This is a genomic window from Segatella bryantii (assembly GCF_022024215.1).
In the GTDB taxonomy this organism is placed as follows: Bacteria; Bacteroidota; Bacteroidia; order Bacteroidales; family Bacteroidaceae; genus Prevotella; species Prevotella bryantii.
This window is the reverse complement of the sequence record NZ_CP091798.1, coordinates 911,545-969,215: the sequence shown is the minus strand read 5'-3', so window position 1 is coordinate 969,215 and position 57,671 is coordinate 911,545. Positions and strand designations below refer to the sequence as shown.

At 36.3% G+C, this 57,671-nt stretch carries 42 protein-coding genes and 3 tRNA genes (1 of these 45 running past the window's edge); 15 read left to right on the top strand and 30 right to left on the bottom strand.

The features are described 5' to 3' along the window. Positions 1-186: the 5' end (the start) of a Na(+)-translocating NADH-quinone reductase subunit A gene (locus L6471_RS08045; RefSeq protein ID WP_006282310.1), read on the bottom strand. The gene continues 1,164 nt to the left of window position 1, outside the view; only the first 186 of its 1,350 coding nucleotides appear in the window; its start codon is at positions 184-186; the stop codon falls past the left edge of the window. Positions 187-548: 362 nt separating this feature from the next. Here L6471_RS08045 and L6471_RS08040 point away from each other — a divergent pair, with 362 nt between their 5' ends. The 4 genes from L6471_RS08040 (at position 549) to L6471_RS08025 (ending at position 8,682) form a co-directional block, all read left to right on the top strand. Beyond that, positions 549-4,877, top strand: coding sequence for a translocation/assembly module TamB domain-containing protein (locus L6471_RS08040; protein WP_237797663.1), 4,329 nt, complete (start codon positions 549-551; stop codon positions 4,875-4,877). A gap of 146 nt (positions 4,878-5,023) precedes the next feature. Continuing rightward, positions 5,024-5,296: an ACT domain-containing protein gene (locus L6471_RS08035; RefSeq protein ID WP_006282313.1), complete on the top strand. Its 273-nt coding sequence runs from the start codon at positions 5,024-5,026 to the stop codon at positions 5,294-5,296. A 21-nt stretch (positions 5,297-5,317) separates the two neighbouring features. Next, on the top strand, positions 5,318-6,724 hold the full coding sequence (locus L6471_RS08030) for a PFL family protein (protein ID WP_006282314.1): 1,407 nt from the start codon (positions 5,318-5,320) through the stop codon (positions 6,722-6,724). A 497-nt stretch (positions 6,725-7,221) separates the two neighbouring features. Next, the gene (locus tag L6471_RS08025; protein ID WP_027453715.1) at positions 7,222-8,682 is read left to right on the top strand and encodes a sodium:solute symporter; all 1,461 of its coding nucleotides are present in this window, start codon (positions 7,222-7,224) and stop codon (positions 8,680-8,682) included. A gap of 103 nt (positions 8,683-8,785) precedes the next feature. Here L6471_RS08025 and L6471_RS08020 read toward each other — a convergent pair whose 3' ends face one another. Next, positions 8,786-9,652 (bottom strand): hypothetical protein, encoded by an 867-nt coding sequence (locus L6471_RS08020; RefSeq protein WP_006282316.1) that lies wholly within the window; start codon positions 9,650-9,652, stop codon positions 8,786-8,788. A 376-nt stretch (positions 9,653-10,028) separates the two neighbouring features. Then, complete coding sequence (gene ettA, locus L6471_RS08015) at positions 10,029-11,726, bottom strand: energy-dependent translational throttle protein EttA (RefSeq protein ID WP_006282317.1); 1,698 nt, start codon at positions 11,724-11,726, stop codon at positions 10,029-10,031. Between the two features lie 601 nt (positions 11,727-12,327). On the opposite strand from ettA, the gene L6471_RS08010 reads away from it, so the two are divergent. The 3 genes from L6471_RS08010 (at position 12,328) to L6471_RS08000 (ending at position 15,739) form a co-directional block, all read left to right on the top strand. Then, entirely contained in the window at positions 12,328-13,590 is a 1,263-nt protein-coding gene (locus tag L6471_RS08010) for a D-alanyl-D-alanine carboxypeptidase/D-alanyl-D-alanine-endopeptidase (protein ID WP_074614288.1), read from the top strand. 6 nt (positions 13,591-13,596) lie between these two features. Beyond that, positions 13,597-14,415: a Cof-type HAD-IIB family hydrolase gene (locus L6471_RS08005; protein ID WP_027453712.1), complete on the top strand. Its 819-nt coding sequence runs from the start codon at positions 13,597-13,599 to the stop codon at positions 14,413-14,415. A 289-nt stretch (positions 14,416-14,704) separates the two neighbouring features. After that, positions 14,705-15,739: a hypothetical protein gene (locus L6471_RS08000; protein ID WP_027453711.1), complete on the top strand. Its 1,035-nt coding sequence runs from the start codon at positions 14,705-14,707 to the stop codon at positions 15,737-15,739. Between the two features lie 84 nt (positions 15,740-15,823). Here the strand turns inward: L6471_RS08000 and L6471_RS07995 are convergent, their stop codons facing one another. From L6471_RS07995 to L6471_RS07980, 4 genes are all read right to left on the bottom strand, one after another. Then, positions 15,824-16,981, bottom strand: a complete 1,158-nt coding sequence (locus L6471_RS07995; RefSeq protein ID WP_237797662.1) for a hypothetical protein — start codon at positions 16,979-16,981, stop codon at positions 15,824-15,826. An 84-nt stretch (positions 16,982-17,065) separates the two neighbouring features. Beyond that, positions 17,066-18,187, bottom strand: a complete 1,122-nt coding sequence (locus L6471_RS07990) for an OmpA family protein (protein WP_006282322.1) — start codon at positions 18,185-18,187, stop codon at positions 17,066-17,068. A gap of 34 nt (positions 18,188-18,221) precedes the next feature. Further along, positions 18,222-20,135, bottom strand: a complete 1,914-nt coding sequence (locus L6471_RS07985) for a hypothetical protein (RefSeq protein WP_094449014.1) — start codon at positions 20,133-20,135, stop codon at positions 18,222-18,224. Between the two features lie 313 nt (positions 20,136-20,448). Further along, positions 20,449-22,203: a sugar-binding domain-containing protein gene (locus tag L6471_RS07980; protein WP_237797661.1), complete on the bottom strand. Its 1,755-nt coding sequence runs from the start codon at positions 22,201-22,203 to the stop codon at positions 20,449-20,451. 199 nt (positions 22,204-22,402) lie between these two features. On the opposite strand from L6471_RS07980, the gene L6471_RS07975 reads away from it, so the two are divergent. Beyond that, complete coding sequence (locus L6471_RS07975; protein ID WP_237797660.1) at positions 22,403-23,308, top strand: YitT family protein; 906 nt, start codon at positions 22,403-22,405, stop codon at positions 23,306-23,308. Positions 23,309-23,747: 439 nt separating this feature from the next. On the opposite strand, the gene L6471_RS07970 is transcribed toward L6471_RS07975, so the two are convergent. Continuing rightward, complete coding sequence (locus tag L6471_RS07970; protein ID WP_006282326.1) at positions 23,748-25,145, bottom strand: DUF5723 family protein; 1,398 nt, start codon at positions 25,143-25,145, stop codon at positions 23,748-23,750. A 43-nt stretch (positions 25,146-25,188) separates the two neighbouring features. Then, positions 25,189-27,000, bottom strand: a complete 1,812-nt coding sequence (locus tag L6471_RS07965; RefSeq protein ID WP_237797659.1) for a hypothetical protein — start codon at positions 26,998-27,000, stop codon at positions 25,189-25,191. 186 nt (positions 27,001-27,186) lie between these two features. Between L6471_RS07965 and L6471_RS07960 the strand changes: the two genes are divergently transcribed. Continuing rightward, a complete protein-coding gene (locus tag L6471_RS07960; RefSeq protein ID WP_027453707.1) occupies positions 27,187-27,558 on the top strand; it encodes a hypothetical protein in 372 nt (123 codons plus the stop codon). Positions 27,559-27,642: 84 nt separating this feature from the next. Further along, positions 27,643-28,383 carry a polysaccharide biosynthesis/export family protein gene (locus tag L6471_RS07955; protein ID WP_237797658.1) on the top strand — a complete coding sequence of 247 codons (741 nt, stop codon included), beginning with the start codon at positions 27,643-27,645 and terminating at the stop codon, positions 28,381-28,383. A gap of 223 nt (positions 28,384-28,606) precedes the next feature. Here the strand turns inward: L6471_RS07955 and L6471_RS07950 are convergent, their stop codons facing one another. Then, positions 28,607-29,239 (bottom strand): M15 family metallopeptidase, encoded by a 633-nt coding sequence (locus L6471_RS07950; RefSeq protein ID WP_237797657.1) that lies wholly within the window; start codon positions 29,237-29,239, stop codon positions 28,607-28,609. 522 nt (positions 29,240-29,761) lie between these two features. Here L6471_RS07950 and L6471_RS07945 point away from each other — a divergent pair. Both L6471_RS07945 and L6471_RS07940 read left to right on the top strand, forming a co-directional pair. Further along, a tRNA-Arg gene (locus L6471_RS07945) sits at positions 29,762-29,835 on the top strand. A 30-nt stretch (positions 29,836-29,865) separates the two neighbouring features. Then, positions 29,866-29,940: transfer RNA gene (locus tag L6471_RS07940), tRNA-Arg, on the top strand. Between the two features lie 254 nt (positions 29,941-30,194). On the opposite strand, the gene L6471_RS07935 is transcribed toward L6471_RS07940, so the two are convergent. The 8 genes from L6471_RS07935 to mazG form a co-directional block, all read right to left on the bottom strand. Next, positions 30,195-30,644, bottom strand: coding sequence for a hypothetical protein (locus L6471_RS07935; RefSeq protein ID WP_006282330.1), 450 nt, complete (start codon positions 30,642-30,644; stop codon positions 30,195-30,197). 28 nt (positions 30,645-30,672) lie between these two features. Beyond that, positions 30,673-31,047 carry a hypothetical protein gene (locus L6471_RS07930; protein ID WP_006282331.1) on the bottom strand — a complete coding sequence of 125 codons (375 nt, stop codon included), beginning with the start codon at positions 31,045-31,047 and terminating at the stop codon, positions 30,673-30,675. A 51-nt stretch (positions 31,048-31,098) separates the two neighbouring features. Then, positions 31,099-31,644: an RNA polymerase sigma factor gene (locus tag L6471_RS07925; RefSeq protein WP_094449019.1), complete on the bottom strand. Its 546-nt coding sequence runs from the start codon at positions 31,642-31,644 to the stop codon at positions 31,099-31,101. 27 nt (positions 31,645-31,671) lie between these two features. After that, entirely contained in the window at positions 31,672-33,195 is a 1,524-nt protein-coding gene (locus L6471_RS07920; protein WP_094449020.1) for a L,D-transpeptidase scaffold domain-containing protein, read from the bottom strand. A 95-nt stretch (positions 33,196-33,290) separates the two neighbouring features. Beyond that, positions 33,291-33,608: a T9SS type A sorting domain-containing protein gene (locus tag L6471_RS07915; protein WP_027453702.1), complete on the bottom strand. Its 318-nt coding sequence runs from the start codon at positions 33,606-33,608 to the stop codon at positions 33,291-33,293. An 80-nt stretch (positions 33,609-33,688) separates the two neighbouring features. Continuing rightward, a complete protein-coding gene (locus L6471_RS07910; RefSeq protein WP_237797656.1) occupies positions 33,689-34,603 on the bottom strand; it encodes a ribonuclease Z in 915 nt (304 codons plus the stop codon). 10 nt (positions 34,604-34,613) lie between these two features. Then, positions 34,614-35,207, bottom strand: a complete 594-nt coding sequence (locus L6471_RS07905; RefSeq protein WP_006282336.1) for a lipocalin-like domain-containing protein — start codon at positions 35,205-35,207, stop codon at positions 34,614-34,616. 4 nt (positions 35,208-35,211) lie between these two features. Then, complete coding sequence (gene mazG / locus L6471_RS07900) at positions 35,212-36,096, bottom strand: nucleoside triphosphate pyrophosphohydrolase (RefSeq protein ID WP_006282337.1); 885 nt, start codon at positions 36,094-36,096, stop codon at positions 35,212-35,214. A gap of 191 nt (positions 36,097-36,287) precedes the next feature. Here mazG and L6471_RS07895 point away from each other — a divergent pair, with 191 nt between their 5' ends. The 3 genes from L6471_RS07895 to L6471_RS07885 all read left to right on the top strand — a co-directional run bounded on the left by L6471_RS07895 (position 36,288) and on the right by L6471_RS07885 (position 41,398). Further along, on the top strand, positions 36,288-38,987 hold the full coding sequence (locus L6471_RS07895) for a valine--tRNA ligase (RefSeq protein WP_237797655.1): 2,700 nt from the start codon (positions 36,288-36,290) through the stop codon (positions 38,985-38,987). 63 nt (positions 38,988-39,050) lie between these two features. Beyond that, positions 39,051-40,373: a clostripain-related cysteine peptidase gene (locus L6471_RS07890; RefSeq protein WP_237797654.1), complete on the top strand. Its 1,323-nt coding sequence runs from the start codon at positions 39,051-39,053 to the stop codon at positions 40,371-40,373. Positions 40,374-40,411: 38 nt separating this feature from the next. Further along, a complete protein-coding gene (locus L6471_RS07885) occupies positions 40,412-41,398 on the top strand; it encodes a DUF4339 domain-containing protein (RefSeq protein ID WP_237797653.1) in 987 nt (328 codons plus the stop codon). An 85-nt stretch (positions 41,399-41,483) separates the two neighbouring features. On the opposite strand, the gene L6471_RS07880 is transcribed toward L6471_RS07885, so the two are convergent. The 12 genes from L6471_RS07880 to serC form a co-directional block, all read right to left on the bottom strand. Further along, positions 41,484-42,962 (bottom strand): phosphohexomutase domain-containing protein, encoded by a 1,479-nt coding sequence (locus tag L6471_RS07880; RefSeq protein WP_027453698.1) that lies wholly within the window; start codon positions 42,960-42,962, stop codon positions 41,484-41,486. Between the two features lie 19 nt (positions 42,963-42,981). Then, positions 42,982-44,079, bottom strand: a complete 1,098-nt coding sequence (locus tag L6471_RS07875; protein ID WP_006282342.1) for an SGNH/GDSL hydrolase family protein — start codon at positions 44,077-44,079, stop codon at positions 42,982-42,984. Positions 44,080-44,418: 339 nt separating this feature from the next. Further along, positions 44,419-44,970, bottom strand: coding sequence for a DUF1573 domain-containing protein (locus L6471_RS07870; protein ID WP_050787924.1), 552 nt, complete (start codon positions 44,968-44,970; stop codon positions 44,419-44,421). After that, positions 44,970-46,676 (bottom strand): DUF4838 domain-containing protein, encoded by a 1,707-nt coding sequence (locus tag L6471_RS07865; protein ID WP_173651731.1) that lies wholly within the window; start codon positions 46,674-46,676, stop codon positions 44,970-44,972. Before L6471_RS07865 ends, L6471_RS07870 begins: the two co-directional genes overlap by 1 nt. Before the next feature lie 7 nt (positions 46,677-46,683). Continuing rightward, a complete protein-coding gene (locus L6471_RS07860; RefSeq protein WP_179226513.1) occupies positions 46,684-49,632 on the bottom strand; it encodes a tetratricopeptide repeat protein in 2,949 nt (982 codons plus the stop codon). A 4-nt stretch (positions 49,633-49,636) separates the two neighbouring features. Beyond that, positions 49,637-51,088: a glycosyltransferase family 2 protein gene (locus L6471_RS07855; protein ID WP_237797652.1), complete on the bottom strand. Its 1,452-nt coding sequence runs from the start codon at positions 51,086-51,088 to the stop codon at positions 49,637-49,639. After that, entirely contained in the window at positions 51,051-52,427 is a 1,377-nt protein-coding gene (locus tag L6471_RS07850) for a HEAT repeat domain-containing protein (RefSeq protein ID WP_094449023.1), read from the bottom strand. Before L6471_RS07850 ends, L6471_RS07855 begins: the two co-directional genes overlap by 38 nt. Positions 52,428-53,398: 971 nt before the next feature. Beyond that, a tRNA-Ser gene (locus tag L6471_RS07845) sits at positions 53,399-53,487 on the bottom strand. A 64-nt stretch (positions 53,488-53,551) separates the two neighbouring features. Then, on the bottom strand, positions 53,552-54,139 hold the full coding sequence (locus L6471_RS07840) for a YigZ family protein (protein WP_006282348.1): 588 nt from the start codon (positions 54,137-54,139) through the stop codon (positions 53,552-53,554). Positions 54,140-54,165: 26 nt separating this feature from the next. After that, entirely contained in the window at positions 54,166-55,413 is a 1,248-nt protein-coding gene (locus L6471_RS07835) for a DUF1015 domain-containing protein (RefSeq protein ID WP_006282349.1), read from the bottom strand. A 139-nt stretch (positions 55,414-55,552) separates the two neighbouring features. Further along, on the bottom strand, positions 55,553-56,470 hold the full coding sequence (locus L6471_RS07830) for an NAD(P)-dependent oxidoreductase (RefSeq protein WP_006282350.1): 918 nt from the start codon (positions 56,468-56,470) through the stop codon (positions 55,553-55,555). Positions 56,471-56,552: 82 nt separating this feature from the next. Further along, a complete protein-coding gene (gene serC / locus L6471_RS07825) occupies positions 56,553-57,620 on the bottom strand; it encodes a 3-phosphoserine/phosphohydroxythreonine transaminase (protein WP_237797651.1) in 1,068 nt (355 codons plus the stop codon). Positions 57,621-57,671 lie beyond the last annotated feature (51 nt).

Here is a 57,671-nt window from a genome sequence, read left to right as displayed (position 1 = left end):
CACAAACAAAGCATCTCCAGCCTTGACCACATCTCCCTCATGGACAACAACTTTAGGAGTAATACCAACAAAAGCCTCTGGAACCAATGCGAATTCCTCACATTTAGAGAGTTCTGTTAGTTTCTCCTCAGCCTTTCCTATAAGATTAATGTCTAGGCCCCGACGTAACTTAATTACATTTGCCATAACTACATCTTTTATGGGATATTCTCATCCCTGCTGAAATATTAATTGAATAAATTTTCTTTAATGAATAGTATGTTTGCAAATATAGCGAAAATTATGTTAATTCAGAAACAAAAAGTTATATTTTCTTGCAAAAATTGGCAAATTATAAACTTTTGTAAAGCAGGGTTTACAAATTACAAACTTTTTTACTATCTTTGCTTAGCTTTAAGCAAAACATATTAAATTAGGGACATCTGAAAAGACTCAAACATATCATTAACACCTTTATATGGACCTTAGCAGGACTATATTTTGGTATTGTTACATTACTGCATATTCCAGTAGTGCAGTCTTATGTAGGTAGCCAAGTAAGCACTGCCTTGGAAAATAAGTTTGGAACAAGGGTTTCCGTAGAAAAAATTGACATTGGAATATTTAACCGACTTATTATCGACAATGTCCAGATGTACGATCATGAAGAAGAACGTATGCTCCAAGCATATCGCCTTTCTGTGCGTATAGATTTACTCGACCTACTTCAAGGTAAGATTAGAATTTCTTCAGCCCAAGTTTTCGGTCTGAATGCTAATTTATATCAACAAACTAGGCAATCTAAGCCTAACTTTCAATTTATACTCGATTCTTTAGCTTCTAAGGATACGACGAGCCACTCTCCTATTAATTTACAGATTAACTCTCTCATCATTAGACATGGATCTGTGCAATGGAACAAGCGATTTATTGCACAAACCCCTGGCCTTTTCACGCTTGATCACATTAACATTCATGATATCAGCGCACATATCATTGTGAATGCACTGGAAGAAGATTCAGCCAACATCAATATTAAGCGTTTGGCTATGGAAGAAGTTTCAGGACTAAAATTAAAAGATTTGAACTTTAAAGTTAAAGCTAACCATCGACAGGCGCAGTTGACAGATTTCCATATTTGTTTACCACATACCACTATCGATATTCCTCAGATTTCAGCACAATATCGATTCGAAAATGGTAAGCTACTCATGCCGACGCTTGAATATGAAGGCGAGATCGCTCCATCAGCGGTTACACTTAACGATATCGCAGCCCTGATACCGGAACTGTACAAGGTACAAAGTACAGTTCATATCTCTACTAGTTTCAATGGTACTAGTACATCTTGCCGTATACAACACCTAAATATCAAAACCGACGCCAATGAAGTAGTGGTAGACGCTTCAGGATTTGTAAGAGATTGGAGTTACAAACCTAAATGGAATGCCGAAATCAGACAACTGAGAATTACCGACAAGGGCATTTCACTCATTGCCAATAATTCAGGAGCACATTTTAAGATACCAGACATGATTAAGAGACTAGGCAACATAGCCTATCATGGACAAATAGGTGGCTATGGCAACTATCTTGCTGCCAAAGGAGTTCTTACCACTTCTCAAGGTCTGGTTAACTTAAGTGTAGGGAAACATAACCAACAGTTTAATGGAACGCTGGAAACCAGGGGTATAAATCTAGATAAAATACTAAATGATAAGCATTTAGGCATTCTCAGTACAAGTATTCATATAAAAGGTAAGACCGATAAAAAAAATCATTTATCACAACTTATAGCTAAAGGAAACATTGAGCGAATAGATTACAAGGGGTATTCATATCGCAACATACACGTAGATGGTACGTTTTTTAACGGACTTTTCCGTGGTCTTGCTTCTATCAACGATGCCAATGCGAAAGTGACACTTCAAGGACTTTTTAACTCTGCATCAAGCAAGCCTTCTGTAACAGCAAAGGTTCAAGTTGATCGTTTTAATCCATCCGCACTCCATCTTACTCAGACCTTTCCTGCTACCACTTTTGCCTTTACAGCTAAAGCTGACTTTGTAGGAAACAATATCAATACGATAGCAGGAGATCTTGACCTGTCACATTTTAAGATGCATTCAGCAAAAGAAAATTATTATCTAGATAAATTACACATAACTGCTGGTAACCAAAATAAAACTCACGAACTAAAACTACAAAGTGATTTTGCTGATTTACAGCTAAAAGGTCATTTCAATTATGAAACTCTAGCTCAAAGTATTATCAATCTTGTTGGCAATAAACTACCTACCCTACCTGGACTTCCTGCCCCAAAACCAGTACACGGTAACGACTTTACGATTCAGGGATCAATTAGCAAAAGCGACTGGTTGCAACACCTTTTCCACTTGCCGGTTACTATTCAGCAGCCTATTACCATCAATGGAATGCTCAATGACCGTATCCACCAACTTAACTTACATGCAGACATGCCACAATTTATAATTAATGGTAAGCAATACAAGAATGGCTATATCCGCATGAACACACCTAACGATACTCTAAAAGCAGACATTCATGTAAGCATGTTGGCAGAATCTGGACGCACAAATAGTTTCAAAGTAGAAGCTTCTGCATATAACAATAAACTGGCCACCTCACTACATTATAACAATAACAATCCTGAACTCAAAATTAAAGGATTGCTCAATACTGAAACTCAATTCTATAAGATGAATACAGGATTACCAGCTGCCCACATGAGCATACATCGTTCCGATATTCTTATAGGTGACTCTTTGTGGGCAATTGAACCTTCAGACATTATTTATTACAAAAATCATTTAACCGTAGACCATTTTAATATAAGACACAATGATCAGCACATTCTCATTTCGGGATTAGCAACAGATCAGGCAACAGATTCACTCCTTGTCAACCTTCAGAATGTAAATATCAAATACATTCTTAACCTTATCAATTTTCACTCGGTAGAATTTGGAGGATACGCTTCTGGTGAAGCAAGTCTTAAATCTGTATTCAAATCGCCTGACGCCAAGGCTGACCTTACCGTTAGTCATTTCACTTTCCAAGATGGAACAATGGGAACCCTACAGGCTCACGTTAACTATAATAAGCCTAAGGAGCAAATTGATATTCAAGCTATTGCAGACGAAGGATCAGGGCATTACACACAGATAAACGGATGGGTAGCACCTGGAAGAAATGATATTTTGCTAAACATTGGTGCAAGAGGGACCAACCTTGACTTCCTCAAATCTTTCTGCGGAAGCTTTATGGACCAAATAGACGCCCGAGCATATGGCGATGTACAACTCGTCGGTCCTTTGAGTCACGGTGGTCCTAACTTAATAGGAGACATCGAGGCTTCAGGTAAGACACATATAGCTCCACTCAACACCGAATATTCCTTCCAGCACATGAAGGCAAAAGCGACTCGTAATAAAATAACCTTATACAATGACACCGTGTACGATCGCGAAGGACATATCGGTATTGTAGATGGAGACTTACTCCACACCAACCTATCCAAACTGCACTATAATATAAATATCCAAGCACAAAATCTGTTAGGCTATGACCAAAAAACATTTGGTAACAATACTTTCTGTGGAACAGTATATGCTACAGGAACCTGCTCTATCAGAGGTAAAAGTGGAGAAACCATCATAGACATTGATGCTAGTCCAGAACAAGGTTCAACATTCGAATATAATGTATCAAGCCCTGAAAGTGTTGGACAACAAGACTTTATTCATTGGCACGATGCCACACCTAAAAATACTACAGTTGTTGAACCCCAACAGCAAGAGCAACCTTCAGAAATTGATATTCCATCTGATATGAAAATCAATTTTCTGATTCATGCAAATCCAAACCTTACTGTAAAATTGTTAATGGATGCAGCAACAGGAGACTACATCACTCTTCATGGTGATGGTGTTATCCATGCAAATTACTTTAATAAGGGTGCCTTCAATATGTTTGGTACTTATGCTATCAACAATGGCATTTATCAGCTCACTATTCAGAATATTATTCAGAAACAGTTTCAGTTTATGCCAGGAAGTTCCATTACTTTTAGTGGTGACCCATTCCTTTCCCCACTTCAACTCAAAGCACAATATACAGTAAACGGAGTGAGTCTAAGTGATTTGAACCTAGGCAACTCTTTCGGCGGTGGAACTATACGTGTAAACTGTTTAATGAATATTACAGGTACTCCAGCAGATCCGAAAGTTAACTTCGACATGGATTTACCTCATGTAGACAGTAACATCAAGCAAATGATTTATAGTACGATCAATGGTACTGATGAAATGAAGCAACAAGTGGTATATCTGCTTGCCATCGGTCGATTCTATAATAAAAACACCAATAATGCTGTTGCAGAAGAAGCGAATCGACAAAGCCAAGCCTCCTTGGCGATGCAGAGCCTTATTAGTGGAACGATTAGTCAACAGTTTAACAATGTACTAAAGACAGTAGTTCACAATACCAACTGGAATTTTGGTGCCAATATCTCTACCGGTGACGAAGGCTGGAACAATGCAGAATACGAAGGACTATTAAGCGGCCGTATGCTCAACAATCGTTTACTTTTCAATGGTCAATTTGGCTATCGAGATAATTCAAAATCAGCAACAAACAGTAGTTTTATCGGTGATTTTGATCTTCGCTATTTACTCCACCCTAATGGAAATTTCGCCATTCGTGTGTATAATCAGAGCAATGATCGCTATTTCATCAAGAATACACTCAACACCCAAGGTATCGGTCTGATTCTGAAAAAAGACTTTAATGGTATCCATGACTTTTTCGGCATTAAGAAGACAAAGAAAAAAAATAAGTCAAAAAAGATAGCAAACAAAAAGGAAAACAAAAAATAGGCTAAACGAGAAGAAGACAGTACGACGAGTCTATGTTTGACAAAAAGTCTATAAATGTTCAAGTTTTCTTATTTTTCTAATCAAAAATTCATGATATCCTTATAATTTGCTTACCTTTGCATAAAATAATTCAAAATAAGTATATCATGACAAGAGCAATAATAACTGTAGTTGGCAAAGATACCGTAGGTATCATCGCTAAAGTATGTACTTACCTAGCTGATAATCAGATTAACATCCTTGATATTAGTCAGACCATCGTTCAAGAATTTTTCAATATGATGATGATTGTTGACATGACAAAATCGTCAAAATCATTCGATACTATCAGTACCGAACTTACCCAATTAGGCAAGGAAACTGGCGTACAGGTAAAAATACAGCTTGAAGATATCTTCAACAAAATGCATCGTATATAATCTGAAAAAGACTACACAGCTATGATTAATATTTCGGAAGTACTCGAAACAAATCGCATGGTGGAGCAAGAAAATTTAGATGTGCGAACCATCACAATGGGTATAAGCCTTCTAGATTGTGCTGATAGTGATCTCAATACTACATGCGAAAAGATATATACAAAAATTACCACAGTAGCCAAAAATCTTGTAGCTACAGGTGAACAAATTTCTCGAGAAATAGGTATTCCTATTGTACACAAGCGAATCAGTATCACTCCTATTGCAATGGTAGGTAGTGCATGCTGTCATACCCCAGGAGATTATGTACAAATTGCAAAGACTCTCGACAAAGCTGCTCTAGAAGTAGGCGTTAATTTTCTTGGTGGTTATTCTGCAATAGTAAGTAAGGGAATGACTAAGAGTGATGAACTTCTTATCAGGTCTATCCCTAAAGCTATGGCCTGCACTGAACGTATCTGCTCTAGTGTAAATGTTGGCTCTACCAAGACAGGTATCAATATGGATGCGGTACGATTAATGGGCGACATTATTAAAGAAACATCTATGGAAACCAAAGATGCAGACTCTCTTGGTTGCGCTAAACTGGTAGTTCTGTGTAACGCACCAGATGATAATCCGTTCATGGCAGGTGCATTTCATGGTGTAAGCGAAGCAGATGCTATCATTAATGTAGGTGTAAGCGGACCAGGTGTAGTAAAATATGCCTTGGAACAGATGGACCTTCAGGCCGGAAGAGAACTCGATAAAAATGGTAAGCCTAAACTTGCTAACTTTGAATTACTTTGTGAAACTATCAAAAAGACCGCTTTTAAGATTACACGTGTTGGTCAGTTAGTTGCACAGGAGGCAAGTCGCCGGCTAAATGTCCCATTCGGCATCATCGACCTTTCACTTGCTCCTACCCCTGCCATTGGCGACTCTGTTGCTGACATTCTAAAGTGCATAGGTGTAGAACATCCTGGTGCTCCAGGTACAACTGCAGCTTTAGCCTTACTCAATGATCAGGTAAAAAAAGGTGGTGTTATGGCTAGTTCATATGTTGGAGGACTTTCAGGTGCTTTTATTCCTGTTAGTGAAGATCAAGGTATGATCGATGCAGTAGAAGCAGGAGCACTTACTATCGAGAAGTTGGAAGCCATGACTTGCGTATGTTCTGTAGGTCTCGATATGATTGCTATCCCTGGTGACACTCCTGCTACAACTATATCAGGTATTATTGCAGACGAAAGCGCTATCGGTATGATCAACCAAAAGACCACAGCCGTACGAATAATTCCAACAGTCGGCAAGTCGGTTGGCGATACTGTAGAATATGGTGGTTTACTAGGTCATGCACCTATCATGCCTGTCAACACCTTCTCAAGCCAGCGATTTGTAGATCGTTGTGGAAGAATTCCTGCACCAATCCATTCGTTTAAGAACTAAAAACACTTAATCTTACAGATATTTATCCTTTTAGCTCAAAAAGAATGCTGAAAGGGTAAATATCTGTATTATCTGCCTTTTTCCTATTATCTCTTGTATAATTGATATTTTTTCTTTACCTTTGCAATCAAGAAATAAAAACGACTGTAAAACAAAATAATTTAGCGGAAAATTTATAGTCGTAATCAATAAAAATAAAGCGAATAAACATATTTTATTTACAGCGAATAATATTACACAAAAACTATGATTGTTTTAGGTATAATAATTTATATATTATTAGGTTTAGCCTATACAGTGATTATTAATTATTGTATAGCACATTTTACATGGGCACAAAACCTCGTGCAAGTTCTTTTTTTCCCAATTTGTCTACTCATACTTATAGCAGGTCTATTACTTTCAGCCACATTTGGACGTGGCAATACACGATATCGGTATTAATATAGCATTTTCTTCATAATATTTTGTACCTTTGCACAAAATAAAAATATATGATTGAAATTATCGATCTAGTTGTTTTCTTTGCATTTACAATTGGTATAGTCTTCTTGGGCGCTTCATTTTATCACAAAGAGACATCTGTATCTGATTATATTCGTGGTGGAGGTAATATTCCCTCCTGGGTAGTAGGTTTATCAATATTATCTACCTATATCAGTTCTATTAGTTATCTAGGCAATCCCGGCATGTCATACGAGCACAACTGGAATCCTTTTGTGTTCGATTTAGCCATACCTATTGCAGCCTGGATAGCTTGTCGATACTTTGTACCTTTCTATCGTAATCAGGATAGTATATCCACTTATGGATTTTTAGAAAAAAGATTTGGCCGATGGGCTAGAGTCTACGCGTCATTCTGTTATCTTCTTACCCAGATTGCTCGTATCGGCACTATCATTTTTCTTTTAGCCCTTCCTATGAATATGCTCTTAGGATGGAATATCATAACTGTGATCATACTCACATCTATAGCTATCATTTTCTATGCAATACTTGGTGGTATACGCGGGGTTATATGGACAGAAGCTATTCAAGCTACGATTATGATTATTGGTGCTTTCACCTGTCTTATTATTATCTTTTTCGAGATGCCGGAAGGTCCGCAGCAAGTATTTTCCATTGCTATAAGCAACCATAAATTTTCGCTTGGCAGTTTCTCACTAACTGATTTTTCGACATCCACATTTTGGGTCTGTATGATTTATGGCATTTTTGTGAATCTACAGAACTTTGGTGTAGATCAGAACTATGTACAACGCTATCATACCACCAACACTCTTGAAGAAGCTCGCCGTGCTGTAAAACAGAGCACATGGACACTGATACCTGTAGCTGGCATGTTCTTCCTTATAGGAACATCACTATACAGTTACTATCAAGTGCATACTAATCTATTACCAAGTGAAGGTATCAAGAGCGATTATGTATTCCCTTATTTTATAGTTCATCAGCTACCGCACGGTATAACAGGACTGCTTATCGCCTCCATCTTTGCAGCAGGTATGAGTACAGTTGCTACCGGTATTACAAGTTCGTCTACCATCGTACTAACCGACTATGTAAAGCCTCTTTTACCAAAAGCCAAAGAGTGGCACTACTTAGCAATACTTAAGATATCCGGTTTAATTATCGGTTTACTAGGTATGTGCATTGCTATTCTGATGATCAATGTAGCCAATATACTTGATGCCTGGTGGAAACTGAGCAGTATCTTCAGTGGTGGTATGCTCGGTCTCTTTTTACTCGGGTTTGTTAGCAAGAGAGCATGCAATGTCGATGCAGCTATCGGCACTATTTGCGGCATTTTAATTATAGCCTGGATTAGTGCTTTTGAATGGCTTCATCTACCTAATCCCCACATCCACAATTATCTCACAATCGTATGTGGAACCGCAACCATCTTTCTCATAGGTTTTCTTGCATGCCATCTAAGAATAAGATTTAAGAACGCATAAAAAAGGATTTCAGCGACTCTGCTGAAATCCTTTTATACACCTTATAAGATTAACCTTTGATTAAGATTATATAATTACTCGTATAAAATGCCATTAAACAAATTTATTTAATTCCTAAAATATCCTTCCAATCAGAAAAAGCATCATCGATTGCAACTTTCTCGCTTGCCCAATCATGGCTATATGGAACACAAAGTTTATGCGGCACACCTGTTAAAGTAGTAGACAATACACTTTTACTACCATCAGCATAAGTAACCACAACAGGAATATCATTATTGAAATCAAAAGTAGTAATATTATCAGCAACCTTCTTGACTATCAATATAGAACTCGTAGCATCATGCTTTCCCGCTTCTGTATTTACCATCTGAGAAGTTGACACACCAAATAGTTTATGAATTTCGTTGCCATCAACAGTAATAGGCAAAGTTCCTCCAGCAGCCTCAATCTGGACAAAGAGCCATACACCAGGTTGGTATCCTGTATTTTCTCCTGTACCAGGAACTTTATATTTACCTTTCACACATGCTACACTAAATACTGCATCATTATAGTCCATATCGTTTTTAGAAGAAGAACCAAGATCTTCAACTAAGATTCTGTACTTAAAAGGAATTTCTTCTTTTGCTTTACCTGGATATACGTGCCCCTGCTCCACAACATTCCATTGACCACTTGTCCAATCTATGTCTTCACCAGAAAAAGCACGTGTAGTATTAGTCTTAGCACTAGCAGAATTATCTGTCCCAAATAATTCTGTCAAATCAAGCACGTCATCGCTAACAGACATATCTGCACTCTTGAAACCACCCATATTCCATGAAGAGTTTGGTTTACCAAATATCTGGATAAAGGCATTATCATACTCTACTCCCTTAATTTCGGCTTGTGAAGTTGTCTCTGTACTATTGGTACATGAACTCAAAACTAACGATACTAAAGCGAAGCCAAAAATAATTTTTTTCATAAAAATGTTACAACTATATTGTTTCTAAAATAAGAGAATATGGATACAAAATAAAGTATTTCATGAAGCTGAAAATTAAAAAACCTCTATACTTGCTATTTTCATAAATAGTTCAACCAAATTCCAATTTCTCTGATATCTATAATTCACTGTTCAAATATACTACTTTTTTTAATAACAACAATAAAAAAAAGAATAAATTACAAAAAAATAAGCTGTAAGTTGCTCATCTTAGGTATATTACACCTAATTTCGATCCTAAAAACACACTTCGATGTCTTAGCAATACCCTATAGAATTATCAACAAAAAACGCCTATAGAATTCTGTCAACAAACAGATATTCTATAGGCAAAATTTTCAAATTAACGTCAAACTTAATCTTCCATCAACTTACGATAACGGGTTTTCTTGATTTCATCGTTACCTAGACGCTTAGCCTTGTTGATTTCATATTCAGAATAGTCACCTTCGAAGAAGACGACTTCACCATTACCCTCAAAAGCCAAAATATGTGTACAAATACGGTCGAGGAACCAACGGTCATGACTGATAACAACGGCACAACCAGCAAAGGCTTCTAAACCTTCCTCGAGAGCACGCAAAGTATTCACATCGATATCATTGGTAGGCTCATCAAGCAAAAGGACGTTACCCTCTTGCTTTAAAGCCAAAGCCAACTGTAAACGATTTCGCTCACCACCAGATAGAACACTACAGAGTTTACCCTGATCAGTACCTGCAAAGTTAAAACGAGAAAGGTATGCACGACTGTTCACATCGCGTCCACCCATGCGAAAACTTTCATTACCCTGAGATACTACTTCATAAACCGTTTTATTTGGATCAATATCCTTATGTTGCTGATCTACATAAGCCAGTTTAACGGTCTCACCCACTTCAAACTGACCTCCATCAGGTGTCTCTAAGCCCATGATAAGACGGAATAAGGTAGTCTTACCTGCACCATTAGGACCGATAACTCCGACTATACCATTTGGTGGGAGCATAAAATTGAGATCCTTAAAGAGCACTTTCTCACCAAAAGCCTTCTGAACATGCTGAGCATTGATAACCTTATTACCTAGACGAGGACCGTTAGGGATAAAGATCTCAAGTTTTTCATCTCGTTCTTTCTGTTCTTCATTAAGCATCTGCTCATAATTATTCAGACGAGCCTTACCCTTAGCCTGTCGAGCCTTTGGAGCCATTCTAACCCACTCCAACTCACGCTCAAGAGTCTTACGACGCTTAGAAGCAGACTTTTCTTCCTGAGCCATACGCTTGGTTTTCTGATCCAACCAAGAAGAATAGTTACCCTTCCAAGGTATACCTTCACCACGGTCAAGTTCTAGAATCCATTCACTCACATCATCAAGGAAGTAACGGTCGTGAGTAACAGCGATTACGGTACCCTCATACTGCTGCAAATGTTGTTCTAACCAGTCGATACTCTCTGCATCCAAGTGGTTAGTAGGCTCATCAAGCAATAAGACATCAGGTTTTTGTAAAAGCAAACGACAGAGTGCTACTCGACGACGTTCACCACCTGAAAGGTTAGCTACAGACCAATCGGCAGGCGGACAGCGAAGAGCATCCATTGCACGTTCTAATTTTGAATCGATATTCCAAGCATCTGTTGCATCAATAATATCTTGTACTTCCGCCTGACGCTTCATCAACTGATCCATTTTGTCAGGATCACTATAATATTCCTCCAGGCCGAATTTCACATTAATATCATCATACTCTTTAAGGGCATCATACACATATTGTACACCCTCCATAACATTCTCCTTAACGGTCTTTTCCTCATTCAATGGAGGATCTTGAGGCAGATAACCTACACTATAACCAGGACTCCAAACCACCTCACCTTGAGTAGGTTGTTCCAGACCTGCAATAATTTTCATCAAAGTAGATTTACCTGCACCATTAAGACCGATAATTCCAATTTTTGCACCATAGAAGAACGAGAGATAAATGTTCTTCAGAATCTGTTTCTGGTTCTGTGGGATAATTTTAGAAACACCCACCATGGAGAAGATAATCTTCTTGTCGTCTACTGTTGCCATGTATATATTTTTGGATTTATATTTTGAATATCATATCGAACTTTTGCAAATATACGAAAATTTTCTGAGTCTACCACTATTTTCAATAGATTGACTGAACATATTTTAAAGTAAAAAAGATAGATTTATGTGCTTGTTTGATTAAAACAAAATACACGATATCTTCAACTTTTGTTCTGAACAGACAAACACCATGTTTTTGAGTCGTAAACATTATACTTTTGAGTTGTAAACACTATACTAATGAGTCGTAAACACTATACTTTTGGCATGCATGTATTAAACTGACGAAGCTAAAACGCATAAACTGTTGATTTTCAAATAGATATAAAATACTGCACAATTTGTATATTTGAGTCATTCTATCATGGCAATTCCAAGTAAGCAAATCACAAGACGATACATGTCAACAAAATTCAAAAAAAGAAAATTATCAGCTACAAAAAAAAGCAAGAAAAATACCAATAGCTAAAAAGAAAACTATTAAAACAAGAAAAAACTTAAGCATAAAAAAGGATGAGTAAATAAAAACTAAAAAAAAAGATTGGATTTTCGAGTATCATATGTTTTTAGTATATTTGTGACACAAAAAATAGAACCAATGTATACATTTAATAATAAATATTTCAAAAGCAGCAAAATACGTATCACCACTCTTTCACTGGTATCTCTCTTCGTTTTGTCTGCATGTGGAAATAAAGAGAATACAAAGAAGACAGAAAACAACAAATTTAGTGGTCAATCAATTACAATAGACCAACAGTTGAAGGATAATTTAGATGAATTTGCCAACAAACCTAGATGTAAGGGCAAATTTGCCATTTATGTTTATGATATAACAGCCAACAAACCGGTATATGGCAATAACGAAAATCTTGCTTTACCTTCAGCATCGTGTATGAAACTCATCAGTGGTATTGCAGGACTCCACCTTTTGGGTACAGATTATCGCTATACAACAGACATCTATACTCGAGGTACCATTAAAAATGACACTCTACAAGGCGACATTACATTGAAAGCAGATCTCGACCCACAATTGAAAGGTACAGATTTAAAGATGTTTATTAATGCTCTTCACCGGAAAGGTATAAAAAAACTATCGGGAAAAGTATATATGGATTTGACCATCCAGAAACCTGTAACAGCCGAGCCTCACTGGTATCCATGGGACTTATCATTCTCACAGTACGGTTTATTATACAAGGGTAAAGAGCGTGTTAAAAATGAATTTAAGACCATGCTGCGTAATCAAGGCTTTCAATTAGCAGATTCTCAGTTTGTTTTTAGTAAAACACCAAAAGGTTCAAAATGCATTTTTCGTTTTCAGCGAAGCATCGACCGTGTGATACAGCGTATGTGGAAAAATAGTTCTAACACGCAAGCTACTGCCATGCTTTATACCATCAGTAACCATATCAATGCTAAAGACAGCACGTTTACACGATCTGGAATAAATTATCTATATAAGTTTGTACAGAATGATTTAGGCCTAAAAGACAAGAAGCTAGTAATACATGATGGATGTGGTCTCTGTACCCATAATCATCTTTCACCTAAATCCTTAGTCGCAGCCTTACGCTATGGCTATAAGGACAATGCTATCCGAAAAAATTTATATACTCACCTTTCAGTAGCAGGAATAAACGGAACAGCCAGAAGACTCTTAAGTAAGCCAGAACTAAGAGGTAAATTACATGTTAAGACAGGTACCCTGTCACACCCTTATGGCATCAGTAGTCTTGCAGGATTTTGCAAAGCATCCAACGGTCACACCTTGGCTTTTGCAATCATGGATAGCGAAATGTCTGTATTAGATGCACATGTATTACAAAGTAAACTAGCTCAAGTACTTGTAAAATAAAAAAATATGAAATATCAAATGATTGTGCTCGACCTAGACGGCACACTGACAAACGCAAAAAAGGAAATTACACCTAAGACAAAAACTGCTTTAATGAAAGCACAACAGATGGGGGTAAGAGTGGTTCTGGCTTCCGGAAGACCTACTTATGGTATTACTCCACTAGCCGACGAACTAGAAATTGGCAAATATGGTGGATTTATCATGTCATTTAATGGTGGAAAGATAACCGACTGGAGTAATCATGAAGTACTTTTCGAGCAGAAACTGAATGAGGAATTGGTACCTCAGATCTATCAAAAAGCAAGAAATGCAGGTATGCATATTCTTACCTATCAAGGTGAGGGTATTGCTGCGACCAATAAAAACGATCAATACGTACAGCATGAGGCATTCATCAATAAAATGCCTGTAGAACAATATGACGATTTTCTTCGTCAAATAAAATACCCTATCAATAAATGCCTTGTCGTGGGCGATCCTATCCCACTTCATGAACTTGAACTGCACATGGCTAAAGAAATGGAAGGGAAAATCAGCGTGTACCGTTCTGCTGATTTTTTCCTTGAATGTGTACCACTAGGCATAGACAAAGCACAATCACTCGAACGGCTGATAACAAAACTAGGTATCAAACGTGAAAATATTATCGCTTGTGGAGATGGCTATAATGACCTAAGCATGATAAAATATGCTGGACTTGGTGTAGCAATGGCCAATGCTGCAGAAGAAGTAAAACAGTCAGCAGACTATGTTACCCTCTCTAATGAAGAAGATGGTGTGGCCCATGTAGTAGAAAAATTTATCACAAATATAGTAAAATAGAAACTAAACCTCTTTTTTACAAATAATTACCCTCTAAGTGAAAGAAATTACCCCACTTTGAGGGTTTTTTCTTATAAATTTGCAAAATACAATCAATAAGAAATATAACCGAAATATAATATTATTAGATTATTTTTATTAGTAAAAAATTGGGAAATTGCCCGTGAGGGTCATTTTCCAATCTTTTATAACTAAAAAATTATTAACTTTTTAGTGTTAAATTAAATTTTTCATTTTTTTATGTATCTTTGTACCTAATTTTGTGAAATAATATAAAACCTAAAATAAAATGACAAGAAAAACCATTCTTCTTAGCTTAGTAATTTTGTTCACGTCTGTTCCTATTATAGCCCAACAGAATGACCAGCAGCCAAAGGCTTTTAATAATATAGACCTGAATATGACAGCTGGTACTACAGGTATCGGTGTAGAGCTTTCTACCAAATTATCAAAAGTAGTTGGCATACGCGCAGGCTTCTCTTTTATGCCCCATTTCCTGTATAATATGCATTTTACGGCTCAGGTAGGCGATACTCCTGAATCTAAATATGACGAACAAGGCAACCGCGTGGAAACAAAATTTGATAAACTTCAGGCTACCATGAAAGACTACACAGGATTCACTGTAGACGAAGACCTTACTATGGAAGCACGTCCTAAATTCTACAATTTCAGCGTTTTGGTAGACGTTCATCCCTTTAAGAATAAGAATTGGTATTTAACAGGAGGTATCTATTGGGGAAATAGTACTTTTGCTGATTCTCAGGTATCCCAAGATGACATGATAACAACTCTCGCTGTAGGTCTTTATAACAATATGTATACGAAATCTATTAACAATGAACCTTTCTATCATGTCAATAACATGGATGTATACAATGAAGAAATGGCTGAGCGATTTATTAGTTATGGTAGAATGCACTATAGCATAGGAACCTTGAAATCAACAGGTGAACAATGTTATATCGAACCTGATGAAGCTGGTTATATCCGTGCAACAGCCAAGGTTAACCCATTAAAACCATATATCGGTTTCGGCTATTCTGGACGAATGACCAAAAACAACGATAACTGGAAAATTGGTATTGATGCAGGTGTCATGTTTTGGGGTGGTCGACCTGCCATATATATTGATAGAACGATAGAAACTGCATCTATTGATTCTGATACAGGTATTAGCTCATATAGCTATAGCACAGAAACTATCGATATGACCCGCGATTTAAAAGATTACAAGAATAGTATAAAGAGTAAAATGAACTTTATAAAAACACTTGGTGTTTATCCTGTCATCAATCTCAAAATTAGTCGTAAATTGTGGTAATCACAAAAAATAAAACTAGAAAAAAGCCATAAATCAAATCACTGATTTACGGCTTTTTTCATATATTATCGTCAAATGAAATACCTATTTCAAAATCTTTATACCATTTTGGATATAGACCCCATGAGGTAATATATCAGTATTGTCCCCTACTTTTTGACCTGAAAGATTATATACATCGCCAGCCTTCTCCGATTGAGAATCAGAAATTACAGCATGAATACCCGTTAAATAATCTTCAGGAGACAAAACCCGATATACATCAGGTGCACTGGTAGAAACAGACATGTAGAATGAATTGCGAGGAATATATTTCCAGTCTACTTTCTTCAAAACTAATGCACCATCTTGTACCTGAAGAACACGCATAGTAGTTGGATTATTCTCTACATAATTATCATGATTATAAATCTGATCATACCAAACAAACTGTGAAGGCACCGAACAAAAATAAACACCCGTAAGTAAATTATCTGAAGGAGCTGTAACAGATGATGTCAATAGATTGACACGATTATCAGAAGGGTTATCAGAATTACTCTTAATAATCATTGGTGTAGAAGCTGGTAAATCTTGGCCTGTAAACTCTTTAAGTTCAACAATTCCACGCTCATCACTCTTCTTATCTATATAATACGCTTTAGTATTTGTGGAAGCAAAAGAGAATGGGAATGATGCATAGAAACTCTGATAGTAATCATTACCCACTTTTAAATCGGGCTTGAAACCGAAATAATTGGTATCATCAGCAGAACTAATAGCATTGATATACCAATATTTCAGATTACCAGAAGTAGCCATATATGCCAAAGTATCAGCATCACTTGAAAAGCTTTTTCCATCATCAAACCCCTCATCACACAAATACACACTATAGTTGTTATAAGTACCATAAGCGGTATACGCAATAGCACTTGCCTTTTTAATAATCAGAGAATATTCACCCATCATCTCGCGAGTAGAACTTCCCTGAACCTTTAAAGCATAATTACCATTTTCACTATCAATGTAAATCACCGAAGCAGGATCAGAAACGATGCGATCATAATAATAATAAGTTCTTATAGCAGACAAATCTGCGTTAGTAGCAAGCTTATCTACTTTTGCTTTGGTATCATATAATGCGGCATATCGCTTTGTATTAGCATTCTGTACACGATAATATCCTGTGGCCACCTCCTGTGCAAAATTTGTTGAAGAACTCAACAAACTGAAAAATAATAGGAATAATTTCTTTTTCATAAGAGCATAACTAAAAAAATACTCTGCCTGCAACATTATAATAGATGAACAGACAGAGTATTGTAAATTTATAATCTATTAAGATTATTCAGCAATACAGATAGAAACACGGTTCTTATCATTCTCGCTGAAAGGCTGAATGTAAGCACCTTTAGAATCTGAAGTAATACGGCTTTCTGAAACACCATACTTATCACGAAGCATAGCTACAACAGCCTGAGCACGTTTAGCTGCAATTTTCTCATTAATCTTAGCAGAACCTGTACCAGCATCTGCATAACCTGTAACAGCAACCTTAGCGTCCTTGTTCTCGTTCAAGTAATCTACCAATTCCTTAATCTTAGCCTCCTCTGTAGCTGAGATTTTATTAGAACCTATTGTAAAGAATACATCTTTACGAAGCGCTTCTACTTTCTTTTCTTCCTTAACAGGAGTTGGAACTGGTTTCTCAACTATACGTTCAATAATACGCTCAACAGGTTTTGGAGCCTCAACAACACGCTTTGTATGAGTCTTACCCAAAGCTATCTTTACACCAGCGAGTGCATTAAAGTACCAATCTGGGTTACCAGCCTTCTTGCTGTTATAGTGATCGTTAAGTACATTAGCATTAACCTCGATACCAATCTTAACGCGATCGCTTACACGGAAATCAACATCAGCACCTGCACGACCTACGAAACGTACTTTAGAACCATCCCAAAGATAATCTAGATTCTGGCCTTCAACGCCTTGACTATAAGGCAATTGAGCAGCAATCTGACCATAAACAGTCTGAGCCTCATCATTATTCCATGCAATGTTAGCACCTGCACCAGCAAATACGGTAACATCTACAACACGATTTGGATTAAAACCGCAGAAAAGATTACTCAAGTTGAACATAAAGTCTACACCAGGAGCAACATAATTGTATTTCCACTTATACTTGTTACCATCAAGCTTCCAACCACCACGGCTCTGCCAAGCATTGGCCTGAAGACGCATGCCGAATACCTTATTAAAGTTATAACCTACCGCTACCTGTGCAGTTGGAGAAAGTAAATCTGAAAATTTAGTTTCACCTAATGTATACTGACCACCTGCTTGCAATTGTACGAACCAATGTGGCTGAAAGTCGTAAACAGTCTTGGCTGGCTCTTGAGCGTTAGCTGAAGCTACGCCCATGAGCAAAAGACTTGATAATAAAATATTATTAAATTTCATAATCGATTTTTCTTTAAAATTTTACCAATGTGAATTACTGTGCAATTACAAACAACTTAGTAGCTGCAATATTTCCATGGAAGTCAATACACTCATATACAAGTTCATAAACTTTACCTGAAGTCAAGCCACTAATCTGAACTACCTTCTGAGAACCATCAAAAACTTCGCCGAATCCAGCAGGCTGAGAAGTAACAGCAGTACCACTTTCACCAGTAGCAGCATCAGCTATTGAATTGTATACCTTGTTAACTTTAATCCATCTCTTGTAAGCAGGAGTCAACATCTCACCTGTATAAGTTGTTAAGTAAAGGTTAGAACCATTAGCTACAGGCATAGCACCAGCAACAGCTGTTGTTGGAACTTGGTTGAAAGTATTATTATTAGCTACCAATACAACTGGCTGCAAATAATGATTAGCATTGTTAATGTAGTTAGCTATTCGAGAAATAAAGTTATTGTACTTATCCTGCAAAGCAACACCCTTACTAATCAAATCATTGAACTTCGTAATCTGGCTCAAATTTTCATTCAATGCATTTGCTGTAGCAGACAACTTACTATTAATCTGATTCTGCAAACCATCTACAAAATCTTTAATTGAAGCTGTACCTATTTTATTACCACTAGCATCGACAACAGTTACAGTTTTCAATTCTTCATTAACTGTAATAGAACCAATCTCAACATCATTATATGTTAACTTCAAATCATTACTGATCATGTTAATCTTTAGACGATCCAAAGTATAGTTAAAGTTTTCAAATGAAGTATAAGATAAAGGTTTGATAGCTGTTGCAGCAATAACAGAGTTAGAGAATGCATTACCATAATTCTCAGCATTGTTTACACTAAGTGCCAACTGAGGAAGTACATTATGGATGTTGTTATAAATCAAACCTGCAATCTTTGTAGAGTTAACCTGTCTATTTTGAATTGCACTCTTAACTTCACTTACCAGTTCCTTAATATTTTCAAGAGATACATTAGACTTGACATCATTAACATTCTCTGGCTTTATTGTTGCATCGAATGAATAGAAAGGAACATCTACTGTAGCACGAGAATAACCATATGTCAACTCATCAGAAGACTTAGCTGCCTCTGACAAAGTAACAGGAACGACCTCTCCACTAGTCTTAACAAGAACACCTGTCTTACCAGTAAAGTCCAAGTTATTCTCATTCCAATTATTCAAAGTCGCATAAAGACGACCAGCATTACCTGTTGCTCCATCACCAGTTACAACAACACCACCACCGACTCTTGTTACACCGGTTACTTCGGAAGTCGAGATAACACCAGATACGGCCTTAGGGAAGTTTACAGCATCAAAATCACCATAGAATGTACCAAGAATAGTAGAACGGACATTACCTGCTGGGATTGCATATGTACCATAGATTGGATTATATGTACCATTGATTTCTACGCTTGTTACATTTTTCTTTAGAGCTTCTTCTATCTTGGTTACACGAGCATCCAAAGAATCAATCTGATCCTGAAGCAAAGAATCTGCTGTCTGATAAGCCTTTGTCAAAGCTGCAACTGTAGTATCAACCTTTACATCCAAAGCTTTAATTGCCAAAGAATCATGCAAGTGATTTAAAGAATCTGCAGCAGCAAGAGTCGCAGAATCTGCAACTGCCTTTTTATAAAGATTTTTGTAATCTTCAGAGAGACCAGCAATCAGATCATCATGATCAAGTAATTTTTGATTGTTTGCCGCAATTGCTTGAGCAAGAGTGTAAATTGAATCTTTGTTAATAACAACTTGCTTACCTAAAGCATCCTGTTGTAATCTGTAAGCTTCAAAAAGAGACATAGTCTTAGCAACATTCTCTTTCCAAATTGAATCTCCTTCGTAATCTTTACAAGATACGAAAGTACTTGCTGTAAGAGACACAACTCCAAAAGCAAGATACAATTTAGTAAAACGGTTTTTCATTTGACTTAAATTTTTTATTTAATAATAAATATATATGTTTTTCTTAAACATAAATCTGATGGATTATAATATGATTTTCATGATTTAACCCATTAACTTATTTTCTTTTTATCTACAATATGGGAACAAAATTAATTTTTTTTTTAATAGTATCCAAACATTTATTTGTTTTTTTTTAAAAAAAAGACACTTTAATATTATAAATCAAGAATAAAATCAGGGCAATAAGTTACATTATACAAGTAATAGTCTATTAAACTAAAAAAGGTGCAAAAGCAAACAACCTTTACACCTTATTATTCTCTATCAAAAATTACCTACGAAATAAATTTAATGCAAAATTCTTAACTGTTGGAACAATAGTCATTTGAGTCTTAGTTTTACCTGGAATTATTCCAAATCCTTCTTTTGAAATCAAACGTAACCCATAACCACTGGCTTCCATCTGTTCCCACCACTTCACATCAGCAACCATACTATTATATTTTCGTGAATATATAGGAGTTATATCTCCCTTAGCATAATACTCTAATTGATCCATATACGGAGTATAATCTAGCTGGATGCTAGTATTGTTTGTTATGCTGACAGTTAATACTCCACTCAATGAAATAGAATAAGTCATTGTGAAATCACGTGTATCACCATCTCCTTTATAATGAACTACTACGACTGTTGGCTTTTTCTTGTCGGGCTTACTAACTGTAATATTATTTAAATGGCAAGAAACCGCAGGGCGAATTCCAGTGAGATAATGATGATTAAACAACGTATACTTTGTAAGATAACCTGTTGTTTTATCGAATGTTACGGTATAATCATCACACGTTACTTCAAGCATCTCTTTGTCAATCAATTTTGGCTTGCGCATTTCACTATATTGTTGAGTTTTTGCCTCTCCCTTAGCAATTGCGTCACTGGCATTATATGGACGAAGAACTAGAAGATCATAACCAAACACATCACCAGATTTATGGTCCTGATAAATCATTTTAAGAATAAGTTCCTCATTTACAGGTACCTCGTCTTGCTTACAACTAATAGCATATTCACGACTACTCAAATGAGCTAGATCCGCAGGAATACTGCCATGATCAATAACATGTCCATTAGCATACAACTGCCATATCAAATCCAGACCTTTGAAATCTTTATAAACATCCTTATTGCTAATTTTTACTTGAACATGAGACGCATCTACAAGCTTAGCCTCTAACAACTGCGTTTGATGAAGTGCACGTAAACCTGCATCCGTAAACTGTCCCCTCTCATCAATAAAACACTCTTGGGTTGGCGCTTCTGCACGAACCACAGCTATACCATTGTTTTCACAAGCCTCCATAAACGAATTTTCAGAAGAAGCTTTATTATATGCAACAGCATTATAATTGAGTCGCTTGATCAAATCAATCGTACGTCGAGTATGCTTAGGAGACTCAACCCATCCCGTAGGAGGTTCTACAGATAACCTATCAATAATACGAACGGGAATTCCCTTGACTTTTCCATTTTTTACCTCATCAGGAATTTTACTAAGAACTGGCTCGGCACCATTCTTCAAGCGATAAATAAAAGAAGGACTAATTATACCAGGAAGTAAAGCCGTTTCTCCTTTTTCCCAACGACTCATTATGAAAGTATAAAGGTTACGGCCTTTTTTTAAATATTTCGTAATATCATACTCCATAGTAGCATAATATTTAGAAGTAATCCCCACCTTAAATCCATTAACATAGATATCCATTGGAGCCGTACTATTACCTACATGTAGCATAACACGAGTACTCTTATTGGCCCATTCAGGCAACAGTTTAACCCATCCACGATAAACACCAACGACATTATCTTTTGCCCATTTTTGAGGAATAGCACGCCATTGTGCAGGCATCATCTGAAAAGTCCATTGAGAATCATCAAAATTTGCACTCATTACATTTTGAGGAACAACGTTTGCAGAACGATACATCTTAAAAAGCCAAGTTTCATTAAAAGAAATCGTATCAGGTACTTGAGCTAAGACTGGTATCCCCATCAGGGTTAAAAAAGATGCAAGTAATAATTTTTTCATTTACAAATAAAACTAGTTTCAAATATACCGCAAAAATATAAATAAAATGCGATATTCTTCATAAAGCGAAACAAAAAGTCAATATTTTAAAGCAAAAAGTGACAGATAAAAAAAAATTAAGCAAAACATTATCGAATAACATATAAAAAACACTACCTTTGTACAGCAATTTAAACTTCTACGCTAATACGAGAGAGAAATGGAAAATAAAATGCTTTTCAAAGAGCTCCGAGATTATCTAATGATTGCCATAGGCATGATTTCATACGGAATGGGATGGACCCTTTTCTTGTTACCAAACCATATAACCAGTTCTGGAGTACCGGGTATAGCCAGTGTACTATATTGGGGTACAGGCATTCCACCACAGACTAGCTATTTTGTTATCAACGCTATTTTATTACTGATAGCACTAAAAATTCTTGGTTGGAAATTCTGCGTTAAAACCATTTTTGCCGTTATTATCCTCACCTTTTATACATCCTTTTTCAGCATAACAGCTGCTAGCCAACATTTGTTGGCCGACCAACCCTTCATGGCCGCACTAATCGGAGCAATTTTCTGCGGATCAGGAATTGGTCTGGCGCTGTCATATAATGGATCTTCCGGCGGTACAGATATCGTAGCAGCGATTATTAATAAATATCGTGATATTTCATTAGGACGAATCATCATGATAATTGACATTATTATCATTTCTTCATCCTACCTTGTTCTTCACAATTGGGAAAAAGTGATTTATGGTTATGTAGTACTTTGCGTTAGTAGTTTCTGCGTTGACCAAGTGTTTGAAAGTAGAAGAAAAAATGTACAGTTCTTTATTATTAGCAAAAAATATAAAGAAATCGCATCACGCATCGCTGTTTACCCACATCGAGGAGCTACTGTTATAGAAGCACACGGTTTCTATACAGGACGAGATGTCAAGATGCTTTTCATTATGGCAAAGCGTAGAGAAAAAAATATAATATTTAATCTCATAAACGAAATAGATCCAAACGCCTTTGTTACAGAGAGTAATGTTCAAGCTGTTGTTGGTGAAGGATTTGACCAGTTTAAGGTCCATAATAAATCACAACCCCCCAAAAAAGAAAGTAAAGAATAAATACATAATGTATAGAATATAACAAAAAAATGTAAAAAAAGATAGCAATTATTTCACAATTCAGAAATAATTGCTACCTTTGCATATGAACATACGTACAAACATTCTATCATGATAAAACAGAATAATGAGAATAATAAATTATAAAAACTCAACAAGTATTAATTCAAACATGATATTTCTGTTGGCATAAAGCCGAAATCCATAGAATGGATGATCTTGTAGAAATACAATTTCATGCTTTCCAATTATAATCCAATTACTATTGCTTTTTAACGAATATATTAATTATTTAAAGACTTCAATGAAAGAAATTTTTTTATCCGCTAATCATATGTTAATTTAGTTTCGACCGGCTTGCTCGCGAGAGCAGACCGGTTTGTATTTTTACACAAGAAGCATCTCAAATTGAGATGCTTCTTGTGTAAAAAATTATAATTTAGAACTGTATATTAAAACCAGTACTTAATTGAACATTACTATTCAAAGGAATTCCTTCCTTAGACAGCTTACCCAACACATGATCCATACCAATAAAGAAATTGAAACCCATAGGATGAAAATTCAACAACCAGCCTATACTAGGACCAAATGTTCCTACAGCAACATTTACATTACCATCTACCCAAGACAATGGCATAAAGTTACCACTTAATCGAGCCTCTGTCCAGCTGAATGATCCATGCAAACGGGTAGAACTTAACAATCCAGCCTTAAACCAATCGCATGCTTTATAACTAGCAGCAAGATTAAGGGTTGCACCAAGCATAGTGGTACGCTTTCCCTGATCCCCTAAAGAGGTAAGATGAGCAAAATCCATAAACTGATCAGCATATTCATCAGCAGGCTTATCCATCGGATTATCACTATCACCACCAACAGTCAAATCATGAAAACCATCAAAGGTAACATGATTAGAAATATTCTTAGCCTGAATATCATTACTCCAACTAATAAAACCAAAATCAAGTAAAGCAGCACTTAGATTCCATCTATCTCCAGCCTTATATTCAGCACCAAAATCAGCAGCCATACCAAAACCACTGATACCGTATCCACTTACTTTAACGTCATTTACATAACTATACTGCTCATCCCTACTATTGTATTGCTTATACTTACTTTTATACTCAAAGCCCTTAATAGAAACATCTGCTACTGCATCACCAGAAATCTCCCACTTCTGATTATCAGAAAGAGTAGCTTTCATATTATGCATTTGAAGACGTGCATTGCCAAGCCCCAAAAGGAATTTTAGTTTTCCACCGACCTTCCACCGATCGCTAACTTGGTGACTGTGCCCCAAAGCTATTTCTACATAACTAGTAGCCTCTGCATCAAGATCACCCATATCATAATCTTTATTGCCTGTATCTTTAGCAAATGCGAGAAATTCATAAGGTATCTTTACATCGGCAGTAGCTCGTAGATTAACATCAAAAGTGTTATAGCCACCCATTCCTTTCCAACCTGCAGAAAGTAAACCTACTTTTACATCAGCACCAACACGATTATTACCCTTACTGAAGCCATCTAATCCATTTTCGATATACGGACTCAAGAAAGTCGTTTTTTTCTTATTACTAGCATCTGGATAACGAGGATTATCAAAGAGAACATCCTGAAGTCCAAAATTACCATACATTCTTGCATTGACATTACCAATAACAGGAATAGAAATATAAGTAGTACTATCGTTGCCAAGAGCTGGATTCATCTGATGACGGTACAAGAACCCATCTGTAAAAAAGCCAGACATAGAACCTTGAGCCTGTGCTGGCAATATTGCGAAACTGAAAATTGATACCAACCCCAGTTGTTTCATTCGATTTTTCATCTATTCTAAAAAAATTAAATTCAAACTTAACAATATTTATGGATTAATTCGCATCATAGATAAGCTTTCCATAAATTGTTACAGCTATATTGTTCATTTTCAATGTCTGATAATAGGCATTCAAGCCAATATTCTGAATGGACTCACCATCATAACTTGTAGTTCCATCAAAACGAATCTTTATACCATCTAAATCCTTGAGGACAGTTGGATCTAATGGTTTAACAACAACACGCACAGAAGTATGCACTGGTGTTTTACCATCCAAAGACGGAGCTATAACATTCTCTACAACAATCTTAAGACGACTATCACTTATCGCTTGACCTCTATTATTAACACCATAAGCAGAAAGCTGAAGATACATAGGAATCTTGTTTTCCACATCAGATGTTACCACAATTTCAGTATCTTCATCTTTAAACTGAAGATCTTTCAAACTGCTGTTCCACCCTGTCATATCCTTACGATATACGATACGTGCACTATCTGCAAAAGCCAAAGGACAGTCTACTGCATATTTACTAGTTAATGTATAGCTAGTACCCAACTGAACTGAAGTAGAAGTCGAAGTATCGCCAATAGCTTTAATATCCGCAAATTTAATAACAGAAGGAATCTTATTTACTAAAGTAGAGAGCTCTGGAACTACCACTACAGAAGTATCACCACTGCTAGCAGCATATCTACGTCTGAGACTAACTACTCCTGCATTTCTAGGAATAATAAACGGATCTATAGCCAAAGACTTTATCACTTGATTAGCTGCATCATAAGCTATAAGATTTCCTGAAACCTTAACATCTATCGGCAATATAGGAGTAGATGATATGGTAAGATTAACATGAGGATCATAAAGATCTACCTTAACAGAATCATCAGACAACACTGATGGAATATTATTTAGCTTCACGCTACCCCAATTGGCAAAATTAAACGATGGAGAAAATTTACCTGTAGCATAGCTAATAGTTGTCTTACTCACCTTAGCAGATCCCATGATGGCACCATTAACCAATCCTTCTGTCTTTATCAAATCTTGCTTAAGCAAAGTCATAGCCAAACCAACACGACCTGATGCTTTTATGCTTTCCCCTTTTTTGAATACTAAAGATCCAAGTTTATCGTTTGCAGTAAAATCGAGACCCTTCACATAAAAACGGATAGTATGACTAGAACTGGTAGAAAGATTAAGCAATGACACTTGATTTGCTGTAGGATTAATTTCTTGCCCGTTATAAACTGCTTTATCAAGAACAAAGAATGATGGCAAACGGAAAGCCATATTGTAAACCTGCTTAAAACAACCTTGAAAAGCAGAATTGAAGGAGAATGTTACATCCAAATATGTATCATCAAAAGTTGCTGAAGTTAAATCATATATTTCATCAGGCACATTACTGATGGAATAATCAAAAGTGGCCAATGCAAGACTATCAGCTTCAGTTATTACAAAAGTTCCATCGCCATCACCTATTACTGAAGTACGCTTACGAGTATTATTCTTTGCAAGCCCCATTAGTGGTAAAGATACATAACGTTGTGGAAATTCACGAGCTTCCTGAGTTACTTCCTTTACTGTGGCAGAGGCCGTCTTTTCTGAAGCATCAGAAAGATGGAAAACATAATCTCCATTATCTAAAATATCAATAAAATTGGACGTATTGATGTGGACAAATGAATCTAATGGTATCTCTGCAGTAGAGTTGTTTACAGGCAATGCCAAAGAGTCTGAACCAATTCCAAAAATTGCATCGATATCCGACAAAGAATAGTCTCTATCCATGCATGAGGAACAAAATATTCCTATAGCAAGGGCTAAGCTGAGCCAGAAATAATGTAATGATTTCTTCATGTCTAAAATTATATGATTTCTAAAAAAAATAAAGCGATGTATAAATCTTGTGCAAATTTATAAAATAATACTTAAAAATAGCAAGCATTTTATTAATTATTACAGCGCGACCATGAAGAAACAATTGTATTTGGACATTATCTTTTTTTTTAGTATCTTTGCATCAATAAATGAAATTTCAATTCAATGGATATAGCAATTTATGAACTAAAACAGCCAGGTGAGGACCACGAATACATTAGCTTTCGTGTCAACGCTGACTGCAATCTTGGGCGCTTTCTAGTTTATGATACCAGTTATCTTGACAGAAAGGGACAAATGGAAAATCCCAATCATCATGTTTACCATTTTCCGGATGTGGATGTCTCACAGGATGAGATACAGATGATAAGGCTGTATACAAAGTATCCATATAAACCTAAAAAATGGGTTGATCCTGATGGAAACAATACACTTATTCTGAGTTGGTTTTTACCACGGCCTATCTTGAATAGCGCCGGACATAGCATCCACCTCGTTGAAATTGCACACGCTGATTTCAAGTCGTATAATGACTAGTTGACAAGCCATATGAGATTGTTCCGTCAAATCTTGACCATTTTAATAACTCTGCCTTTATTCAGCAGTTGCACGATTATGGACATGTATAAATATTCTAAGGATGTTCCATATTTTCAAAATGCTAATCAGGTAGTAATGCGTCTGTCAAGTCACGACTATAGTATTCGAATAAAGCCAAAAGATTTTCTCTCGATTACCGTACAGTCTATCGACCCAGAAACTTCTCAACCATTCAATTTGAATTTTTCTACTAATAGCACCACCGGACAACAATCTCCTTCAGAAAGCTTACAAAAATATCTAGTAGAAAACGATGGAACCATCAATTTTCCTGTAATTGGACGGCTAAAAGTAGTAGGAAAAACAACTGATGAGGTAAGAGATCTGATTTCCTCACGAGTAAACAAATATTTTACTAAACGTGGAAGACCGGTCGTAACCGTAAAAATACAAGACTTCTTCGTGACAGTAGTAGGAGAAGTAAGAAGTCCTAAAGACATTCAAATAACAGGAGATCATATCGGCTTAGTTGAAGCTTTGGCACAAGCTGGTGATCTTACAGAATATGGTCGCCGTGATAATATTCTATTAATAAGGGAAGGCTTCGATGGAGCTAAAGTGGTACACCGCTTTGACCTGAGGGATGCCAATGTATTTAACGACCCCTTTTATTACCTTCAACAACGTGATTGTATTTATGTGATGCCCAATGATCTGAAAGCAAAAGAAGGAAAAATACAAGAGGATGTCAACTATTATACATCAATGACAAGAATGCCATTTAGTATAGCAAATCTCATTGTCAGTCTCTATAATAAATAAAAAATCATTTAAAAATAAAAAGGATTGCGGTCTTCTCAGACAACAACCCTTCAAGCGAATAAATTAACCTCAATTGTATAATTAACGCTACAAATATAGTCATTTCAAATCTAAGCAGCAAATCTTTTTGAAAAAAAATATCTTTTTCCATCACCTTTTACGAGTATATTTACAAAATGATTACATTTCTTACCGCCTCCGTCAAAAAAAATCTACAACAGACTTATTTTTCGAAATGTTGATAGTCTTTACTAGACTTCCATTCACCACCCCATTTAAAGCCATATTTTTTGAACAATCTATAACATAAATCACCTTTTACTATTTTATATGGAAAATTAGCATTCCGATTAAGATAAGGTTTAGCTGTAATCGGCTCAACAATTTCCTTACCGTCTTTAAGATATTTATGATAAGGATTGTATAGCGTATTAATATCTATAGCCAATCCCAAACCATGTTTAGACACAACATTAGTATGAGAAATAAAACGAAAATTAAAACTGCTAGAATTGTTAGCCCGCATAGACATTTCATCATCAGCATTCCAATAATCGATCAGTCTCATGCGTTCTATAGGATATGAAGCTTCATAAAGTTGACGAAAAATACTTAGAATATCTTGAGCAATAGAAGCATTGACCACCATCTCTCCCACAATGGTTTTGCCAGCAATATCCTTATGAAGACAAAGAATATAACGCAAAGAACTACGGGGCACAGTACAATTTTCTTTATAAGATTTTCCAAACATCTTCTTAAAGATTGTATCAGGAATCTGATGTGAAGTAAAAAAAGAACGATAACCGTATGATTTAATATACGACCCCGGAACTACTTCACCAGGCCTAAACACTTTTTTACTAAAAACTTGATGAGCATATACACAAAAGAAAAATAAAACAAATAAAATCAACTTTCGCATGATAGTAAAATAATAAACCTTAACTCTGCAACACTTTGATTTGATTTTCATTATAAGCACCGAACAACATTTTTTTGCTCATGATTCTGCCGTGTCGTAAAATACACCTATTTTAGTGTTGCTAAATAAAAACAAGCGTTTCCACAACAGACATGACAAAAATACAAATTAAATCTAAAAGCCCTGCCCCTTTTGAGATATATTTTTCAGCATAAAGCGTTTTGACATTTTTTCCATGACAGGATCACTCCTTGGCTGAAATTATCATCTTATGGCCATCAATATCGCTTTTTCCTAACAAAGGCATCGGTAAGAACAGGCATCTAAAGTCCTTTATAACAGAAAATTAATTAGTACTACAAATATTTACTTGACAAAGTATATAAGAAAAGTTAGAAAAAAATTTGGTTAATTCAAAAAAATATAGTACCTTTGCAAACGCAAATAGAAAAAGGCTTCGTAGCTCAACTGAATAGAGCATCTGACTACGGATCAGAAGGTTCCGGGTTTGAATCCCAGCGAAGTCACTTTAAGTTTGTATAACAAACGGTATCCATGGTTCCGTAGCTCAGTTGGATTAGAGCAACAGCCTTCTAAGCTGTGGGTCTTGGGTTCGAACCCCAACGGAATCACTTGATGTTCAAACATCAAGTTGGATTAAAAAGGAGAGTAAAATAATTACTCTCCTTTTTTAGTTTTATATCCTATCGCACTTCCTAACAAAAAACGCACACTTTCATACCACTCTAATTAAATAACTTAAAACTACAAACTGGCTAATATACACAAAAGGAGAAATACATCACTGCATCTCCCCTTCTTCGCGCTTATGAAATTTTACACAAAAAGTAAAATCTATATTATTAATTCCTTAAAACTAAATAAACTAATCATTATTTTGTCTACGCTGAACCATTCTTTTAAAAGCATTACGATGAAATTTTTCTTCCGCTTTGATAATCTTAAGCACCTTCGCTGGCGAAAGAACTTTCATGAATTTTAGATGATATGTCCTTTGAACTTCCTTAAGTTCCAAATCTAACTCATCCATCTTTATAATAGCCTGTTTACAAGCTCGCTGGTTGGACAAATCTGTCATGTGACAGCGTCGCATTTCTTCAAAGAGCACACGTGCTTTCTTTTGCATTTCCCTATATACAGGGAAAAAAGACGCAGCTTCAGACGGACTTAACGCCGCTTGGCTCGTAATAAACTGTTCCATCTCTGCTTCAAATCGTTTCGGATCAAACTTTGCTTTTACTCTTTCAGGATTATCAGACCAAACCTGAACTGACATCATAAGAGCAACGAGAAGCATTATTATTTTAAATTTCATACTCATTTATGCGTTAATTACTTTTATTCTATTTGCCGAAATCTTCCATAGAGGCATATAGATCTGCATTATCAAACATAGTGTAGTCTACAGCCTCATCCCACGCATCAGAATTGCTCTGCTGTTTATATATAGAAGCAGAAGCTGAACCAAGTTCACTATCATGATGATTTTGAACATAAGTAGTTATGCTAAAGATAGCCACACATACGCTAGCTGCTGCAACTGCATACGGACGTAAGCGATGCCAATGCGAAGAACGAATATTCACCACCTTTGCTGTAGAATTTTCTGGTATCTGAGCCATCATTCGATCAGCAAAATCTTCAAAATATCCTTTAGGAACCATGAATCCAGGATCCTTACCATATTTATCAGAAAGTAACTTTTCTTCTTTCGTCATTGCTAATGTTGTTATTTATATATTTGTTAGACGTAGTAAAAAAATAAAGGTTTAATGGTGAGCCTTTAAAAATTCTGTAATTTTTTGCACTGCTATATGATAAGAAGCTTTCAAGGCACCTTCTGTTGTCCCTAAAATCTTGCTCATATCACTATATTTCATACCATCGTAATATTTCATATTAAATACTACTCGCTGCTTTTCAGGCAATCTACTAATAGCCTCCTGCAACAAAGCCTGCATCTCATCACCATCGAAAAAATCATCTGCCAATAAACGGTTCGCTACGGATACATCCGCATCAATATCAATATCCAATTCTTGCTTCTTTTTACGCAAGAAGTCAAGAGATTCATTGATGGCAATACGATAAAGCCAAGTGGATAATGAGGATTTCCCCTCAAACTGATCTAAATTATTCCATACTTTAATGAAAGTATTTTGAAGCACATCGTCAGCATCGTCATGACTGAGTACAATCTGACGAATCTTCCAGTAAAGCGATTGGCTAAACTGCTTTACCAGCATGGAAAACCCTACACGAACAGTAGAGGGATCTCGTAAATTCTTTAATATGGAAGACTCATCTATATTCACAAGAAATCTTTTAATTAATTATCCACATTAAAACATATAGTTTTTAAGATGCTTATAAATGATCTGATCATAACCATATACATCCTGATACTGCTCCAACTCACCTTGTCTATTTGGATACAGTGTGTAATAGACGATAAACACCGGAATATCCTGCATCACCTTCATGCTGTGGATGAGTTTATTTTTATCAGGTCCTGTCACAGAGTCAACTGTCATTGAATATTTGATTCGCCCGATAACAGACTTATTATTATCTAACATAAAAACTGCTAAATCAAAGGGATTTTCTACACGAACACAACCATGGCTCAAACAACGATCTTCTTTTTGGAATACACCTCTAGAATTGGTATCATGCAAATATATGGAATAATCATTATTAAAACGAAAGATAATTCGTCCGAGACTATTATAAGGTCCACCCTCTTGCACAACCACATAGTTACCACTAAGAATCATGGCACTGGTTACCTGATTTGTAGGAACAACTTTACCTGTACTACGATTACGTATAAAATAGTGATGTCGATTGAAATAAGAAGTATTGCCAGCAAAGCGAGCAACACTCGACTTCAATATACTCATCGGTATTAACCATTGAGGATTTATATCCATACGAGTAAAATTACTATGCAAAAGAGGCGTTTTCGTTTTCAGAGCACCTACAACTACTTTCATTTGCTGTACTTTGTCCCCGTCTACAGCGAACAAGGATAGTGCTGGAATATTAACAATAACATATTTGGTATGAAGATATGGATAATCTGACAAACGCCATCGGCTTCTTTCCATATTTACCAGAAGTAGTCTACGTTGTTCTGCTGTTATATTTGGCTTTTGTAACCGACTCATCAAATCTTTATAAAAAGGATTAGTCGGTTGTATTTCCCTTAACACTTCCTTTACACTATCAACAGTAACTTTATGAAGTATCGAATCATAGAACTCTCGATTACTAGCTTCGCTTTTATCGCCATAAAGAGTTCTAAATCTATCAGTCCCGTCAATTTTGTCTAGTTGATTAAACACATAACTTGGATTTACAAATCCAAACCGTTGCCCTGAGGTATATCGCAGATAAGCTTTGGTAAGATTATACTCCAAACGAGCCATTACATCATTAATTCGATTATCATCCTTACTATCCACTTTCAACTGACGAATACGAATTAAATCATCTTCTATCTGCTTAACACGGAATTTTTTTTGTGAGAATCCCATATCAGATACTGTCCGCAAATAAGCTAAAAGAGTATCCACCCTTTCATCTACACCATGTCGAGTAATCCACAAGAATGGATTACGCTCATTATAATAACCACGAGTACGATAGTCTGGAGTCATTGAATCTTGATCCAAACGGATTAGACTATCAATACATGCACGAATACGATGGGAATTCAAGGCATAAATATCATCACTTAGAGTCTGATAATACTCTAATGATAAATGTCTATTCGGATTATCTGCACGTTTTTCACATGCTGTAAAGCATAATAAACAGACAAAAATGGCCCCCAAAAAACCGATATTCTTCTTCAACAACACTCAAATACCTTAAATATACGAAAGATTAAATTCCCATTTAACGATATCTATCAACTGATGATACTACTGTAACTTACCTTAATTTGACACACGAATTAACTGATAGATACTTTTCTAACCGTTTTTCCAACTTTAATAATATAGCATCCTCGTGTAAGATTGCTCAGATTGAATTGCTTTTCATTACTTTCCACACGATAAGTACCAACACAGACGCCAGCCAAATTATAAATATGAACAACCTGACCACTTGCATTAAAAACATGAAGAATTTCTCCACGAACGCTAATAGTCACGTCATTTGCATCGATATCGCTAATCTCGATAGCTACAGCAGCCTGAGCACTTTCGGCAACAAAAGGTGCAACCAACATACCGATTAAAACGATTATAGTAAGTATACTATTTTTCATACAATAAATCAAATTAATATAGATATTGCAAAGATAATATTTTTTTTAATAGATTGATAAAAAATATAAAAATTAACAATCTAAACATCAAATATTTTTCCTTCATCAGTTAACTTACTGTTTGGGAATATAGCCTTAGCCTCTGCAAGTATTTTGCTTTCATCAATATAGCGGGCACTATAATGTCCTAAAAGCAACTGCTTAGCTCCTGCATCACGGGCTACAGAAGCCGCTTGTTTAGAAGTGCTATGATAATACAGTCGTGCACGATCTTCATAATCGCTAGTATAAGTACTCTCATGATATATGGTATCTATTCCACATAATAATTGGTGCAAAGTCGGTATATAACGGGTATCACTACAATATGCATAACTTCTAGCAGGATCAGCAGGAATAACCAACCTACTATTAGGTATAACTTGCCCACTCTCTGTTGTCCAATCGGCTCCAGCCTTGATATTATTTATTTGGCTTACAGGAATTTGTAAAAAATCTAACATATCTCTCCGAATGTGTGGCTTAAGCGGCTTTTCACGAAAGATAAAGCCACAACATGCTATACGATGCTCCAAGGGTATCGTTTCAATCGTCAAACTGCGATCTTCATAAATAACTTGCGATTTAGATGTGTCAACAGGATGAAATTCAACTTTAAATTCGAGTCCTGTACAGAAAAAATCAATTTGCTGCTGAAGAATCGGTCCAAAGTCAGCTGGCGCATACACATGCAAAGTTGCTGTACGCCCCAACATTCCAAAAGTTGAAATCATACCTATAAGACCAAAACAATGATCACCATGTAAATGCGATATAAAAACCGCACTGATTTTTGTAAATCGTATTTTACTTTTACGCAACTGCATCTGCGTACCCTCACCACAATCTATCATGAAGAGCTTTTCACGAATCTCGACTATTTGAGAAGATGCATTATGATGCAATGTAGGGAGAGCGCTTCCACATCCTAAAATATGAATTTTAAATGGTTCCATGACCCGAATATTATTTTTGAGATAATTTTACCCCACCCTCATTTTTCTGACGTTTATAAGTAAAGATGCCATTATTATTTTCTAAATATAGGCTATCAGCACCCAAACTTGTAATTTCAAAAGTATCCCGATTAAGTAAAAGGTTACCGTTATAGATTTTCCAAACATTCCAAGGATTCTTTTCGGCATTTGTAAAATTACGAACAGTCCCCCCCTCTTCTATTTCAAAATTCTTATCCAAACTCACCCATTTACCTAATAAAGTCGTCAAGTTTATAATTTTATTGGCAACCAGACTACCATCTTCAGTTTTATAGCCACACACGGCCATACGATCGCCCTCAAGTAGTCCTCCCTGTACAGGATTATCATCCTCTATGCCAAACATATACTCGATGGTATCACCACTATCCGTAATCAACTGAATCATATGCATAGAAGATCCTTCACCACATACACCATAGACAGTGGTATCATTATCATCCTCACTCGTCCGTATGCTGTCAGAAACCGTTACAACTGGCATTTTTTTCTTAGTATCATTGCAACCAACCATCATCATAGCAGACACAGCCATTACAACTACCGGTATCAATTTTTTCATAATATTATTGTTTATTTCTTTCTATTTGTTTTGCTTCATTCCAAAGTTTATCCATTTCCTCTAAGTCCGTATCTTTAAATGACTTACCTAAAGACTTCAACGCTTGTTCTACATATCCGAAACGAGAAATAAATTTTTGATTTGTACTTTCCAAAGCATTATCAGGATTTAGCTTATATAATCTAGCTGCATTAATCACACTAAAGAGAAAATCGCCCAATTCCTTCGTTGAATTTTCTTGATCTTCTTTTCGAATTTCTGCCTCTAATTCATCCAATTCTTCACGAACTTTTTTCCAAACATCGCCTTTATCCTTCCAGTCAAAACCTACATTACGAGCTTTATCCTGAATGCGATAAGCCTTAATAAGAGACGGTAGAGAATCAGGAACACCTCCTAAAACGGTTTTATTTCCATCGCGCTCTTTTTGTTTACGCTGCTCCCAAGTTGATTCCACCTGCGAAGCTGTTTGAGGAGCATCACTATCAACAAGAACACGATTTAACTCATCGCGATAAACCACCTGGCCAGAATCATTTACCACCATATCAGAACGAGTAAGCTTCCATCCCCTCCAATCGATAAAATCATGACGGAACATTAGCTTATCTGCTTGTTGATTACACACATCAGCCACATCAAAATCATTTGTTTCATCACCCATAATACTATATAACATCACATGTTCCATGACATCACCTAGTTCTTTGGATATATTTTTGCGATCATCCTTCATCAAGGCATCACACAGCTCAAACACTTCTTCGATAGTATTGGGACGAAGGCTTTCATACGTTTGTTTCCTATCCCAGGGACACTCTTTGCGGAGACGTTCCTGAACATCCAGAAGACGACCAAAAGCCTCAATTTTTTCTTCTCTTGTATGCATAATCTAATGAATTAAAGGCGGTATAATTTACCCATCAGATGCAAAGGTAATAAAAAGTTTGGAAATAACAAATTCTATTATTTATTACATTATTAAAAAGAATTTTCGTAATTTTGTACCCGATTATGCTATCAACTATATTCAGACAGCATACGACTAAGATTAAAATACGTAAAAAGATAAAAGTTAGAATGGAATTAGCAAGTAAGTACGACCCACAAAACGTGGAGTCAAAATGGTATCAGTACTGGCTTGACAACAAGCTCTTTAGTAGTAAACCTGATGGACGTGAACCTTACACTGTCGTCATCCCACCTCCTAATGTTACTGGTGTCCTCCACATGGGTCACATGCTGAACAATACAATACAGGACATTCTTGTGCGCCGTGCACGCATGGAAGGTAAAAATGCATGCTGGGTACCAGGTACAGACCATGCTTCTATCGCAACTGAAGCAAAAGTAGTAAACAAATTGGCTCAAGAAGGTATCAAGAAGACAGACCTTACTCGTGAACAATTCCTTGAGCATGCATGGGACTGGACCAATGAACATGGAGGCATTATCTTAAAACAGTTAAGAAGATTAGGCTGCTCTTGCGATTGGGACCGTACAGGATTTACTATGGATGAGACTCGCTCAAAGAGTGTCATCAAGGTTTTTGTTGACCTTTACAATAAAGGCCTTATTTATCGTGGTGTACGTATGGTTAACTGGGATCCACAGGCACAAACTGCACTTTCTGACGAAGAGGTTATTTATAAGGATGAGCACTCTAAGCTCTATCACCTAAAGTACTACGTTGTAGAACAAGACAAGGTAGAGCGAAAAGATGAAGGCAACATCATGCACAAGGACGAAAAAGGGTATTATGCAGTAGTAGCAACTACGCGTCCTGAGACTATCATGGGTGACTCCGCCATGTGTATCAACCCTGATGATATTAAGAATACTTGGTTAAAAGGTCTTCATGTTGTTGTTCCTGCTGTAAATCGCGAAATTCCAGTTATCGAGGATAGCTATGTAGACATAGAGTTTGGTACAGGCTGTCTCAAAGTAACTCCTGCACACGATATTAATGACCATGCCCTAGGCTTAAAACATGGTCTTGAAACTATCGATATTTTTAACGATAACGGTACCATCTCTGAAGCTGCAGGTCTTTATGTTGGTATGGACCGTATGGATGTCCGTAAGCAAATTGCTATCGACCTTCAGAATGCAGGACTAATGGAGAAGATTGAAGACTACGATAACAAAGTAGGATTCTCTGAGCGTACCAATGTACCTATCGAGCCAAAGCTATCTACTCAATGGTTCCTTAAAATGGAACACTTCGCAGAAATTGCACTTGGCCCGGTTATGAATGATGACATCGAATTCTATCCTAAAAAATACAAGAATACATATCGTCATTGGCTAGAAAACATCAAAGACTGGTGTATCAGCCGTCAGCTTTGGTGGGGACATCGTATTCCAGCTTACTATTTCACTACCGCAGATGGTAAAAAAGACGTAGTAGTAGCAGAGACTGCAGAAGAGGCTTTAAAACTTGCACAGCAAAAGAATGCCAATTTGAAAGCTGAAGACCTGACACAGGATGAGGATGCTCTTGATACATGGTTCTCTTCATGGTTGTGGCCAATTTCTTTATTCGATGGCATAAACAACCCTGATAATGAAGAGATTAATTACTACTACCCAACTGCAGACTTGGTAACAGGTCCTGATATTATTTTCTTCTGGGTAGCTCGTATGATTATGGCTGGTTACGAATATCGTGGCAAGATGCCTTTCAAGCATGTTTACTTTACAGGTATTGTTCGCGATAAACTCGGTCGTAAGATGAGCAAGAGTTTAGGAAACTCACCTGATCCTATCATGCTGATTGAAAAATATGGTGCTGATGGTGTACGTATGGGTATGATGTTGGCAGCTCCAGCTGGTAACGATATTCTCTTTGATGAAAGCCTTTGCGAACAAGGTCGTAATTTCAATAACAAAATTTGGAATGCTTTCCGCTTAATTGAAGGTTGGCAAACAGCTGATATTGAACAACCTGAAGAGAATAAGATTGCCATCAACTGGTTCGACGCTAAGCTGAAAGTTATAAATGCTGAAATGCAAGAACAGTTTAAACAGTATCGTATCAGCGAGGCACTGATGACTGTATATCGTCTATTCTGGGACGAATTCTCTGCATGGTATTTGGAGATGATCAAGCCTGCTTACGTAGATGGAAAGGCTCAACCTATTGATCAGATTACCTATAATAGCACTTTACAATTCTTCGAAACATTGATGAAGATGCTTCATCCATTTATGCCATTCATCACAGAAGAACTTTGGCAGCACATTGCCGACCGTAAAAACGGCGAAAGCATCATGAGTGCTACACTAACAATAGATAATCCTTCAGAATCAGACCATAAACTGGTAGATGCGATCGAGAATATGAAACAAGTTGTAGGTGGAGTTCGTACTGTTCGTAACCAGAAGAACATAGCACCAAAAGAAGCTCTCGAACTTCAAGCTATTGGCCAGAACGCATACGAGGCTTACAACAGTGTAATTATGAAAATGGCTAATTTGAAAGCCATTAATGTAGTTAATGCCAAGGGCGACGATGCTTCTGCCTTCATGGTTAGTACTGACGAATTTGCTGTACCTGTAGGTGATCTGATTGATGTAGCTGCAGAACTAGAGAAGGCTCAGAAGGAACTCGAACACCTACAAGGTTTCCATGCCAGCGTAGAAAAGAAACTCGCTAACAAGAATTTCGTTGATCATGCCCCTGAAGCTGTAGTGGCACGCGAACGCAAAAAGCTCAGTGACTCAGAAGAGAAAATGGCTGCATTAAAGGAAACCATCGCAAAACTACAGGGTAAGTAATTATAATTTATATTTGGGTACATTCTTTGATAACACAGGGAATGTACCCTTTTTATTTTTACTATGAAGAAATTTATCACTTATATTATTTTAGGCTTAACGGTTTTGGTAAACCTAACCTCATGCAAAGACGATCCTGTTTATGATGAGGATATAATTACGACCCAGACTCTTTTAGTATATATGCCTTGGACAGGAACAACTACAAAAGCTGATGGTCTGTATACTTATTTGACACAAAATCTTGATAGTATCAAAGCCGCCATTTTGGCACAAGGACTTGATAACAGACGAGTTATTGTTTATTTCAACAACTCTGCTAATTCTGCCAGACTATATGAACTTACCGTTAATGGCAATCAAATACAAGAAAAAGACATCAAAGAATACTCCGGCACAGAATACACTACTGCCGAAGGTATAGCTGATATTATTACTACTGCATTTACATCAGCTCCAGCTCTCAACTATGCAATGATTATAGGTAGCCATGCCATGGGTTGGACCTATAAAGAAGACTGGCTTAATTATCCCTATTACGCAAAATCAAATACTCAAGAATCTAATAAGAAACAGCAAACAAATCCATTAGCTAATTGGAATCAAGGTGATAACATTGAAAACATCACACGCTTCTATGGAAGTGTATCAGACATCAGCAGCTATGGTGTCGATTTAAATACATTAAAAGAAGCTCTCCTAGCTGCGGAAGGTAATATAACCTATCCTGCAACAGAATCTCACAAACTGCAATATCTTCTATTTGATGATTGCTACATGGCTAATGTAGAAACTGCATATGAGATAAAAGATGTTACAAACTATCTAATAGCAAGCACTAGTGAAGTTATGGGTGAAGGTATGCCATATCGAAGGATATTCAATTACCTCTCAAGTGCATCTCCATCATACTCCTCTATAGTTAGCACCTTTTACAGCTATTACAATAATAAAAAAAACTATCCGTATGGCGAACTTAGTGCTATCGACTGCAGACAACTAGATAATTTAGCTGAATTCATGAACAGAATGAATGCGAAATATACTCTTGCAGATTCACTTCGTGACAGCATTCAGGTTTTAGATGGTTTTTCTCATATTCAGGTAGAACCACTCTTTTATGACATGACAGACTACATAAACCATTTAGGACTAAAGAACTCCGAATTAGAAAACTACAATGACCTGATAAGTAAAGTAGTATATGCCCACCAGAACACCACATTACTCTATTCCAATTTGAGTAGTATCTACGGGGAAACTACTTTCAACGTTAATACTTGCTGTGGTTTAACTATCAGTGATCTGAGTCTTAATACTGTTGCTATCAAAGGCAAAGAAAAGACAGCCTGGTGGAAAGCTACCCACACCGCAACTAGCAATTAAATTATCATCGATTATCATTTTTTATTCAAGTAATATCAATGAAAAAATATTTTATTATCATTAATGGCCAGCAGAGCGGCCCATTTTCTTTAGAAGAATTATTCGACCGTCATATCACTTCTGAAACCTTGGTTTGGGCCGAAGGGATGCAAAATTGGACACCAGCTTGGGAAATAGAAGAACTTAAAGATATTCTTAGAGGTATTGATCCACGATCTTCTGCCTATAATGGAACTACTACACCCAATGAACAAGGTGTAACCCCTCCTCCATATCAGCCAACAAAACAACTTACACAAAATGACCAGCAGATACTACAACCAGGTCAGGGATTCCCAAACAATAATCCGATTGATAATGACATAAAGACTAAGGATAAAAGCAAAATAGCTTTGTATTCTGTCATTGCAGCTTTCATTATTCTACTTATTTTTGCTTTTACTGCTCCTAGCAAGAAAAGCCACGAAGAAGCTATTCACGAAGAAGTAGAAGAAGCCATACAAAAGAAAGCTGACTGTGAATTAGGTGACGGCATCTTCGCTTCTGGTTTAAAAATGTTTACGAGTATGCTAACACGTAATATTGTAGACCAAGTATTTAACGAAGTTCTTGATTATCATAATTATATTATCTTCAGTACCACTTCCGTAAAATATGGCGATGCAGAACATACTGTAAGTTGGGGTATCCTAGGTAAAGTATTCACCATGAACTCTGATGATATACTAAAGGCTATCGATAGTAATAGTCCCACAGTAGACACTTCTAATGAGAAAAATCAGCAACAGATGGAAGAATCAATTGACAACACCAATGATGAAGATAATTCTGACGACGTTACTAATGATAACTCAGAAAAAAATAAATTCCAGAAAACAATCGACAAAAAGGTTGATGAAGCTGTAGATCGCGTTACCAAACATGTTGAGAAAAAAGTAGAGCAAAAAGTCTCTGAGAAGCTAAACGAAGTAGCTGACTCTTCTACTATTGATAAAATTATCGATAAGATTATGTCTCTGTTTTAAGCAGAAACTACTATTTATAACAAAGAGAGTGTGTCATCTTTAAAATGACACACTCTCTTTTTTTGTAAAAATAGATATTTATAACTTACTTTTCTAATTTGTCATACTTGCTTAGTATATTGAACAAACGATTACTGATCTTCTTAACTCCTCCCTTAACATTAGACTCAATATTAAGAGGTAATACTGGGTCATGGAGAGAGAGACGAAGCAAGAACCAACCTTGCTCATCACCATTAGTACAGCTAACACGAATACCCTCATAGTTTGGCTCTACTATATTCCATCCAGCCTCACTCTTTACAGCCTCAGCCACTTCATCAAGTACCTGCTGACCATATGGTTTGAAATCTTCCAAGTTAATTGTAAAACGAACCTCTGTACTTTCAACAGGCTGTTTCAAGTCTTCTATAAGGTTTTGCAGTTCTCCCCCCTCCTTGCGTTGGCGGGCTGCTTCAACTAGTAACTTAGCCACCAAATAAGCACCATCATCAAGGAAATAATTCTCACGAAGAGCAGCATGTCCAGAAGTTTCTATAGCAAGCCAACATTCTTCACCTGAATTATTCAAACGAATACCCTCATCGATTACATTACGATAACCACGGCGAAAACGATGATGACGACCACCACGTACGGTGATAAAATCAGCTAAACCATCTGAAGTTACAGAGTCTGTTACAACAGTACTCTTAGGATGCTCACGAAGAATAACATCAGCTATCAGGGCAATAAGCGAATTACGGTTAATAGACTCGCCATTCTTATCAACAATTGCAGAACGATCTACATCCGTATCAAAAATAATACCTAAATCAGCTTTATTCTTCACTACTGCTGCACAAATAGAAGCCATCGCCTCTTTATTTTCAGGATTAGGAATATGATTTGGGAAACGACCATCAGGGTCTAAAAACTGACTACCTGCTGTATTAGCTCCCAACTGTTCAAGTACCTTGGCAAAGAAACCACCACCACCATTTCCAGCATCTACAATGATATGCATACCACTTAATGGAGTGCTGCTGCCTGCTGCAATGCGAATATAATCAACCAAGTGGGCCACATACTTATCCATAAACTTATAAGGAATAACAACTCCTCCCACTTTAGGCTCTGGTAGATTACCTTCCTCAGCATATTTTAGAATTTCAGCAATATCTTCTTTTTCAAGACCACCATCTTTAGTAAAGAACTTAATACCATTACGGTTGAAAGGAAGATGACTAGCTGTGATCATGACACCACCATGTACGGGTCTATTTTTATCTATTGTAGTCATAAACATAGCAGGAGTAGAAGCTAAACCACAATCATATATTGTATGGCCTACCTCTGTAACACCTTTAATAAAAGCTTCTTTCAAAGCAGGACCTGAGATACGAGAATCAACACCAATAGCTAAATTGACATCATCTGTTCCTAATCGTTTACAAAGCCATGTAATAAAAGCTTTTGCAATAACAGTAGTAGCTTCAGCTGTAAGATTCACATTTTCATTAGGCACACCTTCTAAAGCTATACCACGAATATCTGATCCATTCTGTAATTTTTTCCAATTCATGATTTTTCGCATTAAATATTTAATATTTTTTATATTCATATATAGGTAAATCCCATCCCATAATAGCAGAAATCTGCGGAATTAAAGTCATGGCTATTTTTGCCTGTCCTTGATAATTCGGATGCCAATCAGACCCCATATCACGAGCTTCTGTTACAATATTAGGCATCGGTTGAGAGAAGTAAACATTTGACCATCCTGCAACTTCTTTACTTAGTTGCTGTAAAGATGCCATCAAATAACCATTGGCTGAATGAGGGGTTACACACAAAATCGGTATATTACCATAATGTTTTCTGATAGTCTGTATCATTTTTTTATAAGACGCAACATACTGATAGATATCTGGAACCATCCCTGGATTATAGTCATTAGTACCTAAATTTATCATAACCAAATCAGGATGATAGACCTTAAAATCATAAGCCGTTTTCTGAGCAGCATCAAATAACTGAACAAAACGCGTAGACATATTCTCTACTGATATTTGCATTTTATCCCCCCAATCATGTACCATACCCTGACCAGAATGAGCAATAAGCGCATAATCTGCATCAAAATATCTAGCAATAATACAACCATAAGCCTTATTACAGTTTTCTGTATCTATACGAAATGGCTCACTGGCTTTTTTCCCTTCTGTACCATAACCACAAGTATATGAATCGCCATACACCTCTATCATACGAGTCTTTGCAGGCACAGCTCTTAACTGAGCTTTATCAGCAACCAAAAATTGATGAATAGTAGTACATCCGTATTGTCCCTCTGTGCATTTTTGCAGACGAAGACGATGTACTTTCTTTGACAACTTTTCTGCCAGTACTATTACCTGAGGATGTTTTCCTTGGATATGTATCTTCTTAACCCACACATCATCGATAAATACATTATGATAACTTTCCCCTGTTTCAGAGACTTTAATAGCTATTTTACCACCTGTAAAATCTGTTTGGAAATAAGTACCTATCCAATCATAACGAACACTTCCATCTGAAAGTTTTTCTACACGACCCGTGTAACTAACTTGACTATCATTAGCAAAAAACGATTGGTCTGCCCAAGCCGACAACGTGCATGCGCATACGAAGACCATCAATGACAAAATCTTTTTCATGTGTATAGTATAAATAATAGTTAGTCGTATGCAAAGATACAACATTTCTAGTAAAAATAAGAGAAATCATTTAGGAAATAATTTGCCTAGGTAACGAACAATATGAATAACCATCTACTCTTTGTAAGTTAAAAACATAACCTAAAAGTCCAAAACGCCTATCAAAAAAGCATCTTACATTTAAATTCAAAATATATCACACCATAGAAAAAATATACCCCACAGTGAAAATTGTATAAATTTCACTGTGGGGTATATTTTTAGCTATATAATAATCACTTATTAGATAGTTATTTTTTGCTAAGAGTAAACCTTTTTTTTATTAAGCGTTTACCCAATCTAACGTATGTCGGTTGAATTTATCTTACGCATATTACGATCATGATTGTCGACATAATAACCTTTTGTTTCAGAATTACCATCAACAGCTTTTTTAAGCCCATGAATCTCAGCTTCTTTCAGTTCACCTGTATAGAAAATTTCGTAATCCACAGGATCCTGAGTTGGGGATACTACATTCGTATCAAAAGAGAGCTCTAGCACACCCTTTGTAGCAAGATTGCCAAAAATACGAATAACTTCATGAACATAACCTAAATTCATGCTACTATCATACACAAACTCCACTGGTTTAGCCATACCAGGCATGATAATCACATCATTATCGGTTGTATTGGTCAAACTTAAAGAAGATGGCTGAATATCATTAATAACTAAAGGTTGGTTACCTGTATTTTTTATTTCAAAAATCATTTTTAATTTTTCACCTTGAATAATAGGATAATAATGTCGCACAGAGTCAACTACAGATACTGTGGTCGGCCCTATAACTTTTTTACAACCTACTAAAAATGGTAAAATCAACAATATTATAATAAAAATCTTTTTCATCATTCAAAATTAAGTTCAAACTGAATCTCATCGCACGCCACGGCGACTTTACCCTGTATATTTGGCAATATGATACGCACATCAAACGGTTTATTAGGCTGAAGTTTTTTTACCGGCATCCGGTATAATAAACGTTGGAGTTCACTATCACCATCTGGTGTATGCGCATAAGGTATATCTGTTTCTGCTATAAGTCTTGCTCCTTGCCACACTTGAACTGTTTTAGGGGCATAGATATGCCAAATAGGAGCTAACAGGCATCCGATAGTTAATACTCCATTTGATTGATCTACCATACACTTATAGTCTGTTGTTAACGTACTAGAATGTACCCAGTTAACATGATAGTCATAAGCAGAACCTATATAGCCATCCGACATCAATGGTTCATTACTGCAAACAAAAGACTTATATTTACCCACCTTCGGCTTATTACTTCTGGAATAAGCGATATAATCACTTAATTTTCCATGTCCCTCACGATAATGAGTTATCAGATTATAGCTGATACCACCTTCCAAATTGTTAAGGCAATCAGCACGATACTCTGCATTATATGGAATATAAGAAGCACGTATCAGCTCCAGCTGAGTATAATTAAAACCTGTAAGTAATATGTTCAGCTTTCTTCTCTCATCTCCTACTATCCCTTTAGACATTTTATCGAGTTTCCTAACAAATTCTAAAAAATTATCAACAGAGAGATACATACGAACCTCATCATTTATGCCTCCATACATGGCAAGCTCGCCATTCGTTTGATCCAAATGCTTTTCTAATGAGAGATAATAATTTGCTATCAACTCACCTGTCTCTGGATAATTATCTACATAGAACTGGTTAACTAACTGATCAAGTTTCTGGTAAGGATTGAGTAATAATTTTGCAAGTACTTCAGTCTGCATATCGCCAAAAGCAGAATAATCGTCACCACTTCCATTCAAGATAATACCTCTAACTCCTTTTTCCTGATACCACTGTAAACGTTTCTGCATCAATCCTAAAACAGGATAAGGAGAAAGATAATCATCAAAATTACTCATATAATCCCAAACATATATTTGGCCAACTTTATTTTTCCAGGATTCAATCAACCTGGAAAAAGATACACCCAACTTGGTCTGAGCAAAGCCCTTAACAAAAGGCAAATCTATAGCACTAATAATAACTCCAACATTATCTGGCATCTTATAAACAGGAGGTTCTTTGACCGACAAATATGATGATGTGAAAAACTCATCGTGAGGAAAGCGATTAGCCAGTTTAGAGATAAATGCTGTAACCGCTGGTGACGCAGAGCGAAGAGAATTGCCTTTCTTACGACACTTTTCACACTGACAGACTATAGCATTATCATTCGGCATAATAACAAATCTACCCGACTTATGCTTTGTATGGTAACTAACTATAAAATGTTCAACACTTCGGTACAACTGCTCTGAAGAAAAACAGTATTGCTCCTCATTTCTACATCCATTCACCAATGCATAAACATCATCTGAAACCTGTTTGCCAAGTATCTTATGCATATTATGTCCCCATAATCCCCAATCATAATCCAAATTTCCACAATCTAAAGCCTTTCTCTGATCTAAAGTTCGAGTATAAGGCGAATATATGCTTCTGTATTTGAAAGCAGAATCATCACCAGCAGACAAGTTCGCACATTGTGTAAACCCTGTGATGCTAGCTATTACAAACAACAAAATACGACTAGAAATATATCGACAAAGTACCATCTATACTAAACAAATTTTTGTATTTAGTTTCCGTATAATCTATAGGATTTAATTCATCACCCGAGCGACGAGACAATACATTGCTAAAAGTATTCCAAATACCAACCAGATTAAATGTAACCATACGAGAAAGCTGATACTGGAAGCCAAAGTTAACCATAGTATTTATCTTATCGAAACTACCCGGTTGAGCACGATCTATGATTTCAGTCTCTGGAGCTGTACCGACAGAAGCTCCTGCCGTAAAACACAGCCACTTACTATCTAATGGATAGTAATGACCTTGAACAGCAGAAGTATAGCAGAGGTTAGATGCATAGAAAACCAGGCCAGCCTTACCCTCAATATCAAACTGATCCCAAGTTTTACGAACTCCTAAACCAGCATTGACCATATTATTAGTCTTTTTGGCCCATGGACCATTTGCCCATGCCCCCTCTGACTCTTCAATAACATAAGTAAAGGTACGGTAATAATTATCTAATTGGCGATATCCTGCGTACAAATTAGCCGACCAATTATTTTTGAAATCATAGTCAAGACGAATATTGGCAGCTAATTTCGGAAAATACTTAGTTGCTACTGCTGCATTAATCATACCACTCCACCTATTATCAAATCGATGTTGCCATTCAACTTGCCCCTGTAAACCAGTTCCTCCTGGTACATAAGAATCTTCTTGATCACCAACATCATTGCCATCTCTACCAGCATAATTAATACGCCCAACATATACATTGTCCTTCGCTTTATGCGTATAAGCTATTGATGCAACGCTGTTAATAACATCAACATCACCATAACGTGATTGACGATATTCAAAATCCAAAATATTCTTTCTTTCCTTACGACGAAGCATATCGAGGTGAATCATAAAATCGCTGTATTCTGCAGCAGAAGGCTGATAGTAGCGCTGATATACATAAGCAGAATCGTACTCATGTACAGATTCATAAGCCAAGCCCTTGGTATACAGCAGTTCTTTATTCTTATCATCATAAACTAATGCAGTATCTACTACAGCAATAGCCTCTCTTCCCTTATGCTTCTTAACTAGTTCTAATGCTAATAAATTACTATTTTCAGAATAAGCACCCACCAATGTAGAATCATAAGAATAGGTAGATAGTAATGGGCGAAGAATATCTAACGCTTTGTGATAATCTTTTTGACGCTTATACGAAGTTGCAAGTTTTTCCTGGAATAATACATCTTCAGGATATAGTTCTGTAGCCCTCTCTACATAAGTGTCGAAATCTATGTACTGTTTAAGCATATCTGAAGTATTAATAGCAAATAACAAACCGTCATGAGATTTTGGATTTACTTCAAGTAGATTACATGCCGTATTCTTAGCACGTCTAATGGCTCCCATTTCTATCAATTTCTTCACATATGGAACAGCCAGTTCTTCATAAGCACTACGATATAATTCTATATTTTTTGCATCCTTAGCACCTTCTAATGCATCAAACAATACATCTAACGATTCATTGGTTTTTCCTTCTGAATCAAGAAGATATGCCTTTCGTATATAATAATTTTTCTGATTAGGAAATTTTTTGCTCATCAAATCAAGCAGTTTAGAAGCCCGACCATACTGTTTAGTTTCTGTAAGACAAGTATATTTCTTATTCATCGCTCCAAGCACCTGCTCTTTATCAGACGAGTGATCAATTACAAAATCGAGCAAAGGAATAGCCTCTGTATAATCATTGGTAACCATTAAATCTTGTGCTTGCTCCAGACGGTAAGCACTCAGTTCTATCACAGCTTCTCTATTACTTGGCTGTACCTTATACAATTTCTCCAGAGCTGATATGGCATGGCGTTTATCCCCTGCACGCTTATAAACTTGATACTCCATAAAGAGTAATTTAGGAGTATTGCCCTGATGTCTACGAGCCTCTTTCAAATAGTAAAGAGCATCATCTGTATATCCATGACTTACAGAAGTATTTAGCAAATAATCAAGAGCCTCTTTAGATTTAGACTCTTCATAGACCTTTCCATACATGGTATAAGCGTCATTACGAAGAGCATCCTCTGCCGCATCTTTACGCATATTTTTACGCATTGCAGCCAATTTGCTACTACTATGGCGCTTTAAGAATGAAGCTAAAAAAGTATCTGCTTCATTATAACGATGAAGTACGGCCAAGATACTAGCACGTTTTTCTGCTAAAGCCACATTACCAGGATTACGCTCCATACCTTCTATTGTAGCAGCTAGAGCTTCCTCGCTACGACCACTCTGTAATAATAAATTAGCTAATTGTAAATAAAGAGACGATTGCTTTGGATTCGCTTTTATCAAAGAACGTACGTTTTCTGCTGCAGCTGTAGTATTGCCATGCAGACGTAACTTTTTAATATTCTCCTCAGTACGCCCATAAAGTCGACGTTGCAAATCTATATCATTCGGGTAAACCTGTGCTATTCTTCGTAACAAGCGGTCGGCCATCTGAAAATTTCCTTGTCTATTATATAAGTCTATTTTCTTTAACCATAATACTTTATCATATGGGCTAACTTTCAGAATATCATTGATATAACTGATGGCAGTAGAATAATTACCCGTTTCTGTTTCTACTTTGACCAAAACGAGTTTAGCTTGAGTATCATCAGGGGTATACCTTACAGCTCGATAAAGATAATAACGAGCCTTATTATAATTCTTCACATCATAATAGCACTTACCAAGCAGATAGTTGAGTAAAGTAGACTCAGGATAATTCTTAACACCATTCTGTAAAACTTTTAAGGCCTCCTCATGTTTGCCCTTTTTAAGAAGCGTAAGAGCTGTAGACTCATAATTGGCAGGTCTCTGCATATCTTTGGGAATCTGGGCAGATGCAACAAAAGTAGTTGAGGCCAAAGCAAATAATATACTAGTTATCTTCTTATTAAACATTTTATGCATGCATTTAAGATTGTTTTGACTTATCTGTAGAATCATAACCCTTACGGGCAATAGTTTTCCAAACAGCCTTTTTACCAATAATATATTCAAAATATCCACGAAGTGAGAATAAAACAATCAATGGATGATAGAACAATGGTTCAACAGTAGCTGCCAATGCTAAAGGTATATATTGACTCAAATGCTTATATTCGCATTGCATCTTATAAGTAAAGAATATAACGACAGAAGAAAGCATCAAAAAGAAAGCATACACCGATGCACCAATAATAGTAGCTGCCAACCAATTAATTTCATTGTTCAGGAGTAAGTACACAAATACGAAAAATCCCATGAACTCTATAACCGGAGCACATAATTCATAAATAAACACATAGGGGATTGTTAGTAAACCTATACGATGATACTTGTAATTAAATAGCATATGGTAATGCAGATGGAATACTTGTATTAGCCCTCGTCCCCATCGTGTACGTTGTCGATTTAACATATAAAGAGAATTAGGTCCTTCTGTACGACAACAGGTTTTAGGAATCTGAACTACACGATACTTAATGTTATTCTCACAGCAATATGCTATCATACGGAACAATACATCCATATCCTCTGCAAAAGAATCTGGACTATAGCCACCTGCCTGTATACATACATCACGCTTGAACAAGCCAAAACCACCCGACACATTAGACATGGCATTGACACTAGACCAGCCCATTTTACCAATTACAAACGAACGTAAATACTCTAACTCTTGAAAGAGAGGTATCGGATTCTTAGGCGGAGCAAGTTTAGTAATCATACCGTTTTCTATGGTACATCCATTAGACATAGTCATCATACCACTTACTGCTATAATTTCTGGGTTCTTGAAGATAGGAAGCATACACTGATAGATTGCATCTAACTCAAGAATACAGTCAACGTCTGTATTAATAAAATATTCATACTGCGCTACATTCAAACCACAATTCACAGGGTCTGCTTTGGTACCACCATTTTCCTTATCTACCACTGTAAGATTTTTAAACGCTGGATTTACCGAACGATATAAAGCTTTAAACGGTCTAGTCTGCAACTTCTCCTCATACGAAAAAGGAGCAACCTTTAAGTCAAAATAATCAATCAACTTTTGAAGTGTAGAGTCTTTACTACCATCATTTACAATAATAACCTCATACAAAGGATATTGTTGGCTTAACAAAGACTTCACATTATCCACAATAGTTTTCTCCTCATTAAAAGCAGGAGCAATAATAGAAACACCAGGTGTAAAAGGACTCGTATTTACCACCATTTTGGCATAACTATCATCTACATAATTTTTATTACGATAATATCCTCTTGCTGCTAAATACATCAATGCAACATAAGTCAACATTAATGTAAAAGAATAAAAGAAGACTGCATATCCGTATATTTCAAAGAGTATTTGAGACATAGTTAGTAATATTTTCAAATTCATTTGCATGATGAAGCGACATATCCATGTTTTCACGATAAATTCTATCAAGATATATCGTATTCATCACTTGTTCAAATAAGACTTTTTCTTCAGGTGATGCCTGTTGTAACAATGCATGAAATAGGTTTTGACCTTCTGTACTGTATCCGAATAAACAAAGTAATGCAACCCTTCGTGTTTTAAAGGAAGCAGAACACTCATAAACATTTTTATAAAAAGATTCCAAATGACCTGAATGGATAAGAAATAGCGTACGTAATATCAACCGACGCTCATGATCTGATTTGGATATATACACCTTCTGCATTGTTTCTACAGACTCTGCCACTTGATTACGAGCCATACTCTTAATTGCAGCACGAGCTATTTTTTCATTAGATGACTTCACTAAAGGAATCAGTAACTTGACATCATCTTTACTTGACCAGAAACCTACTTCTTCTACAAAAAATGCCTTATTGACTGGATTATCAGATCGCTCAACGAAAGATAAAAAACTTGGCAGTTGTTTCTTTTCTAATACGCAGATACGACTTAACATATGCATTTGCATTTTGTCCCAATGCGTCATCTCATCTGTCAAATTCATAGCATACGGATCTTCTTTACAATTCAGCATATAAAAAATACGTGCTTCTTTACGCAAAACCGAATCCTTGTGATTTATTAGACGAGAAACATAACTAATACTTATGGGAAGCATCAACATTTGACTTATTTGTAACACCTTAATTTTATCTTTCAAAGAACCACTGATAAGTACTAACTCGCAATATTCCTTAAAGCCTGTAATGTCAAGTAAATTATGTAAGTTGACTCGATTAGAATATTTATCCAACTTACAATATTCATTCGTATATAATTCATACCAAGCGTTCACTTGGAACATATTATGAATGGAATAATCATCTTTTAATTCCATTTTTTCACGAATCTGAGCCTTGGAATAATTATCACAAGTATCTAAGAGTGACACGAAATTGTTATGATATTTCTTAACAAAATGATTAAGACGTCGAGCTTGCTGCCGATATACATATCCCTCATAGCTTATACGTCCTACAATACCTAACAAGACTATAGTACTTAGCAATACTATCATAAAAGATATGCGAACAACCAAAGCATAATCGTCAAAGTATTCATCCGCTCTAAATTCCAAAAAACTAATATAATCAAAGAATGAAAATTCTCGTGTCATCGTCCCTGGAACAACATATGAACCACTATTGGAACTAAACACAGGTTCTCCTCCTATATTAATCAATCGCAATACAATAAAAATAAGAATTGCGATTTCAAGTAATATTAAATATCGATGTTTATTTTTCATAGTATTTTATTTCTCAAAATTTGATATTATTCCCACCTATCATTTTCATCTGATAATGAGGTATTAACTTCTCTAAAACAGAAATAATTAATACGCTTAGAAAAATAGCTCCTACATTTTCCATAATTACATTACATTTAGTTGACTCCATATATATCCGTTCATATGAATTCGGAGTTAAATTTTATTTATTCGTTAGTTTGATTAAAAGCTTTTCCGCCAATATCTGCCCTCTTATTAGGACAAAAACCTTATTTAAAGAAATTATTCTGCAAATATAACTTATTTTTAGAAAATTACAAAGAAAATTAGAAAAAATGTCAAAAAACATAGCTACTAGAATTCGTAATCTAGTTCAAAATCTTCAACTTTTAGACTGACTATTTTGCATTTTTCTATAACACTCTACCCTTTTTCCTATAAAACCATAGCTCATGATAGGCAAAAGTTTATATTTGAGCTGACAAACACTATGCTTTCACTGCATAAACACTATGTTTTTAATCAATAAACACCATACTTATAATCCGTAAACACTATACTTTTGCCATGCATTTATCAGCATACCAAAACAGTACACACGACGATTCATAACAATAAAATTCAAAACACCTTACCATCTTTCCTTTAGATAGAGTAAAGCATAACACCAGTACTAATATACTTTTGCTTATAGCCATGTGTTATTCTAAGTTCAACAGAAGTTTTTTTATTTGGAGTGGCTAGCTTTCTTCTATCAAACACAAAGTTTAACTGGGGTATTTTGCTATACATCATTTATATAATACAATTAGAATGATAATTTAAAAAAAGAAAAGAAAGTGTAAATAATAGTATTAAAGTGTGTAAATACTACGTAAAGCATGTATACAAAAAATAAAAGGGAAAGCCGTATTGAAGTGAACCCCGAAAGTTAGACAAAAAACTTTCGGGGTTCACTTCATATAAACCTTCCCTTTACAATATCCTTGCGGAAGAAGGGGGATTCAAACCCCCGATACCCCGAAAGAGGTATACTGGATTTCGAGTCCAGCGCATTCGATCACTCTGCCATTCTTCCTATTAAATTGTACTAACAAAAGTACATATATTTCTTCAAACAACAAAAAATATTAAATATTTTTTTATTCAAAATCTAATTTCGCTAATCTACTTCGAAGCTGTTCTGCCTCACTTTTCCTGATACGAAGGGTTATAGAACAAGTATTATCAAAATGCTGATTAATAATTTGAGGTTGCATTTCTTTAACAATTCGCATCACACCATTCATCATAGGATAAGTAAACTGATACTCAACATCTTCTTCTACCTGCTTAGTTTCTATATCAGAATCAGCAATGGCTTCAGCTGCAGCTGTGCGATAAGCTACGATAAGTCCTCCTGTACCCAAATTTACTCCACCATAATAACGAACAACTACAATAAGGATATTCGTAAGCTCATTACTATTAATCTGCCCAAGAATAGGTTTTCCTGCAGTGCTACTTGGCTCACCATCATCATTGGCACGAAACTCTTCTCGAGCAGCCCCCAAGACATAAGCATAGCATACATGGCGGGCGTCATAATATTGTTTTTTATAAGAAGCCACTAGCTCTTTTATCTCATCAAGAGTATCCACATGATGAGAAAAAGCAAGGAACTTACTCCTTTTCTCGGTGTAAGTTCCCTTGCCTGTCTTATTAGATATAGTTTTATATTCGTCTGTCATTCGTAATGATAGATGATATTGAGTTATTATACTAATTTATGAATTATCAGACCCGAACGTAGTTTAGGTTCAAACCATGTTGCCTTAGGTGGCATGATCTTACCACTATCGGCAATATCCATAATTTGCTTCATACTAACAGGATAAAGAGCCAGCGCCAAACGCATTTCACCACTATCGACACGGCGCTTTAATTCCTTCAAACCACGAAGACCACCAACAAAATCAATACGATTACTTGAACGAAGGTCTTTAATATCTAAGATCTCATCAAGAATCAATCTTGAAGAGATATCAACATCAAGTACACCAATAGGGTCGCTATTATCAAATGTTCCAGGTTTTGCCTTCAAACTATACCACTGACTATCCAAATATAGTGAGAATTCATGAAGTTCCTGTGGTTTATATTCATCAGCACCTTTCAGTTCGACAATAAAGTTATCAGCTAACTTAGTCAAAAATTCTTCAGATGTTAAACCATTCAAATCGGTTATAACACGGTTATAATCTAAAATAGTTAACTGATTAGCAGGAAAACAAACTGCCATAAAATAATTATATTCTTCCTTACCTGTATGGTTAGGATTCTGCTTAGCTTTTTCTGCGCCAACTAAAGCCGCTGCTGCTGATCGATGATGACCGTCAGCAATATATAAACTTGGCATTTTATCAAATTCAGCTGTTACTGTAGCTATATCTTGATCATCACTGATAATCCAGAACTGATGACGGAAACCATCTATTGGGGCTATAAAATCATAAACAGGCTCTGTAGCAGCATAACGAGCAACAAGATCATCCAACACCTTATCATCTGGATAAGCAAAGAATACCGGTTCGATATTAGCATTATTGACACGAACATGCTTCATTCGATCTTCTTCTTTGTCACGACGAGTAAGCTCATGCTTTTTTATAACGCCTGTCATATAGTCTTCTACATAAGCACCAACAACAAGACCATACTGTGTTTTACCATTCATGGTTTGAGCATAAATATAATAATGCTCCTTTTCGTCTTGTACTAACCAACCTTTATCTTGAAATTTTTGGAATTGCTCTGCCGCACTTGCATAAACGCGAGGATCATATTCAGAAGTACCAGGTTCAAAATTAATCTCTGGCTTAATAATATGATACAAACTCATTTCATTTGTACCAGCTTCTGCACGAGCCTCATCTGAATTCAAAACGTCATAAGGACGAGATTCTACTTTTTCTACAAGCTCCTTTGGTGGGCGAATACCCTTAAATGGTTTAACTGTTGCCATAACTGTACAAGTTAAATTTAGAATGAATATATTGCAAAGGTATAAAAAAAAAGCGATATAATAAAATCATTCTAAAATTATATCTAAAAAAAAGCAGACCTCTACATGGAAGTCTGCTTTATATAATAATATTGGTGTATTACTTATTTACTTGAAATTTGGTATCACCATCCTTGAAGAATGCATTAATTTGCTTAGCTGCTGCAATACCCGCATTAACATTAGCTTCTGCTGTCTGAGCTCCCATTTTCTTAGGTGTAGCGAAATAACGACCTTCAAACTTTACAAATTCTGCATCAGCATCAGGCTTAATGTCTGCAACGTACTTCAAATCTTCACGCTCAGCCAACAATTTTAGGAGTTCTTCTTCGTTAATAACCTCTTTTCGTGCTGTATTTACAAGAATACCACCCTTAGGCATCTGATTAACTAATGCATAGTTAATGCTTTTTATTGTCTCAGCTGTAGCAGGAATATGAAGAGATACGACATCACTTGTCTGGAATAATTCTTCTTGAGACTTACAGGCATGAACACCTGCAGCCTCTATAACATCAGCAGGACAAAATGCATCATAAGCAGATACTTCCATACCAAAACCTTTAGCAATACGAGCCACATTTCGTCCAACATTACCAAAAGCCAAGATACCAAGTCGTTTGCCCTTCAACTCTGAACCAGCCTTACCATTGAAGAAATTACGAACTGCATAAACCAGCATACCAAACACTAACTCTGCTACAGCATTAGCATTCTGACCTGGAGTGTTTTCAACAACAATATTCTTCTGCTTAGCATAGGCTGTATCAATAGAGTCATAACCAGCACCGGCACGAACAACAATTTTCAACTGAGATGCAGCATCAAGTACTTCAGAAGTAACTTTATCAGAACGTACGATCATAGCATCCACATCCTTTACAGCATCAAGTAATTGAGCTTTTTCTGTATATCTTTCAAGCAAGACAAGCTCATTGCCCGCAGCTTCTATTTCTTTTTTTATACCCTCAACAGCTGCTGCTGCGAATGGTTTTTCTGTTGCAACTAATACTTTCATGGATTATATATTTATTATTTTTGTTACAAATAGAAATCCCTCTGAATAAATCAGAGGGAATAAATTATTTTTTTATAGAGAATTAATGCTGAGCTTCAAAATCCTTCATAGTTTGGATTAACGCATTAACCCCTTCCATAGTCATGGCATTATAGCAGCTAGCACGGAAGCCACCCACAGAACGATGTCCTTTGATACCAACCATACCGCGCTCTGTAGCGAAGTCTAAGAAAGATTTTTCAAGATCTTTGAATTCATCGTTCATAACAAAACAGATATTCATCAAAGAGCGGTCTTCTCTAGCAACTGTACCACGGAACAACTTATTACGATCGATTTCCGCATACAAAGCTTCTGCACGTTCATGAGCACGACGATCCATTTCTTTAACACCACCCTGAGCCTTAACCCAACGCAATGTTTCCATTAAAGTATAAATAGGAACTACAGGAGGAGTATTAAACATACTACCCTTCTCTACGTGTGTACGATAGTCTAACATTGTTGGCAATTCACGTGGAGCCTTACCCAAAACATCATCCTTAACTATAATAACGGTTACACCAGCCATAGACATATTCTTCTGTGCACCTGCATAAATTGCATCATATTTTGAAACATCTACAGGACGGCTAAGAATATCAGAAGACATATCAGCTATCAAACGAACTGGAGCATCAATATCCTCACGAAGCTCGGTACCAAAGATTGTATTGTTAGTACAGATATGAAGATAATCCAAATCTGCTGGAATTTCATAGTTATGAGGAAGATGGGTATAATTATCATCAGCGGAGGAGGCAACTTCAACTACTTCTCCAAACAGTTTAGCTTCCTTCATAGCCTTCTTGGCCCATGTACCAGAGTTTACGTAACCAGCTTTTTTTATCAAGAAATTTGCTGGAATCTGCATAAACTGCAAGGAAGCACCACCACCCAGGAATATAACGGAGTAGCCCTCAGGAACGTTGAGCAATTCCTTGACAAGAGCCTCAGCCTCATCTACTACTGGTTGGAAATCTTTAGCACGATGACTAATCTCCATCAGAGAGAGTCCAGAGCCATTGAAATCCAAAATCTGCTTAGCTGTGTTCTCAATTACCTCACGTGGAAGCATTGATGGACCTGCATTAAAGTTGTACTTCTTCATCTGAATGTTTATTTATTTGACTTTAGTATAAAAACGTACACGTATGTACCA

What these genes read in the sequence shown, in the direction of transcription:
- L6471_RS08020 (WP_006282316.1), bottom strand. Translation starts at nt 9,652, where the DNA reads ATGAAAAAAATTATTTTTGGCTTCGCTTTAGTATCGTTAGTTTTGAGT.
- L6471_RS07840 (WP_006282348.1), bottom strand. Translation starts at nt 54,139, where the DNA reads ATGACAGACGAATATAAAACTATATCTAATAAGACAGGCAAGGGAACT.
- L6471_RS07885 (WP_237797653.1), top strand. Translation starts at nt 40,412, where the DNA reads ATGAAAAAATATTTTATTATCATTAATGGCCAGCAGAGCGGCCCATTT.
- L6471_RS07955 (WP_237797658.1), top strand. Translation starts at nt 27,643, where the DNA reads ATGTATAAATATTCTAAGGATGTTCCATATTTTCAAAATGCTAATCAG.
- L6471_RS07870 (WP_050787924.1), bottom strand. Translation starts at nt 44,970, where the DNA reads ATGAAAAAGATTTTTATTATAATATTGTTGATTTTACCATTTTTAGTA.
- L6471_RS07995 (WP_237797662.1), bottom strand. Translation starts at nt 16,981, where the DNA reads ATGAAAAAGAAATTATTCCTATTATTTTTCAGTTTGTTGAGTTCTTCA.
- serC (WP_237797651.1), bottom strand. Translation starts at nt 57,620, where the DNA reads ATGAAGAAGTACAACTTTAATGCAGGTCCATCAATGCTTCCACGTGAG.
- L6471_RS07980 (WP_237797661.1), bottom strand. Translation starts at nt 22,203, where the DNA reads ATGAAAAAATTATTACTTGCATCTTTTTTAACCCTGATGGGGATACCA.
- L6471_RS07975 (WP_237797660.1), top strand. Translation starts at nt 22,403, where the DNA reads ATGGAAAATAAAATGCTTTTCAAAGAGCTCCGAGATTATCTAATGATT.
- L6471_RS07835 (WP_006282349.1), bottom strand. Translation starts at nt 55,413, where the DNA reads ATGGCAACAGTTAAACCATTTAAGGGTATTCGCCCACCAAAGGAGCTT.
- L6471_RS07935 (WP_006282330.1), bottom strand. Translation starts at nt 30,644, where the DNA reads ATGAAATTTAAAATAATAATGCTTCTCGTTGCTCTTATGATGTCAGTT.
- mazG (WP_006282337.1), bottom strand. Translation starts at nt 36,096, where the DNA reads ATGCATACAAGAGAAGAAAAAATTGAGGCTTTTGGTCGTCTTCTGGAT.
- L6471_RS08010 (WP_074614288.1), top strand. Translation starts at nt 12,328, where the DNA reads ATGTATACATTTAATAATAAATATTTCAAAAGCAGCAAAATACGTATC.
- L6471_RS07960 (WP_027453707.1), top strand. Translation starts at nt 27,187, where the DNA reads ATGGATATAGCAATTTATGAACTAAAACAGCCAGGTGAGGACCACGAA.
- L6471_RS08030 (WP_006282314.1), top strand. Translation starts at nt 5,318, where the DNA reads ATGATTAATATTTCGGAAGTACTCGAAACAAATCGCATGGTGGAGCAA.
- L6471_RS07875 (WP_006282342.1), bottom strand. Translation starts at nt 44,079, where the DNA reads ATGAAAAAGATTTTGTCATTGATGGTCTTCGTATGCGCATGCACGTTG.
- L6471_RS07930 (WP_006282331.1), bottom strand. Translation starts at nt 31,047, where the DNA reads ATGACGAAAGAAGAAAAGTTACTTTCTGATAAATATGGTAAGGATCCT.
- L6471_RS07915 (WP_027453702.1), bottom strand. Translation starts at nt 33,608, where the DNA reads ATGAAAAATAGTATACTTACTATAATCGTTTTAATCGGTATGTTGGTT.
- L6471_RS08000 (WP_027453711.1), top strand. Translation starts at nt 14,705, where the DNA reads ATGACAAGAAAAACCATTCTTCTTAGCTTAGTAATTTTGTTCACGTCT.
- L6471_RS07970 (WP_006282326.1), bottom strand. Translation starts at nt 25,145, where the DNA reads ATGAAAAATCGAATGAAACAACTGGGGTTGGTATCAATTTTCAGTTTC.
- L6471_RS07895 (WP_237797655.1), top strand. Translation starts at nt 36,288, where the DNA reads ATGGAATTAGCAAGTAAGTACGACCCACAAAACGTGGAGTCAAAATGG.
- L6471_RS07910 (WP_237797656.1), bottom strand. Translation starts at nt 34,603, where the DNA reads ATGGAACCATTTAAAATTCATATTTTAGGATGTGGAAGCGCTCTCCCT.
- L6471_RS07850 (WP_094449023.1), bottom strand. Translation starts at nt 52,427, where the DNA reads ATGAAAAATAAACATCGATATTTAATATTACTTGAAATCGCAATTCTT.
- L6471_RS07860 (WP_179226513.1), bottom strand. Translation starts at nt 49,632, where the DNA reads ATGCATAAAATGTTTAATAAGAAGATAACTAGTATATTATTTGCTTTG.
- L6471_RS08035 (WP_006282313.1), top strand. Translation starts at nt 5,024, where the DNA reads ATGACAAGAGCAATAATAACTGTAGTTGGCAAAGATACCGTAGGTATC.
- L6471_RS07880 (WP_027453698.1), bottom strand. Translation starts at nt 42,962, where the DNA reads ATGAATTGGAAAAAATTACAGAATGGATCAGATATTCGTGGTATAGCT.
- L6471_RS07990 (WP_006282322.1), bottom strand. Translation starts at nt 18,187, where the DNA reads ATGAAATTTAATAATATTTTATTATCAAGTCTTTTGCTCATGGGCGTA.
- L6471_RS07985 (WP_094449014.1), bottom strand. Translation starts at nt 20,135, where the DNA reads ATGAAAAACCGTTTTACTAAATTGTATCTTGCTTTTGGAGTTGTGTCT.
- L6471_RS07830 (WP_006282350.1), bottom strand. Translation starts at nt 56,470, where the DNA reads ATGAAAGTATTAGTTGCAACAGAAAAACCATTCGCAGCAGCAGCTGTT.
- L6471_RS07890 (WP_237797654.1), top strand. Translation starts at nt 39,051, where the DNA reads ATGAAGAAATTTATCACTTATATTATTTTAGGCTTAACGGTTTTGGTA.
- L6471_RS08005 (WP_027453712.1), top strand. Translation starts at nt 13,597, where the DNA reads ATGAAATATCAAATGATTGTGCTCGACCTAGACGGCACACTGACAAAC.
- L6471_RS07905 (WP_006282336.1), bottom strand. Translation starts at nt 35,207, where the DNA reads ATGAAAAAATTGATACCGGTAGTTGTAATGGCTGTGTCTGCTATGATG.
- L6471_RS07965 (WP_237797659.1), bottom strand. Translation starts at nt 27,000, where the DNA reads ATGAAGAAATCATTACATTATTTCTGGCTCAGCTTAGCCCTTGCTATA.
- ettA (WP_006282317.1), bottom strand. Translation starts at nt 11,726, where the DNA reads ATGGCAACAGTAGACGACAAGAAGATTATCTTCTCCATGGTGGGTGTT.